Annotated in this window: 46 protein-coding genes, 1 pseudogene and 1 other annotated feature (2 of these 48 cut by a window edge); of the genes and pseudogenes, 5 read left to right on the top strand and 42 right to left on the bottom strand. The window is 41.7% G+C overall.

Features of this window, described 5'->3' with window-relative positions; translation table 11 throughout:
* Positions 1-577 carry the 3' portion of an NAD(P)/FAD-dependent oxidoreductase gene (locus CYL18_RS04405; RefSeq protein WP_104848216.1) on the top strand. Its footprint begins 341 nt before the window's first position, so the window shows 577 of its 918 coding nt (coding positions 342-918); the start codon falls outside the window, past its left edge; the stop codon is at positions 575-577.
* 39 nt (positions 578-616) lie between these two features.
* On the opposite strand, the gene CYL18_RS04400 is transcribed toward CYL18_RS04405, so the two are convergent.
* The 12 genes from CYL18_RS04400 to CYL18_RS04345 all read right to left on the bottom strand — a co-directional run bounded on the left by CYL18_RS04400 (position 617) and on the right by CYL18_RS04345 (position 16,106).
* Positions 617-1,660 (bottom strand): aldose epimerase family protein, encoded by a 1,044-nt coding sequence (locus CYL18_RS04400; protein ID WP_104848215.1) that lies wholly within the window; start codon positions 1,658-1,660, stop codon positions 617-619.
* Between the two features lie 97 nt (positions 1,661-1,757).
* A complete protein-coding gene (locus CYL18_RS04395; RefSeq protein WP_104848214.1) occupies positions 1,758-2,741 on the bottom strand; it encodes an aldo/keto reductase in 984 nt (327 codons plus the stop codon).
* 21 nt (positions 2,742-2,762) lie between these two features.
* Positions 2,763-3,935 carry a multiple monosaccharide ABC transporter permease gene (gene mmsB, locus CYL18_RS04390; RefSeq protein ID WP_104848213.1) on the bottom strand — a complete coding sequence of 391 codons (1,173 nt, stop codon included), beginning with the start codon at positions 3,933-3,935 and terminating at the stop codon, positions 2,763-2,765.
* Positions 3,932-5,470 carry a multiple monosaccharide ABC transporter ATP-binding protein gene (mmsA, locus tag CYL18_RS04385; protein WP_104848212.1) on the bottom strand — a complete coding sequence of 513 codons (1,539 nt, stop codon included), beginning with the start codon at positions 5,468-5,470 and terminating at the stop codon, positions 3,932-3,934. Before mmsA ends, mmsB begins: the two co-directional genes overlap by 4 nt.
* A gap of 78 nt (positions 5,471-5,548) precedes the next feature.
* The gene (gene chvE, locus CYL18_RS04380; protein ID WP_104848365.1) at positions 5,549-6,631 is read right to left on the bottom strand and encodes a multiple monosaccharide ABC transporter substrate-binding protein; all 1,083 of its coding nucleotides are present in this window, start codon (positions 6,629-6,631) and stop codon (positions 5,549-5,551) included.
* Positions 6,632-6,826: 195 nt separating this feature from the next.
* Positions 6,827-7,906, bottom strand: a complete 1,080-nt coding sequence (locus CYL18_RS04375) for a GntR family transcriptional regulator (protein WP_104848211.1) — start codon at positions 7,904-7,906, stop codon at positions 6,827-6,829.
* Between the two features lie 174 nt (positions 7,907-8,080).
* A complete protein-coding gene (locus tag CYL18_RS04370) occupies positions 8,081-9,184 on the bottom strand; it encodes a hypothetical protein (RefSeq protein ID WP_104848210.1) in 1,104 nt (367 codons plus the stop codon).
* A complete protein-coding gene (locus CYL18_RS04365; protein WP_104848209.1) occupies positions 9,156-10,328 on the bottom strand; it encodes a DUF58 domain-containing protein in 1,173 nt (390 codons plus the stop codon). The genes CYL18_RS04370 and CYL18_RS04365 overlap by 29 nt, the downstream gene beginning before the upstream one ends.
* Positions 10,318-11,250 (bottom strand): AAA family ATPase, encoded by a 933-nt coding sequence (locus CYL18_RS04360; RefSeq protein WP_104848364.1) that lies wholly within the window; start codon positions 11,248-11,250, stop codon positions 10,318-10,320. Before CYL18_RS04360 ends, CYL18_RS04365 begins: the two co-directional genes overlap by 11 nt.
* A gap of 407 nt (positions 11,251-11,657) precedes the next feature.
* The gene (locus CYL18_RS04355; RefSeq protein ID WP_104848208.1) at positions 11,658-13,439 is read right to left on the bottom strand and encodes an ABC transporter ATP-binding protein; all 1,782 of its coding nucleotides are present in this window, start codon (positions 13,437-13,439) and stop codon (positions 11,658-11,660) included.
* Positions 13,436-15,175: an ABC transporter ATP-binding protein gene (locus CYL18_RS04350; protein ID WP_104848207.1), complete on the bottom strand. Its 1,740-nt coding sequence runs from the start codon at positions 15,173-15,175 to the stop codon at positions 13,436-13,438. The genes CYL18_RS04355 and CYL18_RS04350 overlap by 4 nt, the downstream gene beginning before the upstream one ends.
* A gap of 190 nt (positions 15,176-15,365) precedes the next feature.
* The gene (locus CYL18_RS04345; protein ID WP_104848206.1) at positions 15,366-16,106 is read right to left on the bottom strand and encodes a MerR family transcriptional regulator; all 741 of its coding nucleotides are present in this window, start codon (positions 16,104-16,106) and stop codon (positions 15,366-15,368) included.
* An 88-nt stretch (positions 16,107-16,194) separates the two neighbouring features.
* On the opposite strand from CYL18_RS04345, the gene CYL18_RS04340 reads away from it, so the two are divergent.
* Positions 16,195-16,884, top strand: a complete 690-nt coding sequence (locus CYL18_RS04340) for a CPBP family intramembrane glutamic endopeptidase (protein ID WP_407984514.1) — start codon at positions 16,195-16,197, stop codon at positions 16,882-16,884.
* Positions 16,885-16,954: 70 nt separating this feature from the next.
* Here the strand turns inward: CYL18_RS04340 and CYL18_RS04335 are convergent, their stop codons facing one another.
* From CYL18_RS04335 to CYL18_RS04280, 12 genes are all read right to left on the bottom strand, one after another.
* Positions 16,955-17,725 (bottom strand): enoyl-CoA hydratase-related protein, encoded by a 771-nt coding sequence (locus CYL18_RS04335; RefSeq protein ID WP_104848204.1) that lies wholly within the window; start codon positions 17,723-17,725, stop codon positions 16,955-16,957.
* A gap of 15 nt (positions 17,726-17,740) precedes the next feature.
* Positions 17,741-18,511 (bottom strand): 3-hydroxyacyl-CoA dehydrogenase, encoded by a 771-nt coding sequence (locus tag CYL18_RS04330; protein ID WP_104848203.1) that lies wholly within the window; start codon positions 18,509-18,511, stop codon positions 17,741-17,743.
* Positions 18,512-18,537: 26 nt separating this feature from the next.
* The gene (locus CYL18_RS04325; protein WP_104848202.1) at positions 18,538-19,689 is read right to left on the bottom strand and encodes a thiolase family protein; all 1,152 of its coding nucleotides are present in this window, start codon (positions 19,687-19,689) and stop codon (positions 18,538-18,540) included.
* Positions 19,690-19,703: 14 nt separating this feature from the next.
* Positions 19,704-20,840, bottom strand: coding sequence for an acyl-CoA dehydrogenase family protein (locus CYL18_RS04320; RefSeq protein ID WP_104848201.1), 1,137 nt, complete (start codon positions 20,838-20,840; stop codon positions 19,704-19,706).
* A gap of 192 nt (positions 20,841-21,032) precedes the next feature.
* Complete coding sequence (locus tag CYL18_RS04315) at positions 21,033-22,019, bottom strand: NAD(P)H-dependent flavin oxidoreductase (protein WP_104848200.1); 987 nt, start codon at positions 22,017-22,019, stop codon at positions 21,033-21,035.
* A 33-nt stretch (positions 22,020-22,052) separates the two neighbouring features.
* A complete protein-coding gene (locus CYL18_RS04310) occupies positions 22,053-24,113 on the bottom strand; it encodes a sigma-54-dependent Fis family transcriptional regulator (RefSeq protein ID WP_236636227.1) in 2,061 nt (686 codons plus the stop codon).
* A gap of 157 nt (positions 24,114-24,270) precedes the next feature.
* On the bottom strand, positions 24,271-25,791 hold the full coding sequence (locus tag CYL18_RS04305) for a class I adenylate-forming enzyme family protein (protein WP_104848198.1): 1,521 nt from the start codon (positions 25,789-25,791) through the stop codon (positions 24,271-24,273).
* A gap of 23 nt (positions 25,792-25,814) precedes the next feature.
* Positions 25,815-27,017, bottom strand: a complete 1,203-nt coding sequence (locus CYL18_RS04300; protein ID WP_104848197.1) for an iron-containing alcohol dehydrogenase — start codon at positions 27,015-27,017, stop codon at positions 25,815-25,817.
* Positions 27,018-27,041: 24 nt separating this feature from the next.
* Positions 27,042-28,559, bottom strand: a complete 1,518-nt coding sequence (locus CYL18_RS04295) for an aldehyde dehydrogenase family protein (protein WP_104848196.1) — start codon at positions 28,557-28,559, stop codon at positions 27,042-27,044.
* 12 nt (positions 28,560-28,571) lie between these two features.
* A complete protein-coding gene (locus tag CYL18_RS04290; protein WP_104848195.1) occupies positions 28,572-29,468 on the bottom strand; it encodes a R2-like ligand-binding oxidase in 897 nt (298 codons plus the stop codon).
* Positions 29,469-29,630: 162 nt separating this feature from the next.
* Positions 29,631-31,187, bottom strand: coding sequence for an acyl-CoA synthetase (locus CYL18_RS04285; protein ID WP_104848194.1), 1,557 nt, complete (start codon positions 31,185-31,187; stop codon positions 29,631-29,633).
* Between the two features lie 567 nt (positions 31,188-31,754).
* On the bottom strand, positions 31,755-32,723 hold the full coding sequence (locus CYL18_RS04280; RefSeq protein ID WP_104848193.1) for a tRNA dihydrouridine synthase: 969 nt from the start codon (positions 32,721-32,723) through the stop codon (positions 31,755-31,757).
* Positions 32,724-32,986: 263 nt separating this feature from the next.
* Between CYL18_RS04280 and CYL18_RS19680 the strand changes: the two are divergent.
* Positions 32,987-33,067, top strand: a pseudogene (locus tag CYL18_RS19680) (hypothetical protein); the annotation flags it as partial.
* Between the two features lie 66 nt (positions 33,068-33,133).
* Here CYL18_RS19680 and argS read toward each other — a convergent pair.
* The 9 genes from argS to CYL18_RS04235 form a co-directional block, all read right to left on the bottom strand.
* Positions 33,134-34,819: an arginine--tRNA ligase gene (argS, locus tag CYL18_RS04275; protein ID WP_104848192.1), complete on the bottom strand. Its 1,686-nt coding sequence runs from the start codon at positions 34,817-34,819 to the stop codon at positions 33,134-33,136.
* A 47-nt stretch (positions 34,820-34,866) separates the two neighbouring features.
* Positions 34,867-35,086: a binding site (T-box leader), on the bottom strand.
* Positions 35,087-35,255: 169 nt separating this feature from the next.
* A complete protein-coding gene (locus CYL18_RS04270; RefSeq protein ID WP_104848191.1) occupies positions 35,256-36,923 on the bottom strand; it encodes a M14 family metallopeptidase in 1,668 nt (555 codons plus the stop codon).
* Between the two features lie 316 nt (positions 36,924-37,239).
* The gene (locus CYL18_RS04265) at positions 37,240-37,572 is read right to left on the bottom strand and encodes a thioredoxin family protein (protein WP_104848190.1); all 333 of its coding nucleotides are present in this window, start codon (positions 37,570-37,572) and stop codon (positions 37,240-37,242) included.
* 470 nt (positions 37,573-38,042) lie between these two features.
* Positions 38,043-38,237 carry a hypothetical protein gene (locus CYL18_RS04260; protein WP_104848189.1) on the bottom strand — a complete coding sequence of 65 codons (195 nt, stop codon included), beginning with the start codon at positions 38,235-38,237 and terminating at the stop codon, positions 38,043-38,045.
* Positions 38,238-38,616: 379 nt separating this feature from the next.
* Positions 38,617-39,204: a hypothetical protein gene (locus CYL18_RS04255; protein WP_104848188.1), complete on the bottom strand. Its 588-nt coding sequence runs from the start codon at positions 39,202-39,204 to the stop codon at positions 38,617-38,619.
* A 12-nt stretch (positions 39,205-39,216) separates the two neighbouring features.
* Positions 39,217-39,726 carry a hypothetical protein gene (locus CYL18_RS04250; RefSeq protein ID WP_104848187.1) on the bottom strand — a complete coding sequence of 170 codons (510 nt, stop codon included), beginning with the start codon at positions 39,724-39,726 and terminating at the stop codon, positions 39,217-39,219.
* Positions 39,674-40,981, bottom strand: coding sequence for a hypothetical protein (locus tag CYL18_RS04245; protein ID WP_104848186.1), 1,308 nt, complete (start codon positions 40,979-40,981; stop codon positions 39,674-39,676). Before CYL18_RS04245 ends, CYL18_RS04250 begins: the two co-directional genes overlap by 53 nt.
* A 975-nt stretch (positions 40,982-41,956) precedes the next feature.
* Positions 41,957-42,625: a Type 1 glutamine amidotransferase-like domain-containing protein gene (locus tag CYL18_RS04240; protein WP_104848185.1), complete on the bottom strand. Its 669-nt coding sequence runs from the start codon at positions 42,623-42,625 to the stop codon at positions 41,957-41,959.
* Between the two features lie 212 nt (positions 42,626-42,837).
* Positions 42,838-43,179 (bottom strand): winged helix-turn-helix transcriptional regulator, encoded by a 342-nt coding sequence (locus CYL18_RS04235; RefSeq protein WP_104848184.1) that lies wholly within the window; start codon positions 43,177-43,179, stop codon positions 42,838-42,840.
* Positions 43,180-43,376: 197 nt separating this feature from the next.
* On the opposite strand from CYL18_RS04235, the gene CYL18_RS04230 reads away from it, so the two are divergent.
* Positions 43,377-44,159, top strand: a complete 783-nt coding sequence (locus tag CYL18_RS04230) for an SDR family NAD(P)-dependent oxidoreductase (protein WP_104848183.1) — start codon at positions 43,377-43,379, stop codon at positions 44,157-44,159.
* A 366-nt stretch (positions 44,160-44,525) separates the two neighbouring features.
* A complete protein-coding gene (locus tag CYL18_RS04225) occupies positions 44,526-44,900 on the top strand; it encodes a hypothetical protein (protein ID WP_104848182.1) in 375 nt (124 codons plus the stop codon).
* A 199-nt stretch (positions 44,901-45,099) separates the two neighbouring features.
* Here the strand turns inward: CYL18_RS04225 and CYL18_RS04220 are convergent, their stop codons facing one another.
* The 9 genes from CYL18_RS04220 to sdaAB form a co-directional block, all read right to left on the bottom strand.
* A complete protein-coding gene (locus CYL18_RS04220) occupies positions 45,100-47,814 on the bottom strand; it encodes a glycoside hydrolase family 2 protein (protein ID WP_104848181.1) in 2,715 nt (904 codons plus the stop codon).
* 14 nt (positions 47,815-47,828) lie between these two features.
* Positions 47,829-48,665 (bottom strand): carbohydrate ABC transporter permease, encoded by an 837-nt coding sequence (locus CYL18_RS04215; protein ID WP_161497076.1) that lies wholly within the window; start codon positions 48,663-48,665, stop codon positions 47,829-47,831.
* A gap of 25 nt (positions 48,666-48,690) precedes the next feature.
* On the bottom strand, positions 48,691-49,623 hold the full coding sequence (locus CYL18_RS04210; protein WP_104848179.1) for a carbohydrate ABC transporter permease: 933 nt from the start codon (positions 49,621-49,623) through the stop codon (positions 48,691-48,693).
* A gap of 104 nt (positions 49,624-49,727) precedes the next feature.
* Entirely contained in the window at positions 49,728-50,999 is a 1,272-nt protein-coding gene (locus CYL18_RS04205) for an ABC transporter substrate-binding protein (RefSeq protein ID WP_104848178.1), read from the bottom strand.
* A 177-nt stretch (positions 51,000-51,176) separates the two neighbouring features.
* Positions 51,177-52,088, bottom strand: coding sequence for an ArsR/SmtB family transcription factor (locus tag CYL18_RS04200; RefSeq protein WP_104848177.1), 912 nt, complete (start codon positions 52,086-52,088; stop codon positions 51,177-51,179).
* Between the two features lie 614 nt (positions 52,089-52,702).
* Positions 52,703-53,557, bottom strand: coding sequence for a malate synthase (locus CYL18_RS04195; RefSeq protein ID WP_104848176.1), 855 nt, complete (start codon positions 53,555-53,557; stop codon positions 52,703-52,705).
* A 1,196-nt stretch (positions 53,558-54,753) separates the two neighbouring features.
* Positions 54,754-55,842, bottom strand: a complete 1,089-nt coding sequence (locus CYL18_RS04185) for an NAD(P)-dependent alcohol dehydrogenase (RefSeq protein ID WP_104848174.1) — start codon at positions 55,840-55,842, stop codon at positions 54,754-54,756.
* A gap of 409 nt (positions 55,843-56,251) precedes the next feature.
* Positions 56,252-57,157, bottom strand: a complete 906-nt coding sequence (gene sdaAA, locus CYL18_RS04180; protein ID WP_104848173.1) for an L-serine ammonia-lyase, iron-sulfur-dependent, subunit alpha — start codon at positions 57,155-57,157, stop codon at positions 56,252-56,254.
* A gap of 27 nt (positions 57,158-57,184) precedes the next feature.
* Positions 57,185-57,671, bottom strand: the 3' portion of a protein-coding gene (gene sdaAB / locus CYL18_RS04175) for an L-serine ammonia-lyase, iron-sulfur-dependent subunit beta (protein ID WP_104848172.1). 179 nt of this gene lie beyond the right edge of the window; 487 of the gene's 666 nt are visible here — the last part of the coding sequence; its start codon lies beyond the right edge, outside the window — the gene reads right to left on this strand; its stop codon occupies positions 57,185-57,187.

Below are 57,671 nucleotides of genomic sequence, written 5' to 3'. Positions count from 1 at the left end.
AGATCGAATTCCGCCAATTCCTAACCTGAAGGATTGTTTAGGGATGACGGTTTATATATGTACGGATTGTGATGGCTATGAGGTCATCGATAAACCAACGCTTGTTCTTGGCTCTGGTGAAGCCGGAGCAAATTTCGCTCTCTCCCTTCTCTATTGGACAAGCCAGGTTACGTATATCAATCACGAGAAACAGGATATTGAAGATGATTTGCGTATAAAGCTTGAGGAAAATGGCATACGCTATATTGAAGAAACAATTCAATCGGTTGAGAAAGCAGGAGAGTCTGAGATAAAAGGTGTATTCCTTGTAGATGGCCGGTTTATTGAAGGAGAACGCGCCTTTATCGCATTCGGGGGAAATGATGTCCACACAGGCCTTGCTAGGCAGCTTGGCATTGATGTGCTCAATAACCGCCATATCCATGTCGACCCAAGAACGAAGGAAACAAACATAGAGAACGTGTGGGCAGCAGGTGATATTGTCTCCCACTCAGAACAGGCCACCATTGCAATGGGCGAAGCCACTCAGGCAGCCATTTGGATTCATAAACGTTTAATGAAGCTTTTGAAAGAATAATACATAAGGGCCGGGTGCATAAGAACCCGGCCCTTATCACTACCAATCGAAGGAATACCTTGTCACCGCTTTATATGTATCATCTTTTTTCAAGACAATTGACGGAAAATGCGGCTGATTAATCGCATCTGGATATCCCTGTGTTTCTAAGCAGATAGCCATATGATCATGCGGCTTCACGCCCCTGATGGAATAATCCCCTTCGTACTGATTGCATGTATAAATTACCACAGCAGGCTGGTCGGTTTCTACAACGAGCTTTCGTCCGCTTTGTGAATCTTCTAGAATAATCTCTTTCTCGAAATGGCTATCAAGACAGAACGGATGATCATATCCGCCTCCGGCTAATTTGTTTTGCTCAATTCCATTATCCACTCCCTGCGAGATCTGTGTTTCTTTCCTGAAATCAAACGGCGTCCCCTCAACAGGCAAGAGTTCACCCGTTGGAATGAGATCATGCCCTAGCTCTAAGAAAGAGCTGCTTTTTAGCTGAAGTGTATGATCAAGAATTTTCTTATTTAAATCTCCGTTCAAATTGAAATACGAATGATTCGTTAAGTTGATGATGGTATCTTGGTCAGTGTGAGCTTCATAGGAGATTTCCAGACTTCCATTTTCATCAAGCAGATAGGTTGTTTTCACTTGAAGCTCTCCAGGAAAGCCCTCTTCTCCGTCAGGACTTATATAAGAGAATACCACTCCAGCAGCAGTTCCCCGTTCAATCAATTCATAATCCCAGATGACCTTATCAAATCCTTTTAACCCGCCATGCAAGGTATTTCCCGATTGATTCTTCGGCAATTGATACGTATTTCCATCAAGCGAGAAACAGCCATTAGCTATTCTTCCTGCTATTCTCCCGACAACCGCGCCAAAAAATGGAGAATACTCAACATAATCCTCTAGTCTATCAAATCCCAAAACGACATTATCCAGCTTTCCATTACGGTCAGGAACAATCAAATCCGTAATAATGCAGCCATAATTGATGCATTTCATCGTCATTCCCTTTTCAGTCGTGAAAGCGAACTGGATGACCTCATGACCATTAACCGCGCCAAAGCTCTCTTCTCTAATCTTCATACTAAGCCTCTCCTTTTAAACAGCAATAATCAAGTTTTTACCCTGTTCCATAAATAAATAACAAAGCCTCTAAGCGACTTTGTTATCTATTCTTCATTTAATAAGGCCCTCTAATATAATCTTTAACAGAAACTTCATAGAAGTTTCGCAGTTTCATAAGCTCTTCCTCGCTAAACGACTTTGCCTCCAAGGCAGCGAGATTCTGCTCCACCTGACGGACATTTTTGAATCCTGGAATTGCGCATGTAACGGCCTCTTGGTCCAAAATCCAGCGCAGGGCCGCGGAAGCAAGCGATCCTCTGCCATCCGCAATCCAAGATAGCTGCTCAGAAAGCTCGACACCTTTTTTAAATTCAAGGCCAGCAAAGGTTTCACCGACATTGAACTGTTCCCCATTTGCATTGAAATTCCGGTGATCCTCTTTCGCGAACTGAGTATCGGCTGTAAACTTGCCGGTCAAAAGACCACTGGCAAGCGGTACGCGAGCAAGTATTCCCACTCCCTGTTCCTTCGCTTTCGGGAACAGCTTTTCAAGAGGTTTTTGTCTAAATAGGTTGAAGATGACCTGCAAAGCAGAAACATTGGGATTTGTCAGACAGAACAGCCCCTCTTCCACCGTTTCAACACTCACTCCATAATGACGAATCTTTCCTTCCTGCTGGAGCTTGTCCAATACAGCAAATACATTCGTATTCTTCAAAATCTCGAGCGGCGGACAATGAATTTGGTAAAGATCGATTCTTTCGCGTCCAAGCCGTTTCAAGCTGGCTTCACAATATTTCCGAACGGATTCTTCAGAGTACGTTGCAGGGTCATGAATATCCCCGGCGCGGCAAAATTTCGAGGCAATATAAATCTTATCCTCTCTCCCCTTTGTCGCTTTCCGGAGTAGCTCCTCACTTCTTCCTGAACCATATACATCTGCTGTATCGAAGAAATTTACGCCAAGCTCAATCGCCCGGTCAATAGCCGTCAGCGCATCTTCATCATTGGAATTACCCCAATCTCCTCCAATTCCCCATGTGCCAAAGCTGATTTCGCTAACCTTTAATTCACTGTTTCCAAGCTGCCGATATTTCATGAAAGGACTCCTCTCTAGGGATTAATCAAGCTTAGATGATTTATTTTTGTTATAGACATCAAAGCCTACTGCAAGCAATAATACAATACCCTTGATTGTTTGCTGGTAATCTGTACCTAACCCAATTAAAGACATCCCATTATTTAAGACACCCATAACGAGACCACCGACAACTGCCCCAATAATCGTTCCAATACCGCCATACGCAGAGGCACCGCCAATGAACACGGCCGCAATGGCATCAAGCTCAAATGAATTTCCTGCCCCAGGTGTCGCGGAATTCAGACGAGCTGCAAAAATCAAACCAGATAAGGCTGCAAGTACACCCATATTGACGAATACCCAGAAAGTTAGCTTTTGTGTTTTAATACCAGAAAGCTTTGCAGCCTTCTCATTTCCGCCAATGGCATATAAATGACGGCCTGATACCGTACGATTTGTAAAGAAGGAATAAGCAACAATCAAGACCACCAAGATGACAAGAATGTTCGGAATTCCTTCATAGGAAGCGAGGAAATACGCGAATATATTTAAAACGGCCACAATGAATACAAGCTTAATGGCAAACAGCCATGCAGGCAGGACTTCAAAATTATAAGACTTCTGCTGTTTGCGCTTGCGCATTTCTGTCCAAATCAAAATCAAGGAAATTAGCACACCCACAATTAAAGTCAAAATATCAAGTGAGGCTGTTTTACCTAATTCAGGCAGGAACCCGGTACTGATTTTCCGAAATTCTTCAGGAAACGGTGCAATGGATTGCCCACCAAGCACCATCAGCGTCAATCCGCGGAAGACCAGCATCCCAGCAAGCGTTACGATAAAGGCAGGCACCTTTAAATAAGCGACCCAGAATCCTTGCCAAGCACCAATCAACGCACCAATGATTAAACATAATACAACGGAAAGCCACACAGGCAAATTCATCTCAACCATGAAAACAGCTGACACAGCGCCTACAAATGCAACAATCGATCCGACGGATAGGTCAATATGTCCGAGCAAGATGACAAGCAGCATCCCAATGGCCAGCACGAGTATGTAACTGTTTTGCAGGATTAGGTTTGTAATGTTGATTGGCTTCAACAGCACTCCATCTGTCAGAATTTGAAATAAAATAACGATAAAGACTAAAGCAAGTATCATGCCATATTGGCGCACATTGTTTTTCATTAAGCTGCCCAGTGTTTTCATCCTTGTTCCACCCCTGTTTTGGTCATGTATTTCATAATTTTCTCCTGAGAGGCATCCTTGCGTTCAAATTCAGCGGTAAAAGCGCCTTCACGCATTACATAGATCCGGTCGCTGATTCCCAGCAACTCAGGAAGCTCAGAGGAGATGACCAATATTCCCTTCCCTTGGTCTGCAAGCTGGTTAATAATGGAGTATATTTCGTATTTCGCCCCAACATCAATCCCACGCGTCGGCTCATCCAAGATAAGAATATCCGGCTCCGTAAAAATCCATTTACTTAGCACTACCTTCTGTTGATTCCCCCCGCTCAGGTTCATTGCCTTTTGGGTTATGGCTGGGGTTTTGATATTCATTTTTTTGCGGAAATTCTCTGCTTCGACGACTTCCTGTCCATCATCAATGATGGATTTATTCGCCACTCTTCGTAAGTTTGCGAGCGTAATATTTGTTTTAATGTCTTCTTCGAGAACGAGCCCGAAGGATTTCCTATCCTCGGTAACATAGGCGATGCCCGCATCAATCGCTTGTGTAATGTTTTTTAAGGTTAATTCTTTGCCATCCTTAAACAGCTGGCCGCTCATCTTCGTTCCGTATGCCTTCCCGAAAATGCTCATCGCAAGCTCAGTACGTCCTGCGCCCATCAGTCCTGCTATTCCTACTATCTCTCCCCTGCGGATGTGGAAGCTTACATCATCAACCACATTCCTCGCTGAATTGGTCACATCTTGGACAGTCCAATTCTTCGCTTCAAAAATGGTTTCACCGATTTTAGGCGTATGATCTGGATATAGATTGGTTAAATCCCTGCCGACCATTCCTTTAATGATACGGTCCTCTTTTACATTGTCCTTTTTCATATCCAGTGTCTCAATCGTCTTCCCATCCCGAAGAATCGTGATGGAATCGGCCACTTTAGCAATCTCATTCAATTTATGGGAGATGATGATCATCGTCATGCCTTGTTTCTTGAATTCGAGCATCAGCTTCAAAAGGTTTTCACTATCATCCTCATTTAGTGCAGCGGTAGGCTCATCAAGAATCAGCAGTTTGACTTCTTTAGAGATAGCCTTGGCAATTTCAATCAGCTGCTGCTTTCCTACTCCAAGCTGATTAACCATAGTATCCGGTGACTCATTTAATCCAACTACCTTCAGCAAATCTATCGTCTTTGCATAGGTTTCATTGAAATTAATGATGCCGCGTTTACTTTGTTCATTCCCAAGGAAGATATTTTCGGAGATAGATAGATAAGGAATTAACGCTAACTCCTGATGGATGATGACAATTCCCTTGCTCTCACTATTTTTGATGGTTTTAAATTCACAAACCTCATCTTCAAAATAGATATCCCCTGAATAGCTTCCATGAGGATAAACACCGCTCAATACTTTCATTAAGGTTGATTTGCCTGCGCCATTTTCACCGCACAGGGCATGGATTTCCCCTTTTTTGATTTTTAAATTCACATTGTCAAGTGCCTTGACTCCGGGAAACGTTTTCGTGATGTTGCGCATTTCCAAAATAATAGATGACAAGAATCTCACCCCAATTGTTAGGATGAATGTTACTCATAAATGTGCGTACAAGTAACATCCATCCAAAATTATAATCGATTATTTCACTTCATCTTCTGAATAGTAACCGCTTTCGACAATGACTTCTTGATAGTTTTCTTTGTCAACGGAAACCGGGTCAATCAAATAAGTAGGTACAACTTTATTGCCATTATCATAGGATTCCGTGTCATTCACTTCGGCTTCCTTATCATTCAATACGGCATCTGCCATTTCTACCGCTTTAACAGCAAGCTCCCTTGTATCCTTGAACACCGTTTGTGTTTGTTCACCAGCAATGATGGATTTCACGGAAGCTAGCTCGGCATCCTGACCGGTGATGACAGGCATAGGCTTAGAATCTGTTCCATAGCCGACACCCTTCAAAGAAGAGATGATACCAATACTAATTCCATCATAAGGAGATAAGACAGCATGGACTAATTCACTGGAATATTTAGAGCTCAGGATATTATCCATACGCGCTTGTGCCGTGGCACCATCCCAGCGAAGGGTGGAAATTTGGTTCATTTTTGTCTGTCCGCTTTGGACCACTAATTTGCCCTCATCGATATAAGGCTGAAGAACACTCATAGCCCCATCGTAGAAGAAGTAGGCATTGTTATCATCCGGAGATCCGCCGAATAACTCGATATTGAATGGACCTTTTTCCCCGTCTTCAAGACCTAATTTTTTCGTAATATATGAAGCTTGCAATACCCCTACTTCAAAGTTATCAAATGTAACATAATAGCTGACATTATCTGTTCCTTTGATTAAACGGTCATACGAAATAACTTTAATGTCCTGGTCAGCTGCCTTTTGAAGGACTTCTGTCAAGGATTCCCCATCAATGGGAGCAACCACAAGCACGTCAACGTCTTTAGTGATCATGTTTTCAATTTGGGCAATCTGGTCTTCAACAACATCCTCGCCGTATTGCAGGTCTGTTTTGTAGCCCATTTCCTTGAATTCCTTCACCATGTTTTCCCCATCAAGAACCCAGCGCTCGGATGACTTAGTCGGCATCGAAATTCCGACATACCCCTTATCGCCTGCGCCTGATGATTCGGAATCACTTCCACAAGCTGCCAATACAAACACCATCGAGAACATTAAGAGTACAGCAAGCATTTTCTTCATGAAATCAACCTCTCCTTTGTTATCAAATTCGGATTCAATCATAAGCTTTTAACTATCTCATATTTCTAAAAATTGAATCCGCTTACAAATACTATCATACTACTTGTTAGTACAAGTTTCTACTAAAATTTAACTCAAACTAACAAATTTTTATAATAAATAGAAAAAAACCCACATAATTGTAGGTTTTTGTTCTTATATTTTTGCGGTTGATTGTCTAATGATTAAAGCTGGTTCAAAAACAAAGGATGGATCCGCAGCATTGGATTTATGCTCAGCCAATTGAATAATCGCCTTAGCTGCCCGTACTCCCATATCAAATTGCGGGTGCTTAATCGTTGTGAGCTTAACCTCCGAAGCAACAGCAAGATAGGAATCGTCAAAGCCCACAATGGACAAATCATCAGGAACAGAAAGACCTGTCTCCCTTATCACATCAAGCGCCGCAAGAGCAACCTCATCATTGTAGAAGCAGATGGCGCTTGGCCGTTCGCTTCGTGCTAGAATTTCGGGAAGCTCTTCCTCTAGCACCTTCTCCCGCCCTGCAGTCGTATAGGTCAAAAGCATATCTGAATTGAGGGGAATCTTATATTCCCTGTGCGCACGGATAAAGCCTTTCATCCTTTTAACCCCTTGCATATCATCGGATTTAAAGAATCCGGCAATATTCGTATGACCATTTTGTATTAAATGTTCTGCCTGCAAAAATCCCCCAAGCTCATCATCGACTAACAAACTATATGGGTTTAATTCATTATAGGCGGCATTAATCATCAAGTAAGGAATCCCTTTCATTTCTAGGTCTAAATAATATTTCAAATTAGGATTCGGATGACTGCTCTTTGTCGGCTCCACTATTAAACCAGCCAAATCCCTGTCCATCACATTCTCAAGACATTGCCGCTCTTTCTCAAAATCATTATTCGTGCTATACAATAATAAGGTATACCCTTTACTGCTTAAATAAGATTCAACTCCATTGATTATGGAAGGGAATATATAATTGGAAATATAGGTCGTAATCAAGGCTATTGCCCTATCAGCTCCTGCAGAGTAATTAGACACGGAGCGGTCTGCGCAATAAGTGCCAGACCCCTGTTCAGTGTATAACCAGCCATCGTTAACCAAATCATTGATGGCTTTGCGAACGGTATGGCGGCTAACCTCAAACTGGATGGTCAGCTCTGATTCTGAGGGAATTTTTTGATTAGGCACATATTTATCATCCAGAATGTCTTGTTTGATTTTCTCTTTAACTTGTTCGTATTTCTTCATCCCACGTAACACCTCCCGTCTATCTCTTCTTTTAATATAGCATAGTTGTCAGTACATGTTATAAATTTTTATCCATTTTAAGGATATTTAATTGGAGATGCCTCTTATATCCCCATAGTAAAAAGACGCATCTTCCTATTCCAATGCGTCACTAAGGGATATCATTCCTCATAGTCATTTCAATTGCTTCATAATTTGTTTTAGTCCATCACTAAAAATCCTCACTTCATCCTTCGGTATGTCTTCCTCTCCATAACGGGCTTTTTCATATATTTCAGTCAACCTGCTATTCAGATCATTTCTAGATAAATGAATTCTATTCAGCCAATCATGAAACGATTCGCCATGCTTTCTCCTCTGCACTCCCTTCATTTTCTTCTCAAATTTATAAACAAGCATTCTTATCGGTATATTGGATGGAGGAACTGCTCTGGCTGCCCTTCCATTCTTTTGTTCTTTTTTCAAAATGGCAGAAGATATCGCTGTCGCCATCCCGCCCGTACCCATCATTTCCAGCTGCATGTCCTTTCTTCTTTTAACGATGAAGATGATTGCTGCTATGAAAGCAACAACCAAAAGTATCATTAAGATTACATAAAGATAGGGGTTTGTCACATATTCCTTAAAGGGATATGTTTCCCACTCTCCTCTTGCGGAACTGAATGGGTTGGAACGTTCTTGCTTCTCTACATCGTTCAATGCTGTACCAAATAGCTGACTATAGCCTTTGGAAATAAGAGTCGCAAACCCAACGATTGCTATACCTAACAGGTTTCTGACACCGCTCAAAAAATAAGGAATGAAGACCATCATCATACTGCTGACAATCCCTAAGACTAACATGATTTGAAGACGCCGGAATAGGTGAACCTTATTGCGGCTTGTGAGAATAATGGTTAAGATTATTTGAATAAAAAAGACAGCAATCAGCACAATTAATAAACCAAGGGAAGGCTGATTCAACTGGTGAATACCTAGTAAAAGCCCTGTCATTCCTATTTTTATACTAGGGTCCACTTTCATTGCATGAAAGAAGAAAGAGCATAGGCTCATACAGACAATCGCCAAGATATCTGGATAGAACAAACAGGTTGATAGAATAAGAATGATGAAGAAAAGGCCATATACAGGCAGATTTCTTTTCTGATTGAAGGAATAAAGTAGTAAATCGGCTATTGCAAAGGCAGCCAGCAAATACCATTGAGCCAATGGGAAAAATAAAAAGAAGAGAATGCCTAATACAGATGTGCTAGTAAGCCTTTTTAGCCGCAGCCCCAATTCTCCTCAACTCCCCTTCTCCCCCTACATATAAATAACTGGTCCCAATATTTATATTTGGCGGTTGTTCTCCATTCAAATAAATAATTTCATTCGAATGTTCCATATTTAACCTGGCTATTGAAATAAAATGGTCTTCTCTTATAAATGGGAGCTCATCCCGTATTCTGGCCAGCTGCTCCAGTGTCATTTGCAGATGCTGAATGCCTGTATTGAGCGGCAGTTTAAAAACACCTTCTTTAGCCAAATAATTTATATACAATTCATATGAGAATCCCTTTGATATTAAATAGCTGCACAAAAAGGCTGTATGAGAAATCAGCTTCTCTCCCATGTTATGAATCGTAAAGCCGCTCTCTTCTGTTATGTATAACATGATTGTATATCGTTTATTCGTAATAGGCTGGTATTGCTTAGCATACATGCTTTGCATCTTGGCCGTTGCCTTCCAATGAATCTGGCGGAATGATTCCTTCTCATAAGGCTTGATACCAACTACAGACGTCTCATCAGACATAAAAGAATAGGCGGCCTCTTCTTCTCCCACACGAGTCTGATATAGAAGGGGCAGGTTTTTGACCTCCAGCTGCTTCGGATAGACGATGATTTCTGTATCACCACGATTAATTGAAGGAAAGTGTACAAAAGAACTCCCAAACAAATCATGGATAATCAGATTAAGATCTTCTATATAATAAACGCCTCTAGCCTTCGCTTTAAAAGGGATGCGAATCCGATTAATTGTCTTTCTTTTTTGTACGAAATTCACTGTGTACCTAGTATCATTTAAACTTTTCTGTAAATGGTCTGACTCCAGGATTTCGATCTGTTTATTCAGGATAAAATAGAGCCTCCCATGCGCAATTGTCACAGGAGAATCATTATGAATCTCAACCAGTAGCTCATCGGTTTCATCAATAAAAAGTTTAATACTCTTTTTTTCTATATTTATATAAGCCTCTTTAGCTATTCTTTTTGTATAAAAGTGAATATACAAGGTATACAAGAAATAGACGACTAGAATAATCGTCATTGGCAAAAACGATATGTATACTAGCATGATGATTGCAATTGGAAGAAACAGCCTAAGAAAATAAACATCAAACAGAAAAGTGTAAACAGGGATACCTTCTCTACTTTTCATACGATAGCTCCACAGGAACGTCTATATTGCCAAGGATTGAATGGATGACCTCGCTTTTTGTCATATGCAGAGCTCCTTCCATTGACAGCATAATTCTGTGTGTACTGATGTGCGGAAAAACAAATTGAATATCCTCAGGTATACAGTAGGCACGTGATTCGATTTTCGCTTTTGCTTGTGCAGCCCGAAGCATCGCGAGTGTTGCTCTTGGACTCAAACCTGTCTCAATCCATTTATGATTCCTCGTAGATTCCACCAAATCAAGGACATAGTCTTCTATACAATCTGATATATGGATTTGTTTTGTTTCTTCCTGTAATTTTTGCACGTCTTCCATACGGACAACTGGGGAAACATCACTCAAAGGATCTTCCCTTCTAAAACGCTTCATAATCTTGCGTTCGTCCTCTCTTGATGGGTATCCGATGTTTATCTTTACGAGAAATCGATCTAACTGGGCATCTGGCAATGGAAATGTTCCATGGGACTCTCCAGGATTTTGAGTAGCAATCACTAGAAATGGAGTGGGTAATTGATCTGTCTGCTTTTCAATCGTTATCTGCCTTTCCTCCATCGCCTCTAATAGGCTTGACTGCGTTCTTGGCATTGCCCGATTGATCTCATCCGCCAAAACGATGTTGGCATAAATAGGACCGATTCTCTTTTCAAACTCTCCATGCTTTGGATTGAAATACTCCAGTCCGATCACATCACTTGGCAATACATCTGGGGTAAATTGAATTCTTGAAAATGTCCCGCCAATGCTTTTGGCAATCGTTTTTGCCAGCAAGGTCTTTCCTGTACCAGGAACGTCCTCAAGCAATATATGTCCATTGCTGAGTAATGCGACTAAAAGTAAATCAATCGTCTCTTCTTTTCCAACAAAAACACTGTTAATGGAATCCTTCAAATTATCCAGCACCAATCAATACACCCCTATATCATCAGTAAAGTAGAATAATGACTATTCTCATAATTCCATCATATAGAAAGAAAAAAATGATTTCTACCCATTTTTTACCTTTAGAGAAAATGATAGTATTTGATATTGGGAATGCAGATGATAAGGAGTCCAATTTGCTGCTATAAAAAGAGCGCACCTTCTATTTGGTGCGCACAAGAGCTCTTCTCTATTAACCTTTTCTTCCGCAATAATGTCCATCTTTCATCCCAAAAGAAAAATCATATTCTCATTTGTACTATTTTGAGATACGAATAAGCAACTATTAGGCTATAAACCTTTACCTCTAAAAGCAGGCTGAATAAGGTATTTCTGGATTACTAAGATAAAAAAGCAGTGTGCACCGTAGTGCCTCACTGCTTTCCCTATCATTCAATCCCAACCACTGTCCTTCCCATATCAGCTTCACGCTTGAACATGCGGGAGTAGATTCCTTGCTCCCTATTTACCAACTCATGATGGGTGCCAGACTCCATGATTCTTCCCTCTTCCATTACGATGATCCGGTCTGCTGAAAGTACGGTTGAAAGGCGATGGGAAATAATAATAACCGTCTGCCGCTTCTTTCTTTCCCTTATCGCTTCATTGATTTTCAGTTCTGTGATTGGGTCAAGTGCTGAGCTCGCTTCATCGAGGATGAGCAGCCTAGCTTCTCTCACCAAAGCCCTCGCTAGCGATAGCCGTTGTTTCTGTCCGCCTGAAAGACTTGTTCCTCTCTCCCCAACAGATGAATCCAGTCCTAGCGGGAGACTTTGATAATAGTCCCATAAACCACTGTCTCTTAAAGCGGCTAGCAGGTCCTCATCACTCGCCTCGGTGTTTCCAATCTTTAAATTATCACGGAGCGTTCCATTTCGAAGCTGAACATCCTGCGAGACGAAAGCTATCTGGCTGCGGAGCCAGCCGATGTCAAACGTCTCAATCGGCTGTCCGTCAAGAAGAATCGAGCCTTCCATCGGTTCATATAAGCGGAGCAGCAGGTCCGTTATCGTCGATTTTCCTGCCCCGCTCGGTCCCGTCAACGCTACCGCATCGCCGCTTTCAATATGGAACGACACCCCGCGCAGTACCGGTTCCTCTTTTTCAGGATAAGCAAACCAGACATCTTCAAAGGTGATGCTTCCTTTCAATTCAGATGGCGCTGCTCCCTCTTTTGTTTCCGCATCTGATTGTGGAATGGAGAGCAAGATGTCTGAACGGTCCAAAGCAGGACCTGTGCGTCTGATGGAAAGCCACATCCTGAGCATCTTCTGCATTTCATTGGCGGCGATTGTCACAAGTCCCCCTGCTGTAAGCATTTGCCCAGTGGTCAGCTGGCTATCCCATATCAGGAGCACACTAACATAATAGACGCCAGCTAATGCGATTCCATTGTACCCGCCGATGACAACAATTGATTGCATGCGCGCCTTCAATTCACGTACCGAATGCTTGACAAAGGCTTGCCTGATGCCAATGATGCTATCGACCTCTCCATCTGAGACGCCCAGCACTCTTGAAAGATGAATCCCTGTCACAGATTCCCGCAGCCGCTCCAAATATCTTGATGCCTCATCCCGGGCCTGCTTAGAGGCCAATCTTGTTCTTTTCCCTACATAATTGGAGGCTGTGTAAAAAATGATTCCGAGAACAACGCTTGCAATCATCAAATAGGGATGAATAAACAAAAGAACAATATTATAGAGGATTACCCCTTGAACCGCCGCCATCAGGGTGGACCCTTCCCATGCAAGGAAATTATGGAGCGTATCCGGGTCATCTGAGGTACGGGCAAGCAGCTCGCCTGACTTCGCGTTTTGGAAAAAGGAAAAAGGCAAATATTGAATATGGGTAAAAAGCTTAAGCTTCTGCCTGTTCGTTACGGATTTGGCGATATAATGACAAAAATATTCATCTATAACCATCATCACTAAGTCAAATACAGCGACAAAAATCAGCAGCCACATCAATCCCCAAAGCAAATTAGATGATTGGTTAGGAAGAATATGATCGACCAGCCAGCTTAAGGCGAAAGCCGGGATAATGGCGGCGCACACTTGGGCAATGGCAATGACAATTGAATCTCCAAGAACCCATTGCCAAAATGGCTTTAGAAATGCGAGGACACGCCTTCCGTCCTTATTTTTCCCTTCTACTTGTTGTGTGTTCATCCCGCTCTCCCTTTCTCAAGTTCTTTATATTGAGACATATATAACTCATAATAGCTGCCTTCCAAGGAGAGCAATTGCTCATGTGTGCCTCTTTCTGCAATCACACCTCGCTCCAAAAAGAGAATCTCATGGGCGTCCCTTACTGTAATGAGCCTATGCGCAATCGTAATCGTCGTTCTGCCCGGAATGAGGCGTTCAAGCGCTCCCTGCACTTTTTCCTCCGTTTCACCATCCAGGGACGAGGTCGCTTCATCAAAGATCATCAAGGCCGGATGGCGCAGGATCGCCCTGGCAAGCGCAACCCGCTGCCGCTGCCCCCCGGAAAGCTTAAGTCCTCTCTCCCCAATGATGGTTTCGTACTCATCTGGCAAAGAATGAACGAATTCCGTTAAGCCCGCTGCCTCCACCGCATGCATAAACTCTGTCTCTGTCGCATCTCTCTTGCCGTAGAGCAGATTCTCTTTTAAGGTTCCATTCAAAAGGAACGTCTCCTGGCTAACGACACCGACCTGGCTTCTGAAGGAGTTGCGGTTATAGTCAGAAAGCTTCTTCCCATCAATCAGAACCTCTCCTTCGTCCGGGTCATACAAGCCAAGCAAAAGCTGAACAATCGTGCTCTTGCCCCCGCCGCTTGAGCCGACAATTCCAATATGCTTGCCTGGTTCTATCGTGAAACTTAAGTCACGCAACACCTTCAAATCTGTTCCAGGATATTGGAAGGTGACATGATTCATTTCTACTCTGCCCATGATTTTATCCATATCTGGCAAACCTTCCTCATGCTCCTGCGGTAAATCAAAATACTCATAGATTCGTTGCAGTGCCGGAATCGCCTGCTGAATCGTCAAGGCATTTTCCGCAAGGGAACGGATTGGCTGAAACATCGTTGGGATAAACCCAAGGCAGGAAACGAGCACTCCGACCGTGATATCCCCTCTCCAAACCGCAAAACCGCCAATCAGCATAACAACCCCAGGAGTCGCAATATTAAACATGTTCCCAAGACGCCAGTTCACCTTGCTGATGAGGGCTGCCTTGATTGAGAATGCCATCCATTTCCCGAGCTTTGAGCTTTGCGTCTCTATCTCTTTCTCTTGGAGCTGAAAGGTCCTCACAAGGCGCGATGATTCAATACTCTCCTGCATATGGTGATACATATCTGAACTCATGTCGCGCTGAGTGGCACTCATTTTCCTGACGGTTGTTCCTAACTTAAATGATGGATATAAATAAATGATAAAGACAACAAGCATAACAATCGCCGTTGGCCAGAACAGAACAATCACAGCCGCAAAAGCCGCCACCGCACTAATCACTTGCTGCAAAAAGCGAGGGACAACCGTATTGTTTAAATTTTGAATAGACTCCACATCGTGAGTCAGCCTGTAAAGCATATCTCCCCTTGGTGTGTGCTGAAAAAAAGACATCGGTGCCTTATGTAATTTCTTAAACGCCCTCAGCTGCATATCCGTAATGACGTCGAGCCCGACTTTTATTTGGATATACTCCTGAAGACTCTCGAATACAACCTTGCCCACATAAGCAAAGATGAATCCGCCTATGATCCATGGCAATAATTGCACAGAATCATTTTTGAGCACATCATCTACAAGCTTCCCTGTCAAAATAGGCGGCAAGATTGTAAACGCTCCGCCTATAACCGCGAATATGACTGCCAGGACCACACTGATCCAGTAGGGCTTAAAATGTCCGATTATTTCCCTTGCTAACTTCATTGCCAATCCCCTCCAATATTTTATAATTCTAGAACATTTGCTCGCAAAATACACGAACTTTTTTAATTTTTTGACTATATAAATTTCATGATTGCTTCAGGAAGGGATACCATACCGATTTGCCGAGCTTTTTTTATAAACCCTCAGGATTAAATAAAGAAGAAGCTCCATTATAAAATGGAGCTCCCTCTTATCGGCTTTTATTATTCGATTGCTGATATGAGATGCATCTTTCTATAAATTCCAGAACCTCTTCTGAAATGGGGTATAGTCCGGTTTCTTCAGATGGTTTTCTCCGAATCTCCCAAAACTTATCCATTAACCCTTCATCTCCTTTAAACGTATCATTCGACAGATCCATTAATTCAGAGGCAATTCGATTCCCTTCCTCAGATTCAGGAGATATCCTGTGTTTGATACACAACTCAATCCTCCTGAGCAACGAAACGTACTTCTGAGTTGACCGGTCTCCCCCTTCAAGGCTCGGCATAACTTCTTTCAAGAATTGTCTTTCATCCTCCTCAAAGTAGTCAATCCATTTGCTCGAGCTTTCTTGCGGCCTCTGAACCAAATAAGATATCTGCTCCCAAGACAGGGATTCATCTATATCTAACATATTAATCAAGGAAACCGTATTTGAGATGTTAGCTTGAAGCTTAGTGAGCTGCTCTTGTAAGTGATTATGATGGGATACCAAAATTTGTTTATAAGATATTTTGTCCAGTACATATTGAATATCCTCTAGTGACAGTGAGAGGGTTTTAAGGATGATGATTTTCTCCAATTTAAAGAGATCCTCTTCTGAATAGTATCTTCGTCCATTTTCATCCTTGTAGCTTGGGGTAAGGAGGCTGATTTGATCGTAATATCGAAGAGTGCGAACGGAGATATTCCTTTCTTTAGCTACTTGTCCAGTGGTCCACCGGTTCATTTTATTCCTCCTTCACTTTTGCTTGCAGGTGACGTAACGTCATCATTTACAGTCAAATTATACCATGAACAGAAAAGAGGAATGCCAAATGAGCTGGAAAGAAAGGGATAAATGGGGATGGCGGGAATTTATCTTGCTGATGATTTTAGAATTTGGAGTCGTTATCGGTATTATAAAGTTCTTCATAAAGCCTTTGTATTCTCAATGGTTTAAAGATGAATTATATGCAGGAACGTTAATGGGTTTAACGATAGCGATTGTTATAATAATAGGCGTCTATTTCATCGCTCTTCGCCCAAGAAAGCTTTCATGGCGAGAAGTGGGAATCCGGCCATTTGACAAAAAGGATTGGAAGTTAATTATTTTACTCTCTCTCCTCTTATTGGCAGGCGCTATAATCGTAATGTCCCTCACTAGCTTGATAGGAAATTCATATGAGAATGGCAAAACCGAAGCCATCCAGAAGAATCTAGCTATTCATACGATCATCATCGCCTTTATTTCTGCCGCTATTATCTCCCCTATCTATGAGGAAATCTTCTATCGCGGCTTCCTCTATCGCTGGCTACGGACACGTTTGGGGCTAATTGCAGCACTCATTCTTAGCTCACTCATTTTTTCGATCGTTCATATCCCAACCTATAATGTGATGCCCGTAAATTTTTTGAGCGGAGTCATTTTCGCGTGGGCATATGAACGAACAAGCTCTGTCTGGCCGCCAGTTATCATTCATGGGCTGACAAATGGACTGATGGTACTCCTGACTGTAACTGGATAAATGAAAACACAATCAATGCAGACAAGGAAGATGAGCAATTCTATCATCGAATTGCCCATCTTTTCTTGCTTTATCGATGGCTAAAAACAGGATGTCTCTTCTCGATAAAAGCCTGAATACCTTCCTTCACGTCCTCTGTTTCAAACACTTCCTTAAACAATTTTGCTTCAAGCGCCAATCCTTCGTCTATTGGTTTCTCCTGCCCAACATTTACTGCTTCTTTAATCCTCCTGAGTGATTGCAGGGAGTGACGGCCAATCTTGGCGGCCATCTTCAAGACATCCTCCATCCCTTGATCAGCGATTTTGTTGATGATGCCTAGATGGAGAGCTTCCTCTGCCGTGATGGAATTACCGGTAAACATCAATTCCTTCGCCTTTGCCTCCCCAATCAGGCGCGGAAGACGCTGGGTACCTCCACCTCCCGGGAATAACCCAAGCTTCACTTCAGGCAGACCAAGCTGGATCTCATTTGCCGAAATCCGGATGTCACAGGCAAGCGCCAGCTCCAGCCCGCCGCCTAGTGTATGGCCATTCAAATAAGCAATCGTTGGTTTAGGAAATGAGTTTATCACACGGAAGACTTCTCCCTTCTTGCTTGATTGTTCAGGTTGAGCGCCTTCCATCATTTGCGGGAATTCCTTAATATCCGCTCCTGCCATGAATGCTTTTTCACCCTTGCCAGTCAAAATAACGCAGACAACATCATCTGATTGCTCAAGTTCCGCAAAAGCCTCGCATAATTCTGCTGCCACCTGATGGCTCAGCACATTCATTGGCGGATTATCAATCGTGACTATGGCCGTATTCGCTAATTTCTCTACCTCAATCACTGTATACATGCCTTCTCCCCCCTTTTATTTTGGCTGCATGCGAATAGCGCCATCCAACCGGATTGTCTCTCCGTTTAGCATCGGATTTTCGATAATGCTTTTTGCGAGCATTGCATATTCCTCGGGATAACCGAGCCTTGACGGGAATGGAACCATTGCGCCAAGCGCATTCCTGGCCATTTCAGGTAGTCCGCCAAAAAGAGGAGTATCAATGAGTCCTGGAGCAACGGTCATGACGCGAACTCCGCTTCTGGCAAGGTCCCGAGCGAGCGGTAGGGTCATTCCGACTATGCCCCCTTTTGATGCACTATAAGCTGCTTGTCCGATTTGACCTTCAAAAGCGGCAACAGAGGCCGTATTGATAATAACCCCCCGTTCTCCCTCTTCATTCGGGTCATTCTTGATCATTTGTTCTGCGGCAAGACGAATGACATTGAATGTGCCAACCAAATTCACTTCAATGACCTTCTTGAAACGGCCGAGGTCATGCACCTTATCCTTTGAAACAACCTTTTCACCTACCCCGATGCCCGCACAATTGATGACTGTATTAAGTAAACCAAACTGATTGATGCCGTCCTTTATCGCTTGGGTAACCTCATCTTCACTAGTGACATCCGCTTTTTTGAATAACACGTTGTGATTCCCCAACTTTTCAGCAAGAGCATGTCCCTTCTCTTCATTTTGATCGATGATGATCGCTTTCCCGCCGCTTTCAACAATCAATTCAACTGTCGCTTTCCCTAACCCGGATGCCCCGCCAGTCACCAATGCCGTAACCTCATTAAATTTCATTTTTCAGCCTCCCTCATTTTTGGATATCATGTTAAGCGTTCAAGGATTGTTGCATTGGCCATTCCGGCCCCTTCACAAATGGCCTGAAGCCCATATTTCCCGCCTGTCCGCTCTAGCTCATGCATGAGGGTAGTCATGACGCGCGCCCCGCTCGCACCAAGCGGATGGCCAAGGGCAATCGCTCCTCCATTCACGTTCAGCTTATTCAAATCAGCACCAATTTCATCAAGCCAGGCCAGCGGCACAGGCGCAAATGCCTCATTCACTTCATATAAATCCATGTCTTCTATAGACAAACCCGCCTTCTCCAAAACCATTCTCGTAGCCTCAATCGGACCTGTAAGCATAAGTGTTGGATCAGAACCGACGACCGTACGGGCAACAAGCTTGAAACGAGGCTTTAATCCTAGTTCCAATGCTTTCTCCTTCGACATCACCAACACGACTGCTGCTCCATCACTCATTTGACTCGCATTCCCCGCATGGATGATCCCATCTTCCTTGAAGGCTGCCGGAAGGGACGCAAGCTTCTCAAGAGAGGTTCCCCTTCGCGGACCTTCGTCTTGAGTGATAAGTGTCTTGGTTCCATCTTCTTCTGTGACCTCAATCGGCATGATTTCTCTGTCAAAACGTCCTTCATTCTGGGCATGAATCGCACGCTGATGACTTAGTAAAGAAAACTCATCCAGTTGCGTGCGGTCATATCCCCATTTCGAAGCAATCCTTTCTGCTGATAGTCCTTGGTTAATTAATTCATATCGCTCTGAAAGCAGCGGACTTGGTCGTGATTCCCTTCTTGTTGACCCCATCGGAACCCTAGTCATACTTTCCACTCCACCCGCGATGACAATATCCATATCGCCTGAGAGGACAGCCTGGGCAGCAAAGTGAATGGCCTGCTGGCTTGAGCCGCATTGCCGGTCAATGGTCGTTCCCGGCACCTTGATTGGAAAATCAGCCGCCAACGCGGCAGAACGCGCAATATTAAGACCTTGTTCTTCCACCTGAGAAACACAGCCGATAATGACGTCTTCAACCAATTCTGACGAAATACCCGCTCGTTTAACAAGTTCCCTTAACGCATAGCTCAGCAGGTCATCCGGCCTGATATCCTTGAAAACTCCTTTTCTCTTTCCTACTGGCGTTCTTACCGCTTCTACGATTACTGCTTCTCTCATCTGTTCGTTCCCCTTTATAAGCCGATTTTTTTAGCAATTATTTGCTTCATGATTTCATTTGTTCCAGCATAAATGGATGTGACGGCAATATCACGGTAACGCCTGGCAATGGCATACTCCTCCATGAAGCCATAACCCCCATGCAGCTGCATGCAATTCGCAACAAGTCGCTTAGCCATGTCCGTCACCCACCATTTAGCCATGCTAACCTCTGTGACGACATCCTCTCCGTCCATATGACGGACAATCAAATCATCAATAAAGGACCGGCCCAGCGCGACCTCTGTCGCCATCTCAGCGATTTTAAATTGTGTGTTTTGAAGCTTGCTAATCGGCTTTCCAAAAGCCTCCCGCTGCTTGACATAGTCAATTGTTATTCGCAAGGACTCCTCCGCCGCTGCTATTGCTTGGATGGCGCACATCAGCCTTTCTTGCTGGAGCTTCTCCATCAGGTAATAAAACCCTTTGTTTTCTTCCCCTAATAGATTGTCAGCTGGCACTCTCGCATCCTCAAAGATTAGTTCAGACGTATCACCTGCCGGCTGGCCGATTTTCTCTAATTTTTTGCCCCGGATAAATCCTGGAGTACCTTCCTCAACAACAATCAAGCTGATTCCCTTATGGCCGGCGCTCGGGTCTGTCTTGCAAGCGACGATGACAAGCCCGGCTCTCAGCCCATTGGAGATGAAGGTTTTCTCACCGGTAATGATATAATGGTCTCCATCACGCACGGCCCTTGTCTGCAGATTGCCAAGGTCTGAGCCTGTTCCCGGCTCTGTCATGGCAATGGCTGTCGACCATTCACCCGTGATGCATTTCGGGATCCATCGCTTACGCTGCTCTTCCGTGCCCAAATCATATAAATAGGGAACGATAATATCATTATGTAAAACACAGCCGCCAATCCCGCTTTCCACCCGCTCAAATTCTTCTGCCAAAATGACGGAATAAATGAAGTCAGCATTGAATCCGCCATATTTCTCATCTGCCCATGGCACGAGAAATCCTTGATCCCCCATTTTTTTAAAGAAGTCATCCGGCACGCTTTTCTGCTTTGTCCACTCTCGGTAATAGGGGATAACCTCTTTTTGCAAAAACCTGCGGACTGAATCCCGAAAAATCAGATGCTCTTCCTTTAAATAACTGGCCATATATATTGGCTCCTTTGCTCTGGAATGGATAAGAAGTTTACACTAGTTCATGATGCAAGTTCCGTGCCAATCACCCTTCCATGTTATATAAGACGAAGTAAGACTGCATTGTCTGAAATTAGGACAGTCCGAGGCAGCTTGTGTAGAAATAGAGAAAAGGGCAGGAAACCTTCCCACCCACCCTTTCGGACATTATTTAACCAGAATGGCTGATTGTTCATTCATTTTTGTGATAGCTTGTGCATATTCATCCCGAAGCGTCTCCACTAATTCTGCCACCGGCTTTACGTCCTTAATCGAGCCGACTCCTTGGCCGGCAGACCAGATATCTTTCCAAGCTTTTGACTCTTTCTCATTTTCTGCATGAACGACCTTAATCTCCCCGGTTTTTTCAAGTTGATCAGGATCATACCCGGCACGCTCAATGCTTGGGATCAAATAATTAGCCCGGACACCGCTGAGGGCATCAGTATAGAGGATGTCATGCGCCGTTGATTGGATGAGCATTTCTTTATAGGCTTCGACTGCATTCGCTTCCTCTGTCGCGATGAATCTAGTGCCCATGTAAGCAAAATCTGCCCCGAGCATTTGGGCCGCAGCAATTTCCTGCCCGTTCGAAATAGTTCCTGAAAGAATGATGACGCCATCAAAAAACTGTCTGACTTCTGCGACAAACGCAAATGGGTTCAAGGTGCCACCGTGGCCGCCTGCTCCATTGCAGACAAGAATGAGTCCATCGACCCCGGCTTCAATCGCCTTTTTGGCATGCGTAATGCTAATGACATCCGAGAAGACGGCCCCACCATACTCATGGACGACCTCTACTTCCTTGACCGGTTTTCCGAGAGAGGTAATCACTAATGGTACCTTATATTTCTTGATGGAAGCTAAATCTTCCTCATAACGCGGGTTCGTATGATGAACGATAAGATTGACACCCCACGGGGCAAGCTTACGCCCTTCTGTTGCCTTGTTTTCCTCTTCAATGGTTTGGGTGATGTGCTCAAACCATTGTTCAAGCTCTTCATTCGTGCGCGCATTTAATGTAGGAAAAGTCCCAATCACTCCTGCTCGCATGCTTGCCAGCACCATTTCTGTCTTTGATACGATAAACATCGGTGCCACAATTACAGGTAACGTTAAATCATCTTTTAGCTTCTTTAATACATCTGTCTTCATTCTTCCTTCCACCCTTTCTACATAGCCATTTCTTTATTCTTTCAATAACGGCATCTTATATTTTTTTAATTTGTCATATAAAACCGAACGGCTGATTCCGAGTAAAATACAAGCCTTACTCTTGTTCCCGCCGGAAATCTCAAGCGCTCTTTGAATCGCGAATTGCTCCGCCTTTTCTAAAAGAGGCAGCTCACTAACCTCCTCTTCCTCCTGCAGGAAAATATCATAGCCAGCCTTCTTCAGCACATAATCCGGCAAGTCCTCCAAACGGACCTTGCCATTTTCAGCAAAAATCATGGCCCTCTCCCATACATTTCGAAGCTCCCGAATATTTCCGGGCCAATCATAATCCATGATGGCTTGTTCAAAGAGGGGCTCCCATCCTGTTATGCTTGTTCCGTTTTGGCGGTTAAACTCCTGGATAAAGGATTCACTCAGGAGAAGGATATCCTTTTTTCTTTTTCTGAGAGGAGGGATTTCAAAGGAAATGACATTGAGCCGGTAAAACAAGTCCTCCCTAAACGTCCCCTCTGCCACCATTTTCTCAAGCGGTCGGTTTGTGGCCGTGATAATTCTGACATCCACCTTGATTCGCTCGGTTCCGCCAACCCGATAAAATTCCCTCTCCTGCAGCACGCGCAGCAGTTTAGCTTGAATGGAGAGGGACATATCCCCTATTTCATCAAGAAAAAGAGTGCCGCCATGCGCCATATCAAATTTACCAATCTTTCCTTTATGCTTCGCACCCGTAAAGGCGCCGTCCTCATAACCAAAAAACTCTGATTCAAGCAAATGCTCTGGAATGGCTGCGCAATTTACGGTAATGAAGGGGCCTTTGCTATTCATACTGGAGCTATGGAGCGCATGGGCGAATAATTCCTTTCCAGTCCCGCTCTCTCCATAGATGAGGATGGTCGTTTTGCTTTTGGCTGCCTTGATTCCGCTGCGGATAAGCTTGTCCATTTGCTTGTCATTGGATAGAATCTCATTAAAGGTGAAGCGGGATTTCTCCATCCCTTCCCTTTTAGAGGTCTCCTTTTGCCCATCCTCCGCACTCTTGAACGCCTCTCGCACCTCATGTAACTGACGGTAGACAATCTTGCCGATTGCTCCGATGATTTTCTCGCCTTGATAGACCGGGATTCTGTGGACAAGATAATTAATTCCCTTCACTTCCATGAAATCGCTTACTTCAGCAACCCCTGTATTCATCACTTGTGAAAGCTTAAGATGAGGAAGAACCATATCAATCTTCGTTTTCTCTTTCAGCCCCTGTTCCAGTTCGAACAACTCTGTTAAGGAAGGGCTAATGAAGGTGATTTCCTCTGCTTCATTAATCATAACCAACCCGTCGTAGGCATTATGGATTACTGATTTCAGAAGGGTCTCCCACTTTTTCTGGGATTCCAGCTCAGCGGATAGTTTCTCAAGCTCTGAGACGTTTTGAAACAGGGCAATATAGCCTTCTTTTTCTTCATCGATGCTATATTTCGACAGCCGTACAATATAATGCTGCTTGTATAATACTAGTGGAAAATGGGACTCACGCTTATCATCACGCTTGCTGAAAGGAGGAATAAACGCTTCCATGTCTTCACCAATAATCTCATTCATCGGCCGCCCAATCATCTCGGCACATTTCTCATTCGCAAAAATGATTTTCCCCTGTTCATTTGTCATGATCGCCCCAAGATTAGATGTATCCATGACTTTCTCGAGCTGACTTTTCAAGATTTGCGTTTCCTTCACATAATTCATGACCGCATTTGCTTTCGTAAAAAGCCCAACCGGTTTACCGCTTTTATTGATGATGATGCCAGTACCGACCCGGCTCTTTGCGATCATCGTCTCTAATAATTCAGAATCAACGTCCTCAAGAACAGTCCCGACTGCCTTTTTTATGTAGTCGCTAATCGGCGTATCCTTCGATACATCTGAAAGGATCATTTGATACATCGAGCTTCTCGTAAAAACCCCAATTAGCTTCCCTGAATGATTGGTGACGGGTACTGTGTTCCATTTCTGGCTGTACATGATGTTAATGGCTTCCTCTAATGTGTTCGTCGGTGATAGACAATGTTCCAATGGACTCATAATGTCTTTTACCGATTTAATGTTTCATCTCTCCTTTCTCGTTGTATATCTTATTAGGTTCAACAGATGCCTAGTGAACTCCTTTTTTTGTCGGCAAAAATAGAAATAGAGCAGGTTCATGTCGCGAAAAAGCGAGAATGAACCTGCTCCTGCAAGTTTAGGATTGAATGGTCTTCCGGTCACGTTCCTTCAAGACAGTCTTTAAAATCTTCCCGGTTCCGGACTTTGGAATCTCCTCGATAAAGCAGACAAAATCAGGAACCTTATATTCGGCTAGCTTGCCAGCACAATAAGCCTTCACTTCCTCCTCGGTTAAATTCGGTGTCTTCTTATTGATATACGCAACCGTCTTCTCACCGAAAATCTCATCCGGACGGCCAATCACCGAGCACTCTAGAATATCCGGATGCTCATACAGCACTTCCTCGAGCTCTCGCGGATAGATGTTGAAGCCCCCGCGGATGATCATATCCTTTTTTCGGTCAACGATGAAATGATATCCTTCTTCATCATAATAGGCGAGGTCTCCCGTATACAGCCAGCCATCCTTAATCGTATTCTCTGTTTCGTCCGGCTTCTTATAATATCCCTTCATCATATTCGGACCCCGGAATATAATTTCACCAACCTGATGCGGAGCCGTCTCCATTCCTTCTGGGTCGACAATTTTCAATTCCACTCCTGGCAGAGGCATTCCGACTGATTTGATTTTTTTCGGAAGGTCGCGCGGAGTGGTCATCAGCATCACCGTACTTTCAGTCAGTCCATACCCTTCCCCAATATCAACGCCGAGAGACTGATTCGCTTTTTGGAGAATTTCAGCAGGAAGGCTAGCGCCTCCGCAGCCGGCAATTCTGAGATGAGAGAAATCATGCTCATTAATTTTCGGGTTTCTCAAGAAGAGAGCGTACATCGTCGGTACCCCAAGGAAGACGGTAATCTTTTCATTTGCTAATTTCTCAAGCGTGTCGACTGGATGAAACCTCTCCTCTAAATAGATGGCAGCGCCATGGGATATCGGCGAAAGAAATCCTTGCAGCTTCGCATAGGCATGAAACAAAGGTAAAACACATAAGACTCGATCCTTTGATGAAAGCTGATTGGTGACAGCAGCCGCGATGGACATCCAATTCAAATTGTCATGAGTAATCATAGCCCCCTTCGGATGACCAGTTGTCCCTGATGTGTAAATGATTTGGGCAACTGAATCAGACGGAAGCGGCACAGCATGCGATATTTTGGATTTGGAGCTCAGTCCATGCCATTCCATAAACGGCAAATTTTCTTCTGTTCCATAATAGAAAATCTCACGGATATACTTAAACTCACTCTTTGCATTTTCAATTACCGGCCGGGTTAATTCCTCCATAACCAAAAGCTCAGACTCCGAATTATTGATGATATAGGAGGTTTCTTTTTCCTTAAAGGTTGGATTAATCGGGACAACTGTTCCGCCATTTGCCAATACGGCGAAATAGGTAATAATATATTCCGGCCGATTGGTCATCATCAACGCTACCTTCGTTCCATTCTTCACTCCATGCTCCTTCAAGCCAGCGGCATGGGAATAGACGCTATCAAGCAAATCCCGATAATTTATGGATGACCCGCGGAAATGGAGCGCAGGCTTGTTCGGCAGCCTAGATGCTGTGCTTTCAAGCAATTCAACAATATTCATTGATTCCCCTCCTAAGGATCAAATCAGACTCTTACTTTTACACCAAGGACTTCCTTGCAAACAGCCGTGATGACGTCCTCCGGTATACGGAAAGCTTGACCGGATGGATCGTTTTGAACAGCAGAAATTATCTCTTCCATATCGACCTCATCTATTTCATATTCAGAGAAATCATCCGGCAAGTTGACTGATTGGCGGAGGGCAATAATCTCATTGATGCATTGCTCTAGACATTCCTCCGGAGATTCAGGAATTTCTTTCATGCCAAATGAATGGGCAAACTCCTTTACCTTCGGCAAGTATAGCGGAGCCAAATGCTTCATGACCGATGGCATTAGCACTGCATTCGCCAAGCCATGCGGTATGCCATATTTGGCGCCAAGGGCATGGGCCATATTATGGATTGGCAGATTAGAAAAGGCGAGGGCAAAGCTCGTGATAGCCATTGCGCTTGCCTGGAGCATATTTGCTCTCGCTTCGCGATTCTCTCCATCAGACACCGCAGTTGGCAGATTATCTCGTATCATTTTCGCTGAATGAAGAGCAAAAGCATCGGCCATGGCATTTGACTTATTGGAGAAATATCCCTCAACCGCATGGGTCAATGCATCCATTCCGGTAAATGCCGTGATCTTCGGCGGAAGCCCAATTGTCAATTCCGGATCTAGAATCGCAATATCCGAATTGATGAAAGGATTCAAAAGATTGCATTTCACGCCAAGCCTTTCATTCAGGACAACTGAAATGCCCGAGATCTCCGCACCGGTCCCAGCAGTGGTAGCTATCGAAATATGAGGAATTCCCATATGAGTGGCATCTGGCCAGACCTCAAGCACATTGCCTGCCAGCGCTTCCTCAATCCGATTCACATTTTTGTGGATACACCATTTGATTGCCTTGGCCGTGTCAAGAACCGACCCGCCGCCTATGGCAATCAGTGAATCCCCATTGCATTCCTTAAAATAGCTCAGGCCATTATTGATGTTTGACGATTTCGCGTCTTGTGTTACATCATCAAATACACCTGCCAGCTGAATACCTGGGACCATCTCAAATAGCCGTTCAATTTTCTTTGTCAGTCCTGCTTGCGTCAGGCCCTTATCCGAATACAGTACAGGCCGCCTGCCTCCAAGCGCGTGAATCAAGTCTGGGACGAGGATATGTGTTCCTGCACCGCTTCGAATATTGGAACGATGCGTAAATTCATAGTACGAGGTCTTTTTCATCGTATCTCTCCATTCCTTTTATTATTAAAAAATCAGTCCCAGTGCCTGACGCTGCTTATTCTCGGTGGTAAGGGAGGTAATGATGCTTTTTAGTTCCGTATATTCGTTAAACACCTGCATGCCAAGCTCACGTCCGAGACCACTTTCCTTATATCCGCCAAACGGGGCATCATTACGGAAGACATGCCACTCATTGACCCACACCGTTCCTGCCTCAAGTTTTGTGGCGATCTCATTTGCGGTTGTTACGTCCCTTGACCAGATACCAGCAGACAAGCCATAGTTCGTGTCATTAGCAATATTGATTGCTTCATCAATCTCTTTATATTTCATCACGCAGAGGACAGGACCGAAAATTTCCTCTTGTGCAATCCGCATATCATTCGTGACATCCGCAAAGATCGTCGGCTCAATATAATAGCCATTATCGAGACCAGGACCTTCAGCTCGCTTGCCTCCGCATACAAGACGGGCGCCCTCATCCTTCCCTGATTCGATATAATCCAAAACCTTATTCATTTGCTTCTCGGAAATGACTGGCCCCATCCCTGTGCTTGGGTCAAGCGGATGGCCTAATTTTATTTTTTCCGTCATGGCGGCTAATTGCTCGATTACCGGCTCGTATATACTTTCATGGACAAGAACACGCGTGCTCGCCTCGCATACCTGGCCGGCATGGAAGAACACGCCCAGCAATACACCTGGTATCGTCAGCTCAAAATCAGCATCCGGCAAGACGATGGCCGCTGCCTTACCGCCCAGCTCGAGGGTGACCTTCTTAACCGTGGAAGCTGATTGTTCCATGATTTTCTTCCCAATTTCTGTAGAACCGGTGAATGCCACCTTCCTGATATCAGGATGCTTAACCAATGCTTCGCCCACCTCTGAGCCAAGACCGGTGATAACATTAAAGACCCCCTTTGGCAAACCGGCTTCAATCGCTAATTCAGCCAGTTTCAGTGTCCCAAGCGGTGTGTCAGATGCCGGCTTCACGATGATGGAATTGCCCATCGCAATCGCCGGAGCGATCTTCCACATCGCCAGCACGAGCGGGAAGTTAAATGGAGTGATTGCCGCCACGACACCAAGCGGCTCTCGAACGAGCTGGGTTCGATTCGGGCCAAACGTCTCCATGACCGGCAGATGCTCTGTCATCTCATACTTCAAGGACATATTTGCTGTCTGCTGCAAACACAGAATCAGCTGCATGATGTCTGCCCCGCCAATCTTCCGAACCGTTGCACCTGTACTAATTCCCTCTAGGTAGATAAGCTCTTGGGCATGCTCCTTGATCTTCCCGGCAAAACTCAGCATGATTTGCGTCCGTTCCTTTTGAGATTTCTTCGACCAAACACCTGATTCGAAGGTTTCCTTTGCACTTTGAACAGCCATATTCACATCCTCAGCTGTCGCTTTTGATGCTTTTGCCACCACTTCTCCGTCTGCCGGGTTTAAGACATCAAAAGTCGCACCGCCACAGCCCGGTTTCCATTCACCATTAATAAATTGGGCAAATTCCTGCACTTTCGTCTCCGTGCTCATCCTATCTCCTCCTTATTCAAAAATAACATCGGTCTCATTGATTTCATCAAGGCTCTTGTCCTTTGCACGTGAGAGTACTTCAATACGGGTCGTCAGCTGCTTTAAGGCATATTCCATCGATTTGCCATCTTCAAACCCAAGGCTTGTGACATATTTGCCATCTTCGTTGACGTATACAGTTGATTCATCCCTGGCTGTCAATGCAGCCGCAATCGGCAATAATTCCTGAAGCCTCTCCTGCACCCGATCGAACAATTCCGGTTTTTCATGAATGAGGCGCTGGATCAAATAGGTTCCAAATCCAATATGCCTCCCCTCATCCCGTTTGATATTGCGGATCCCTTCCATAAGTCCAGGCATGAGATTGATTTTGGATAACCCTTCGTAAAAGAACCAATAACCTGTTTCAGCAAGAACTCCCTCGGCGAACATATTGTACGTAACAGCCGCATCCACCATCGCTTCAGGAGACTGATCATCTAGAAGCCGGCCCATCGCATTTGGGAGAATCTCATCAAACAATTGACGATAGCCAGGCCTAAGGAGATCGCTCAAATCATCCGTCACCCCTATTTCTTCTAAAAACAGACTGAAAAATTCCGCATGCTTCGCTTCTTCAAACAAAAAAGTCGTCAGATAGGTCTCCTCTTCAAACCATCCTTTTTTCGTAACAGCCATAATCATAGGGAGAATATCCGCTGTTACCGCTTCTTCCCCACCAATAAATAAAGCAATCGTACTAAGAACTTCTTGCTGCTGCGCAGGATTTAGCTTCTGCCAATCCTCCTTATCCTGTGAGAAATCAATGTCAATCGGATCCCATACACCGTGCCGTTTCGCCTTTTGATATAATCTATAAGGAAGCGAATCCTTATTAATTGATTGTTTGACCATTGCATACTCGCGCATTTCTACCCCTCCTGGATAATTGCAATTTGGTTAAAACCGACCCTTTTATAAAAGCGCTTACATTTTAGTGTTCTACCATTCTTTATTTAATGAAAGTTCCATACCAGCTTGAGTTGGAAAGACAGAATATCATCGAGTAAGCAGGATTATAAACTCTAAGATTTATCCTCCTGTTACCCCTTCCTCTGCCTGCCTCAATGCCTTTTTCAGTATTTTCCCTGCTGCATTACGCGGCAAGGCATCCAGGAACTGAACCTGTCTCGGCTTCTTATAGGAAGACAGCTGATTTTGGCAAAAGCGGATAATATCCTCTTCATTAAGCTCTGCCCCTTCTCTTTTTACGATGACCGCCTTCACGCTTTCTCCCCATTTCTCATCTGCCGCCCCGATGACTGCACATTCTTTAATGTCAGGGTGCTTTATCAGAACTTGCTCGATTTCAGCCGGATAAATATTTTCTCCGCCGCTGATGATCATGTCCTTTTTGCGGTCAACGACATAGATGAATCCTTCATCATCCATCCGCACTAAGTCTCCGCTATGAAACCAACCTCCCCTGAATGCCTCCTCTGTTGCTTCAGGATTCTTGTAATATTCCTTCATAAGCGTAGGTCCTCGGTACACAATCTCCCCAATTTCGCCAAGCGGCACATCATTCATCTGTTCATCGACCACACGAACCTCTACATTTACGACAGGCTTGCCGACTGATGTGTTCTTGCGGATGGAATCCTCGGGATTGAGACAGGTAGCGACCGGACTCATTTCTGTTTGTCCGAACGGATCGCGCAGTTCTCCATTTGGAAAATAGCGGGCAATCTTTTCCTTCAATGCGATTGAGCAGGGTGCACTGCCTGCAGAGCATCTTTTCATTGAGGTTAAATCATAGTTTCCGATATTCTCATGATCGACGAGCATTTGCCACATCGTTGGGGCCAGAAATATGAAATTAATTCTTTCCTTCTCAATCGTTTTCAGTACTTGTTCAGAATCAAATTGCTGATGTATGACAGTGGTTCCTTGGATGGGATATAAAAGCGTAGAAATAGCCGCGATGTGAAATAATGGGGCAACAATTAATTGTTTGAAATCAGGATTCAAACCAGCTGTCATGACTTGGTTCATGCCGTTAATATACAGATTGTTATGAGTCAGTACGGCCCCCTTCGGCAATCCTGTCGTGCCTGAGGTGTACATGATGAGCGCACCGTCATCCCCGTTCAGACGGTCAATTGGGACATACTCCGTTTCTTCCCCATAAATACGTTCATAGCTCAAATATCCTAATTCAGTCTCCCCGCCAATGACTACGATTTCTTGAACAAGCGGACAGCGGTCCTTAATGAGCTCAAAAGACGGAAGAAGCTTCCGGTCGATAAACAAAATCTTGCAATCTGAATTCGCAATGATATATTGCAGCTCATCACTATTGAGCCTGAAATTGATCGGCACCCCTAAGGCACCTGTCAAAGATACTCCATAAAAGATTTCTATGAAGGGAATTCCGTTAAACAGCAGGAACCCCACTTTATCGTCATAATCCACTCCCCTTCCCTGAAGCCAGCCAGCCAAATGGATTGCCCGCTCCTCTGTCTGCCGATAGGTCAATCGCTTTTCGCCGAATATGTAGGCCTCCTTATCCGGAGCTTTATGGGCACTCCTCCGTAAGTGCTCACCAATCAGCAATGATCGAGATAAGTGCAAACTGGATGTCGTCAATAATTGCCACCTCCTTACAGGATATGCGCAGCCATGTGCTGCATCTAGAAGTATAAAATGCAATATTCATGCCAGAAGGATCATTAGTCACAATAAAGGGATGAAAATAGGATGGTATCTTGCCAGAACGAGAAAGGCTCAAATACTCTGTCAGATTAGGTAGTATAAACTGTAGCTTAGAACCTACAAGCGATAAATAGATATGTGTATAAATCGGACAGACTTGTCCTCTACAAAAATCTGAGATTGTATAAAGGCTATCCTTCCGCCTCACAAAGACTAAGAATAACCTTTCATTTTATAGCGTCCTTACTGTTCTTTGGGAGGTGAACATACAGGATTTATTAATTTTAAACAAACAATTACCCATTTAAATAGTACACATAGACTTTTCTATCCTCATCATAAACAGCCTTTTAGGGGAATTTTTCTAAAAAATACTGCCCCTTCAATTGAAATTCTATCTAACAATTGAAGGGGCAGTTCACTAATAGGGTATATTTTGCACGTCTTTATGATATAAAAGAAGACGGAAAAACCAATCGTTCTTCCGTCTTATATTAGATTCTATTCCTCACCAGGGAGTTCAAATTGATCGAGCAATGCTCGCGCTTCATCTGTCGAGTTCGTGTTCATCAGCTGATTTCTCAGTTCACTTGCCCCGCGGAAGCCTTTGACATAAATCTTGAAAAAGCGTGTCAGCGGTTTGTATGGACGACGTTCAATGCTTGAGTATTGATCATGCAGGTCCAAATGCAGTCGCAGGAGATCAAGCAGCTCTTTACTGCTATGTTCCTTTGGTTCCTTCTCAAAGGCAAATGGATTTTTAAAAATGCCGCGGCCAATCATGACTCCATCCACACCATATTTCTCAGCAAGCTCCATACCTATTTGACGGTCAAGAATATCACCGTTAATAGTCAAAAGCGTATTAGGCGCCACCTCATCACGAAGCTTCTTAATCTCAGGAATCAGCTCCCAATGCGCGTCTACCTTACTCATTTCCTCTCTTGTACGAAGGTGAATGGACAGGTTCACGATATCCTGCTTCAATATATGGGTCAGCCAATCACGCCATTCATCCACTTCTGTGAAGCCAAGTCTTGTTTTCACGCTAACGGGCAAGCCCCCTGCTTTAGCGGCTTGGATGAGCTCTGCTGCAAGCTCCGGACGGCAAATCAGACCGCTTCCCTTCCCGTTTTCCGCCACATTCGGCACAGGGCACCCCATATTAATATCGATTCCCTTAAATCCGAGCTCCGCCATTCCGATGCTCATTTGACGGAAATATTCAGGCTTATCTCCCCAAATATGAGCGACAATCGGCTGTTCATCCTCTGTGAAAGTCAGCCGGCCGCGTACACTGTCCTTTCCCTCAGGATGACAATAACTCTCCGAATTGGCAAACTCCGTGAAAAATACATCCGGTCTGGCTGCCTCACTCACGACATGACGGAACACAACGTCTGTCACATCCTCCATTGGTGCCAGTATAAAAAATGGTCTCGGCAGATCGAGCCAAAAATTCTCTTTCATCGTTCTATTCAAATCCTCTCATTATACAATCAGACCCTGTCATCTCTAAAAACGACAAAAGCCTTACCTTTTATACACTTATAGCATGCCTAATAATAACTTATCAAACAGCGTTTATTTTAACATATCAATTTTACCGATTCATAGCCAAAAGTGCAAAGAGAACTGGAAAAGAAAAGATATATATAAATAAGTGCCGACCGCTGCATCGATATTTCCAAGTAGAGGGTATTTCGGGGACAACATAATCTGAGAAGTTAAATGACGCTATGGAGCAATACATAAAGTTCTACTATAATAAGCGTTACCATAGAAAAACAGGCGGGTTGAGTCCCTATATCTAGGGCTCAACCCGCCTAATGTAGTATTTCCATCGTCTATTTAGACAAAAATAATTCAATCATACTACCTTACATTTCCTTCGGAGCACCAACTCCTAATAGTCTCAATGCTTCCGCCAATACAACCGTTACACAATAAACAAGTGTCAATCGATCATTTTTATGCTCATCATCTGCCAAAATCCTTACATCGGCATAGTATTTATTGAACGTTTGAGCTAAATCAATGGCGTACTTGGCAACAAGTGATGGGTCATATTTATCGCAGGCTTTACGAATGACTTCCGGAAACTCCTGCAATTCTTTAATAATCGACCACTCTTCAACACCGCTCAGCTGAATGTCACGTTCTTCCTTCCATCCGCCTTTTCGCAGCAATGAACACGCTCTTGCATGTGTATATTGGACATATGGACCTGTTTCTCCTTCGAAACGGAGGAGTTCTTCGAGCGAGAATTCAATATCATTACATCGATAGTTTTTCAAATCGTGGAACACAACCGCACCTACACCAACGTTTTTCGCAACCTCCTCTTTATGCGCAAGCTCAGGGTTGCGTTCATTGATTGTGTTTAGAACAGTATCAATCGATTCATTCAGCACTTCCTCTAAAAGAACAACCTTCCCTTTACGGGTAGACATCTTTTTGCCGTCCTTTTGCATCATGCCAAATGGGATATGAATGACTTCATCTGCCCAATCAAATTGCATTTTCTTTAATACAGCCTTTAATTGTTTAAAGTAATGGGATTGTTCATTCCCCACTACATATAAAGCCTTGCTGAAATGGTACGTGTTTTGTCGATAATATGCAGCTGCCAAATCACGTGTGGCATAAAGGGTAGCACCATCTGATTTTCGAATAAGAGCAGGAGGAAGATCTTGGTCATCGAGCTTAACAACCTCCGCCCCATCTGATGATGTCAATAAATTCATGCGCTCTAATTGTTCAATGATGACATCCATTTTGTCATTATAAAAAGCTTCACCGGCAAAGGAATCAAATTCAATGCCCATTAAATCATAAATCCCCGAGAATTCCTTTAACGATTCATCCCTGAACCATTGCCAAAGCGCTCTCGCCTCTTCATTGCCATCCTCTAGAAGCTTGAACCATTTTCTCGCCTCATCTTCAAGTGCCGGGTTGTTTACCGCTTCATCGTGGAATTGGACATATAGCTTCAACAGCTCTTTTATCGGCTGCGCAGCAACCGCTTCTTCTGAGCCCCACTTTTTATAAGCGGTTATAAGCTTGCCAAATTGTGTCCCCCAATCACCCAAATGGTTAATCTTTACGGTCTCAAAGCCATTTTTCTGTAAAATTAAGGAAAGAGCATTCCCAATAACCGTCGAGCGCAAATGTCCCATCGAAAAAGGCTTCGCAATATTCGGTGATGACATGTCAATGGTTGCCACCTGTCCATCTCCTGCATGCTGATCGCCATAATGCTGCTTTGAGGATAAAATTTCTTCAAGCACTTCCCGGAGGACAACATCCTTTTTCAAGAAGACGTTTAAATATCCGCCGACCACTTCAATTTTCTCAAATAATGGGGAAGATATACTTCCGCTAATATCTGCAGCAATCGCCTGCGGAGCCTTCCTTCTCGTTTTAGACAACGAAAAACAAGGAAAGGCAAGATCGCCTTGATTGCTATATTTTGGTTTTTCGATTAGTTGTTCAATCTGCTCTAAACTGAGTTCATCCTTCACATTTGGATAGAGTGCTGCTGCAAATTCTTGTACGTATTTCATTCAATTCACTCCTTTTTTTATAATACAAAAAACTCCCGTCTCTATAGGAAAGAGACGAGAGTTTATGTTCCCGCGGTACCACTCTACTTGTTCAAAATTGAACCGGCTTTCTTTGCTAACGAGGTGTTATCCCCGGATATCCCTACCTTATTGTTCAGGATACCTTCTCAAAAGTGCGCTTCATAAACTCGATCACCACCAGGCTTCCACCGTCCCTGATTCGCTGTATGCATCAAAGCTTACTACTCTCTTCTTCACTGAATTTATTTTATAAATTAATTTTACTAAACACTCAATCTTTTTTTCAATATAATTTTTTAAAAAGTTAGACCATTCACAATATGATTTTTCTATATAAAAAGTGATGAAATTGATCTTTCCATACAATTAAACACAGCTATCCCTATAAAGGAACAGCTGCAAAATTTCATTCTTTTTATCTGTTAGTCCTAAGCCCGCCTTCCTCCATGTACCGGTATACAGGAATTTCATCCCCTTTTTCAACCGGAATGAAATTGAAGGTCACATAGCTGTCAACGCCTTCCGGCTCAAGCGCCAAGGCGATGTAATTGGCATTTGGCTGATCCATCTTAAATACATAGCTTCCAGCCGGGAAGGTTTTCTTTTTCGTTGAGACCTCTGTTTTGACCTTATTTGTATAATGTCCGCTTTCAAGCTGGGTCGATACTTCATTCTCTGTCACCTTATAGCTTTCAACGGATAAGCTAGAGCTTTTCTTCAGCTTTTCCACCTTCACACCAAGAACCTTGAGCTTATCAGCAATAGAATGATAGGCAGGAGGAAGGATATAAGCGGTTGGCCTTTCCCTCTCTAATGTCGGATAGGCGTCGCTCGAGCTTTTCCAATCAATCGGGATATCGACTTTGTACGCTTTCGCAAGATCGACGACGGTCAGCTCCTGGTCAGGAACGAGTTTATTTTCGCTCATGATGACAATCTTATCATTGTCATTCGCATTCTTCCCTTTGTTTACAACCGTTTTGCGCGCCTCTTCAACGGTTCGCTTCACCTTGTCTGCATTCTTTATGGCTGACTTGATAAAGTTGGTTTGGGCTGTCACCTGGGCAAATACGCGCCGCTCAAAATCAGCCCGGCCGATATTGATGCCGCGTGTCTCAATCAGATAGGTGAATGTATTCTTCAATCCAAGCGCATTACGCCCGATCCGAGTTTCCGTGCTTCCCTCTTCCGCGACAAGCTTGCCGTTCGAGGAGGATAAAGTGTAATAATCATGGAAGCTCAGCTTCTCTTTCTTCAATGCCTTTTGCACATCCGGCAGCAAGAGCTTATCAGACGTCTTCCGCAGATCCTCTGGAATGTTCAAGTTCTTAGCAGAAGAAATTAAGACATCATAGGAGGCAATGGAGCCCTCCTCCCCATATTTTGTTAAGAGAGAAGAGTTCACCGTATATTCATGCGTGTCCAACACCACGTCAGGCTGGTATTCATTGATGGCCTTATAAACCGTACGAACCTCCGGATATTCAACCTTCATATAATCCCTGTTGGCATCCATATCGGTTGCGATAAAACGCTTGAAGTAGTAGGATCCATCCGGATTGATTCTCGGCACGATAATGATATTTGCCTTATCAAGAACATTGCCAAGTTTTCCTTCGGCAATCATTTGCGCCAGAACCAAATTGGATTCACCAGCGGCCGGCTCATTTCCATGAATCTGTCCCTGAACCCAAATAAGCGGCTTTTTCTTATCCTTCTTGATATTGTCTGGGTTCTTGCTAAAGATAATCATCGGAATCTCTTTGCCTTCAAGTGATTTGCCGATGATCTTATAGCTCATATGCTTATTTTTCTTGGATAACTTTTTCAGGAATGCGGTCATTTCTTCCTGGCTAGTGAAGGCGGTTTTCCCTTTCGCAAAGCCAGGTGTTTGGAACTTCATCTGAGGTTTAGGAAATAAATGCGAGATATCATCTGGTTGAATATAGCTTGGCCCCTTTCCATAATAGGGTATGAATTCATCTTCCTGTGCAGCACTCGCCGGCAGGACAGACGCAAGTAAGGCACTTCCGATCGCAAGGGCAATGGCAGCACTAGTAGTCTTCTTCGTCAATTTTTTCATGGTTTCCTCCTCAGTTCTTCTTACCTTACTGCCATTATTCGCCGAAATTCTTCCAAATTCCTCTTCTTTCCCAGAAAATAGGATAATGGAAAGCTATACGATTTCAGGCAACCTAGAAAACAGGTACGAAGCCTCAGTGAAAACCGTCCTACTTCAAGCAAACTTGCCTCTTCTGCACACGAATAACCATTCTGATTATAGCCTGCCCAGATTGCATTATCGTTTAAACAGAACAAGCGCTAACCCTAATGGATTAACGCTTTCTTCAAAAAAACAAATCCCGACTAGCCATCACTAATCAGGACTAAGATTTCCCTTACTTATTCAATTCGACTATTTTCTCTATCTGTTCAGCTAATTCATCAAAATGAATGAATCTCGCTTTTCTCAAGACCTCTTGTCCTTCAATGAAATATAGCAGCACTGGTACTGTCAAAATATTATAAGCAGCCGCAACCTCCGGCACTACATTTGCATCGATATGCCCTAAACGGATCAGCGGATAGTGATCGAGCAATTCCCTCAATTGCGGTAAAACAGCATGGCAGACACTGCACTCCTGCCTTGAGATATATAAAAAGCTCATATTATTTTGTTGCAGGAAATCTTCAATCTTATTTAAGGAAGTCAATTCTTCTATTTGCTTCATGTTTTCAGCTCCTCATCATACCCATGAATTTATTATAAGGATAACTATCGACGAATTTGAAGTTAAAAGCTTTTAGAGGAGATAGCTGAAGTATGTGTATCATAATCAAATCCACTAATAAGCTTCCCACCAGTATCGTTTTCTAATGGGCAGCTATATATTAATGAACATAATGGATATTATTCGCATTGTTTCTAATAATCGTTACCACAGTCTGAAGCTTTGGTGCCCGATTTTCCTGCGACAATATAAAACGGCGCAAGAAGCTATAAGATATATCCAGATACACCGAAGATACTAACTCTCGCGGAGAAAGTCAAAAGATCACTTGTGAGGGCTGGCCGATTATTATGTAGCGATCTACTCAAAATATAGTATGTGGTTCACCTTCAAATACGGAAAGAAAATAAAAGCTGCATAAACCCCAAAAAAACCAACACCCCGCTACCAAGCCAGCAGGGTGTTGGTTTTTAAAGTGCATCTTCCAATTCTTCCTCAGTGTAGCCAAACATATAATCTTCATCTTTCCCGTGCGAAGCCCATATCTCTGCAGCTTCGTAAACACTTATAGGTTCTTCAAATTCTTCCATTTCATCAAGTTCTTCAGATTCATCATTTTCATCATTAAGTAAACTAAATGGAATAAACGGGTCTTTCTCATGCATAATTTTTTCCTCCTTGTTCTGAATTTGCATCAAATAATTAATTGCTCCTAAGCTATCAGGTGTAATGGAATGGCGTATTGAGTACCTATGAATTATGCAATGCAGCACCCTTTACGAAAATATATTATATAAAAATAGTAATATCGTTCTAAATATTTTGTCAAATAATTATAAAGCCGTTTATTCCATCCTATAGTATATAAATTGTTGTAAAGTTGAAGGAAACATCCGGATTAGATACACGTTCATAAATCCAATTCAAGACATAAAAAGGCAGCGCCCCATTAATGAACTGCCTTTTGACATTTAAATACTTTAGTTACATTTAAGCCAAAATAAACTAACTCTTTCTTAAAGTAACTACCCTGGGCAAGGTAAATTATTTAATTGGCTTGATACTTTTAATATTATCCTCTAGTAATTTAATAGCATTAGAAATTTTTATTATTATATCCTCGGAAGCCTTTATTGATATTTTCTCAGGTTGTTTTTTATATGCCTCTAACATCAAATGGCATTCCTGAAGGGTTTCTATAGTTTTCTCATCTACTTCTGGGCCTAATTTGTCTATGCTCATACTCCAATATGAGGAGGTTATAGAATCTAAATGTGACGTTTTTTCGCCATTAACAAAATCCTCGTGAAACTTTGAAATTATTTTTTTATTATTATTTAATTCTGACTTGACCATTCTTAGCAATGAATAACTGGTTGAGACAGATTTGTACCCATCATATTCAATTGTAGATTTCACTTGAAAAGCGGCCACTATATAAGCAACTATTCCCCCAATAATACCTCCTGTTATATTACCTATCAATGATATAACAGCAGAAGCGGTATCATCTGCCTTTCTCGAATAATCTATTAACATAATTGTAGCGTATACTAAAAGTATAGTCGCTATAATTATGAAAACAGTTATAATTAATATTGATTTAACTGTTAGTTTAATTTCACGCCTCATCAATTATCACCATCATAAAAAACACTCAAAAAGCCCACTCAGTTCATCATTTGTTTCTAACATATTTCTGACCATTAAACCTTGTAGGCTTACTGCCTTTCCCTGGCCACCGCCAATTGGAACTTCTTCTTTTTTCATTATATTTTCTTGGGGAGCACAGTTTAAAGAAAAATATATTTCAACTTTATCCTTTAGGATATCTTGATTGTATTTTCCCCCACACTCATAACAGTCTCTTATTTTAGGAACAAACTCTTGTTCTTGTGTACTTAATACAGTATCGCAATTTGGGCATCTTGATACATATCTAACAGATAATAAACCTAGATTTTCATCTAAGGCGCATAAGGAAAATAACCTAATAGAATGATCTGTATCTATTTTGCAATCAAGACTAAATTGTAATGGGTTTAGGTGTCTTCTTGTATTGGCTCTTCTAGTACCTAACCACCAATCCAGCAAATCTATATCATGATTGTTGATTTGTTTTCTCCTCAAATTCGATAAAAGTGGATAGTACATGATCTTGAACCTCCTTACTAATCCAATACTGTTTGAGGAAGTTGATTATTACGTAATCTTTTGTAACTTCAAAACGCGTTTTTACCGCACGTGTGTCTTCTACAGAGGCATCCTCTTCTACTAATTGATTTTCTCCTTCTTCAAAAAACTGAATTTGTGTTTGCATTTCTTGCATTTCCTGCACTTCATGATCAAATAGGAACCATTTAACCCATAATTTATCGAGTCTTTTCATCCCTTCGATAGTTTCTCTAATATCAAAATATATATCAGCAACGTCTAATCCATCACCATCTCCAGATAAAACATTTGCAGAAGCACCTGATAAGTCTGTTAGTGATATCCTTTCTACTATTCCTTTTCGATTGGTATGAAAGGCCAGATAATTATCCAAATCTCTTATTATAAGGTGCCTTTCTATTAATCGCTTGTACCGTATAGTGATTTCTTTAACATCGTCCGCGTTTGTAATACCTATTTGTTCCAAAACTGAATTTTGGAATTCATTAATCATTTCATTATATGGAGTGAGTTGTTCTCGGTATGGTTGTTCCGCTATCTCGGTTAGTTCACTAAAAATTTTAAAAAATACACCTTTTATATATTCCATATTAATAATTTTTAATGGAAAAATACTTTTTAGTATTAAAAAAACACTTTCATATGTTTTTTTCGAAGTATAATAATTTGTTCTATAGTGTTGATTATGTGGACGAATTTTAAATATTAGTAATTGCTCAGAAGGATTTATTTCTACCCATACATAATCTTTAGAGATTTCTTCAGTAACCTCATCCTCCATGGATTTTATGATTTTATAAAAACACATTTCTATTTTCCGGACTTTTATTTTTGCTATATCTGTATCTTCATTTTCATTAACGATGTTTAAATATATCATCTCACCGTCTTCAGGTTCAGGTTTCAAAAAACTATTAAAGTTTTTATTGGGATAACCAGCTGCCTCAAGATTGCTTTGGACTGAAATTAAATGTCGTAATACTGCCAGATTTGCTATTTCGAATCTCGAAAGATAGATTTGTCTGTTTTTACCATTAGAGATTTCTTCAATAACAAACTCCATGAATTTATTCCTGAAATTATCGTCACCTGAATTACTTTCAATTCTTTCAACCAGTGCAGACTGATTACCAGAATGAGCTTTTCCTTGTTCCTTAAGAAAATGACTGAGTCTATAACGGAAAATATTCTCTTGGATACTCTCCGGGATAGAAATTAGGGAACCAGTTTTCATTATAGTCTCCTTTCTAATATAAATTTCCTAGAATTTAACAATAAATTACATATTAAGTAAATTATAATTCAACTTCAGCTGTTTTTATATATTTATAGGTATTTTATTGGAATTATTTTGTGTTTTTTGAAAGCAAATTGATTTAACAGTAAAAAATTGCAACTTTTGTAGCAAAAGGTTTTATTACCTATACAAAGTGAAAATCCTAACAGGTCAGAGCTGCAATCTCTGTCAAAACGCTGTCGTTGCTAGTACCGACATAGTTGAACTATAAACAACATAACCGCGGGAATTCCCTAAGTCACGCTAAAGAAGAGGAGAGATGAGTTGAGCAGATGCAGAAAATCAAAGTAGTAATCATTAGTCAAAGTCTATTTACTGCTTGTTTTATGACTGGATCGCGAGTCTTAGAGGAGCGGGAACGGCTTCTTGCATTTAACGGTTCGGACGGAGTTTCGATTGGTTGCTGCTAATTGTGCTTATCATGATACATGCGGGCGAAACTGCATGTGCTTTTCGTAAGCAAGTGATGAGTTGAAGAGATTCAGGTATAAACGAGCAGCATCATGTTGCCCAGACTTACACTGAAAAAGTGATATGTCCCCAGATAAATACCACTTCCTCTATCCAAGAACTTTCATGGTTCTTGTGATAGGGGTGGGTATTTTTCATTTGATAACCCGCAAACCAAAAAAGGTACTATATCCTTCATTCTTAGCTTCACTTCAGTTATCGCCACAACTAAAATTACCCAAATTCCACCTCTCTATTAAGAAAATTGCTTGTACAGTCGAAGGACACATATGGATTCAATACACATTCATAAATCCGATACAGGAAACATAAACAGGCAGTGCCCCAGCAATGGAGACTACTGCCATATTTCAAAACTAATTTTGCTACACTTTCCACGTGGATAGAATGCGGTAATACATAAATTACTAGAGATTTCCAGCGGTTAGCAGCATACCAAAATTACTTCTTAAACAGTTTCCAATCCCCTTCACTAACAACTTCTACCTCTCCGTCAATCACCTTGATAGCGGTTTGATCATCAATGGCATACGCCGGGCCTTGCATACCAGCAGCCCATCTCTCTGCAGCAGCCATGGTATTTCCCGGTAGCATTTCATGTTCCAGATGCGGAAAAATTGCAAAATCGACCATCCCGAGCGCTTCATCAGCACCATTGGGCGGCATCCATCCAACGAAGTCATCCCCTATATTAGGTCCCATCACCATGCTGCCGGCACTCATTCCCACATAAACTGCTTGAAGTGACGGCAAGAGTTCGGCCAGCCCAGATTGCTGTATCCAATAATGCAGATAAAGGGCATCGCCTCCTGATACGAGTAAGACGTCAGTCTCCCGTACGAGTGGCACCCAGCGGTCTTCTCCTATACTCGGCAACGCTGTAAGCTCCAGTATGCCGACGGTCTTCCAGCCCAGGTCGACCATAGGGTTATTTTCCTTGCCGCTGATGAACTCCCAAACTTTGACGCCAGGGCCAACCCAGGGATGTCCATACATCGCCGTGGGAATGCATAGGGCATTCGAGTCGGCAATCGGCTTGTTCAGCATGTCAACCAATGCATCTTGTATACTTTTATTCATTATGCCACCAGATGTAAGCAAAAGTTTCATAACTCCCCTCCTTTTTCATTTTATAGACTCACCTAAACCGTGTATATAAGTGGGCAAACGGTGCTACTACTTTTCCAGCCTAACTTTACTTATCTAAATTGTATTAAAAAGAGCTATCCAAAAAACAGTGAAAGATGACTTCCATGGATGACCCTTTTTTATATACTTTAAAAGATGTAGCTGAACTCGATATTTAATTAATAGCTAGTTAATCATCTTGCAATTCCCTTGCAATTCTTTATATATTCGCTTCCCCATTCTGTCAGCATATCAAGCGTAGGGTGTAGCTTTTTCCCCAAATCCGTTAAAGAATACTCCACTTTTGGCGGTACTTGATGATAAACCTCGCGGTGAATAACTTGAAAGCTTTCCAGCTGCTTTAGTTGTTTAGTTAGTGATGAATGCGTTAAACCATCAAATTTTCGTAACAGGTCATTAAACCGTACTGGTCCCTCCTTTAGATGAAAAATAATCATCAGAGACCATTTACCTGACAATACTTTTTGAGCTGTCGTGAACGGGCAAGTTAAATCGGCACTGTTTAATTGAATCATGGTAATTCACCTCCCCCATTGTTCTAAATTCTTTTAATCTTAATCAGTATGCAAAAAAGCCTGCGTTTGAGCTGTTGGACTTCCTCATTAGTACACCATTAGATCGTAACGATACAAAAATATCGTACTATTCAGACTTATCATAATCTAATAATATGGATTATGCATTAAGTTTATTATAAAAGGAGCAGGATATTATGCCGACGAATAAAGGGAAATTCAATGGTAAGGTTGCATTGGTTACAGGGGCAAGTCGTGGGATAGGGGCTGAAATCGCCAAAAAATTAGCTGCTGGCGGAGCGGAATTTATAGGTGTTCATTTCGCCAGCAATAAGGATGCTGCGTTAAATGTTGTGGATGATATTAAGAAATTAGGCTCAAAGGCTGTTGCTTTGGAAGCAGATTTAACAACTGGCATTTCCGGTGTAAATAAGCTTTGGGCAGCATTTGAAGAGGCAGTCCGTTCGGAAATAGGAACTGTTCATCTGGATATCTTAATCAATAATGTAGGTATTGGACCTCCCGTTTCTTTTGAAGAAACATCAATTGAAATGTATGAGGATGTCATGGACGTTAATCTTAAAGCGCCATTCTTTCTTACTCAAGCAGCCAGCCCATATATACGGAACGGTGGACGAATCATTAACACTTCCACTGGCTTTACGCGTGTTGCCGCTCCCATGCAAAGCATTTATGCGGCTTCAAAGGGGGCTCTTGAGACACTGACTTTGGCCTTAGCCCCGCATTTCGCATCAAAAAACGTTACCATTAATGCAGTAAGGCCGGGCATTACAGCTACTGATATGAACAAGGAAATGCGATCCACCCCAGAAGGTCTCGCACAAGCAGCCGCATTATCTGCCTTCAACAGAGTGGGTACAACGGAAGATGTTGCTGATATCGTTGCATTCTTAGCATCTGAGGAAGCGCGATGGATCACAGGGCATTGTATTGATGCCACTGGAGGAAGCAGGCTTTAAAAGCAAAACAGGTGTGATTCTAAGCGTATTAATAATAGTCGGAATACAAAAGAAAATATAGCACTATTCGTTATTGATGGATTTAAAGAGAAGAAGAGAAACTTTCATTCTATGGGGTTTCTCTTTACTCCCCATTAAATAATGTCTCAAAATGGACATTTACCGAAGTATCAACACGTAGAATATAATTAAGTGGTTTAATAGGGAAATCACTCACGAAATAACGGAACATGCAGTTTGAAAACCACAATGCTCGTTTCGCCATACATTGTCAAAACGTCTGTTACAAAGCTCGTACAATATTGGAATCAATGTTTAACGTTTTTAAGTCGCTCATCATTTAATTAGCAAGAAGGAGTTGTTTTTTTGGACGGAATAACACTTTGGGATGCAATTCATTTTTATTATTTGCTTTTTTCACCTCTTTTAACCACCATCTTACTATTGTTCTGGATTGCCACGACTATGAAAAGCAACGCTAAAGGAAAATCCATCGTATTTACAATCATCGTATTACAATTTGCTTACTCTATATTATTCTTTACCCTTCTAGGATTAGAGAGTAATATAGCAATTGCTTTACTATGCATCATTCCGCTTATTTCTATTATACTATTATATCCATGGACCTTTGGTCGCAAAAAAACATCAAAGGGCCGAGTATTTGTCATTCTGGTTTTCATTGTTCAAGTGATTCTTGTCATTTTAACTTTTATACTCTCGTTAATTGCCTATCGTTAAACAATAGTCAATTCATCAAACAAAGAAGCAGGCGGTTTAGAGGCACAATTTACTCCTTCTAAATCGTCTGCTTTTTATGCAAATAGCTTGTTTTTTAAAGACACACCCAAAAAATAACTACGTCAAAAAGATCGTTTACAGTATTAGTAGTGTATAGAGTGGGTGGATGTTACACTAATAGAAGGGGTTTTAAAGCACCCTATCTAGTTTTATTTATCAAATGATTCACGATTTGAGTTGCGATTGGATGGTCTCCATAGTTTTCTAACAACTTCCATGTTGTTAATGTCAGGCTTCCTTCAGCACTCTTTTGTACAATCATGCTTCCCCCTGCTTGTCCAGCCCAGCCTTGGAAGTAGCCGGATATAATCTCACTGTTATCAGGTATGCTATCATTACCAAACATATAGACTATGCGTCCGATTGTTCCGCCTAATTTATGATAATTGCTAAATGGGATAACATAGTCAGGGTATAATCCATCCATTTCCCATCCCATTTCTTTGTTTAAGGGAAGATTTTCAAAATAGTCCGTATCTACATAGTTAAACGAAGATGTACGGTTCCAGCTTTCTCCTCGATCTAACTCCCGAAAGGTGAATTGGCCTTTCTCCTCTACCTTGTCTCCATTCTCTGCTAAGAATAAAACATGGCCACCATTACGGTAATAGTCAAGCACCTCCGTATTTAACGTACACGTAACGACTATATCAGCTGTATAAAATGTATTAACAATTTTCAAGCCATTATCAGTTAAGTTCCCAACAAAGGTATCATTCATATCGTATGGGAAGACTGTAACTGGGGAAATTGTTTTCCTCGGCGATATCGTTATCTCAACTTCATTCCACGCAATTATTTCCCCTTCTCTTCGTATGCGAAGCACTAGTTTATAAAAGTCCGCCTTCTCTACAGCAGGGACGGTAAACTGTATAACTTGAGGAAGCTTAACAAATAGGCTATCCCCCTCATCTAGTTTCATATTGCCCTGTATTTCTGTATTGGGAATTTCCCATTCTAGTGTCCCATTAAGTTCTTCCTGATTATGATTTGAGATGATAATATCCCATGTTTCTTTATCTTCAGACCACATATTTCGAGTTACTCCATCAGCCATTACCACTAGAGGGCCATTGAAAATCGATGACTTCTCAAAGCCTGCTTTCATATCTCTTGTATAATCAAGCCACCCATTGGTTTCCCATTCTATGTCGGAGAATTCCGTTACGACATACCCGTTAATTTTTGGCCGCTTTCTCATCTCTTCAATTAGCGATTGGCAAGCGCGAAACATTCGATGCTGAGAATGAAGCGCCAGGTTTTCTTTATCTCCAAAAATCCGATTTAATTGGTAGCGTTCGAAATTTTCAAAGATCGTTAATGGTTTTTTAAAATCCTCACCATGTGTGTCATCTCCGAGATTCGCAAACCAAGATGGTGTCCCACCATAATAATCAACTAATTTTTTGATACTCGGCAGCCCCCATACACCAAACTCAGAGACAATGATTGGCTCTCCATTTGGCGAATAGCCATCTACATAGTTTTTTTCAGGGGTATTAATTATGTAATCATCCAGCTCTTGCTTCCATTCACCAAATTGCTCTGGTAAAGAAAAATAACTATGATAGTCATTTATATCTGTCTTAACATGCGTCCAGCCAGAGTTATCACAAATCAATCGTGTGGAGTCAAGCTCTCTAATATTTTCATACATCTCAATGATATACTTTTGTTTTTCAACATCATTGGCTAAATCCCATTCCAATCCCCATTCTTCATTATATAAAGACCAGATAATGATGGATGGATGATTATAATCTCGATTAATCATGCCTACTAATTCATTATAAAAACGGCGATTACTTTGATTGGACCACTTCACAACATTCGGAGGTTCAGCCCATATGAGCATCCCCATTCGATCAGCCCAATACAGATAACGAGGGATTTCAACTTTTATATGTTTACGCAGCATATTAAAGCCCATACTTTTGGCTAATTTAATCTCATTCTGAATCCATTCATCGTTCGGAGCTGTATATATGGTATCCGGGTAAAAGGCTTGATCCAATGCACCACGAATATATAGCGGTTTTCCGTTCAATAAAATTTGATCATGACTGTATTCAACTTTTCTCATTCCAAAATACGTTTCATACGAATCAACTACGACATCATCTTTTTTTAGGTTCACTTTAATATCGTATAAATATGGATTTTCAGGTGTCCATAATTGAACATCCTTTATTGGCAGATCAAATTGATTGGTTTTATCTGTATTTAATGAACCAAAATAATTAGCAAACACCCTATTATTATTTTGATGTTCCGACACAATAATTTCAGCTTCTAAATCATTTAGATCGCCTGCAACAGATATTGTAACATCTGCTCTTCCATCGTCCACATCAGGGATCACATGTACATAATCTATGAAGCTGTCCGAACGGAATTCCAGATATACTTCCTGCCAGATACCACTGACTCTCGTGTACCAAGACCCCTGCTTACCGATAGGAATTTCCGCGTTATCACTTGGATCATACACTCGTACCGATAATATATTTTCATCGTGATTTAACTTCTCAGTAACTTCTAATTCAAAAGGAGTAAATCCGCCTTCATGTTCTCCAATATATTCACCATTCAGCCAAACCCTTGCATGAAAATCAACCGCACCGAAATACAGGAAGGCTCTATTATTCGAAGGGATCTCTTCCAAAGGAAATTGTTTTTCATACCATGCTGCCCCACAATATTCAACATAGTCTTCTTCTCTCTGCCAAATATGCGGGACTTCTATCTGTATGGAATCTTCTAACCTACTTTCATACCAGGCATTCTTTTCACCGACATCTTTTTTATCAATCTGAAAATCCCACATTCCATTTAAATCCTGTCTCTGTCTCATTATCTATCCTCCTACTACTTAATACCGGTCATGGAGATACCCTTAATAATATGTTTTTGGAACAAAAGGAATACAATTAGCGCTGGAATACTCGCTATTACATTAGAGGCCATCGGCACTGCCAAGTCGGTCGCAAAATTGCTCTGAAAGGTTGGGATTCCAACTGGCAAGGTCATCATACTTGTTTCCTGAGCGACTAATAAAGGCCATAAGAGATTATTCCATGACTGAATGAAGATAAAAATACTAACTGCTGCCATGGAACTTCTAGATAGCGGAAATACGATTTTCCACCAGATTTGAAAATGTCCAGCACCATCAATTCTGGCAGCCTCTAATAATTCTGATGGAAGCTGGTCGATAAATTGCTTTAAAATCAGGAATGCTAGTGGAAGCATCATTCCCGGCCAAATCAAGGCATGGTACGTATTTGTCCAATTGAGTTCAACAATCATTTCAAATAATGGAACTACGATTGATTCCATCGGTACCATCAATCCCGCTAATATCAAAGCGAAAATAATCGTTTTCCCCTTGAAATCTATTCGAGATACAGCATATGCTGCCCAGGAACTAAACAATACAGTAACAACCGTTTGCACAACACCAACTACTACACTATTAAATGTCCAGCGCCACATCATCGCTGTACCATCTGGTTCTAACACTTCTTTAAAGCTATCTAAAGTATACGGAGGACGCATCAATTCAGTTATAACCGTAACCGTTGACCCAGGTGCCTTGAAAGCAGAAATGATCATCCAAAGCAAGGGAATAATCATGACAAATGCCATACAAAACGCGGCAATGTAAATCAAATATGTACGCATAGAATTTTTATTATTACTCATTATCATCCCACCTCCAATTGGCCTTTCAATGTTTCTCTTTCTTCATAAGTACCTTATATTGAATCAAGGAAATGAATGACACGGCTAAAAATAGTACGAATGAAACGGCAGAGGCATATCCCATATCCCATTGCCTAAAAGCTATTTGATAAATATAGTGAACGAGTGGAGTGGTGGATGTACCTGGACCACCGTTTGTAATAAGGAATGTTTGTCCGAAAAGTTTAAATGAAGCAATCGTTTGAAGCAGAACAACTATAGCTGTTACTCCTCTTAAAGATGGAAATGTAATATAGCGGAATTTCTCCCAGCTGCTTGCCCCGTCAATATCAGCAGCTTCATATAATTCATCCGGAATTTCTTGTAGTCCTGCTAAGAATAAAATCATATTAAACCCAACTGTCCACCAAAGCGTTGCGAGCAAGATGGAAAGCCACCCCATCCCCCAACTGCCAAACCAGGAAACACTCATGTTTATCCCAATTAACTCTAGCGTTTCTGCTAAAAGCCCTGTATTCGATTGCAAAATAAACACCCAAATACTTCCGACAACAGAAATAGATAACATATAGGGCATAAAGAAAGCACTTCTTAAAAACGTCGTACCTTTTAATTTCATGTTCACGAGGAGCGCCATAAGCAAACCAATAATGACAATCGAAGGTGTGGAGATTAATACAAAGTACAGTGTGTTACCGAATGAAGACCAAAACTTATCATCTGACAGCATATATTTGTAATTGCCTAGACCGGCAAAGGTTTCATTAACCCCAAAGGCCCCAGTGGTCAAGCTCGTTAAAAATCCTTTAATAATTGGATAAATCCAAAACCATAAATATAAAACCATAAAAGGAGCCAGGAATAGCAATGCTGCTAGATAGCTATTCACCTTATTTCTTAAAGGTTTTCTTCTTTTTTTCGCTGGTTTACTCGTATGATCAATAGTAGAATCTCTCATTTTAGTAATCACTCCTTCGTAGAAAAAACTATTAGAATTCAATAGCCCTTATAGATAAACCATAATGCGGAATGCAAACATTCCACATTATGGTTTGTGATTTTTTACTTGCCAACAAGTTCTTCTACTTTTTGTTGAGCTTCCTTCAACCCTTTGTCCACGGAAATTTGTCCATAATTAACTTTCACAAGTGATTCTAAAATAGCATCATTGACAGCCGTTAGCTGATCATTTTCCGGCATATAGTTGACATCATCCATTACGTTCGCATAATCAGCACGATACGGCATTTCCTTATATTCTGCTGAATCGATAACGGAAGGCTTAACTGGTACATGTCCTGCCTTTGCCCACATTTGTCCGTTTTCAGCTAACCAATCAGCAAACTTAACAGCTGCTACTTGTTTTTCTTTATCATCTTGTTTAGGTACGACAATAGTATGAGAATCACCCCAAGCACCTGGCTGGTCAAAGAGTTGCGGGAATGGAACAGCTGCAAAATCTAATGATTCTTCAGTTTCAAAATTACCTGTTGCCCATACTCCCGAGAATGTTACAGCCGCATCCTGTGTTTTAAAAATATCGTAGCTATTATCACCAATATCAGCCTGAATTAGACCTTCATCCAACCAAGTTTTCAATAGATTCATAGCCTCTTTACCTTCAGGGGTGTCAATTGTTACTTTCCCATCTTCTATATATGTAGACCCTTGTTGACTGATGAGTGCATGCCAAATCCAGAAAGTAAATACATTATTACTACCGATGACCATTGGAGATACACCTTCAGGGAGTTCGTCTTTTAACGTTCTTAACATCTCGGTAAAGCCCTCAGCCCCCTGCTCCATTTTGATCGTTCCATCTTCATTTAAAAGCCCAGCATCTTTTAATAAAGTTTTATTGTAAAACATAATGACAGCATGAGTATCAAGTGGTACGGCAACATGATTACCATCTCGAGTTACGGCATCTAATTGATTATCACCGAAGGTTGACCAATCCAAATCAGCCTCTTTAGCTAAATCATCTAAAGATTCAAGCTTTCCGGTTGGAAGAAGTTCACCTAATCTGGATACATGCGCAACAGCTACGTCTGGTGCAGTATTGGAAACGAGAGAGGTTTTGAATTTTGTATAATAATCCTCCCAATTGTTATTCATAAACTCAACTTCAATCTCATCTTGAGAGCTATTAAACTCTTTAACCATATCTTGCATAAATTCACCGTCTGAACCGCTAAAAGGCACCCAATAGCTAAGTTTAGTTACACCGTCATTCGAGCCTGAAGCACTGTCAGATTCTCCAGAAGAACAACCAGCTAATAGTAAAATAAAACCTAACACAAGAAATGAAAGCCTTTTCAAAGAACCAACCATTTATACCCACCTCCGATAATATTTTACATAATTAATCGTACAATAATTCCTTTTTTATTTCAATAATTATTAAAATAATATATATAAATTTGTAACAATGATAATGAAAGGGTATATCCATGCAAACAAAAAAAGGATTATGGCTCTTAAAAAGAGATAATCCCTAAAACAATAACATTATAAATAACGCAAATTCATAACAATACCTTGACTATAGTTGCCGAAATTCGTGCCGAATAAATTAATTCCACCTATATTGGTCGCTTCTTCTTTTATTCCTATTTTTAAAGAAATATATGGATTTTTAGTGATTTGAAGATCCTTGATTCTTACATCGGAAATTTTATTTCCATCTAAAAAAGTCCCTGTTTCGGTAACTTTCCAATTCTTTAATAATCCGTATTGAGTAAAGTGAAGGCTCCACCATTTTGGTGTATTAAAGCCTCTTTCCCCTCCAAAATCACCAGGTGATGTCCACGTTCCAACCTCTATTCCATTGATCCACATCGTGATATCTGAGGGCCAATCATTTTTGTGATATGGAGCCTCTGAACATATTTCCAGAGTGAATTCCAGCTCCGAAACGCTAGAACCATATGGCGTCCGATTTGGATAGCGGTACTCTACATACCCCGCTTTAAAATAAAGAAGCTCAGCCTCTCTCCGATTCGTTTCATAAAAAGACCGCGGGTCATCTTGCATCCCGATATAATCATTATCACCAACCAAACCACAGCTAGGTTCTGCTTTACAATCGACATATTCTCCAATCGGCATATCAATGGATATTAAGTTTTTCTCCAACTCAACCTCACTTGGTGATAAATCAATGATAATTCTATCGAAATTTTTGGAATTCACCTTTTGCGTCCCTCTGCCAGGGACCAGCTCACTAATAATCAAATCCATATCCTCTAATTTCTTGACATTAACAGCAGTAGTTGAAAACGGAATACCGAGCTTTTCTGATAGCTCATTAACATTATGAGGACCTGTGCTTAAAATTTTCAATATATTCATTCTGTGTTCGTGTGATAAGGCCTTACATACCTCAAGAGCATTATCCACAGTTAAATGTAAATCCTTCATACTGACCTCCAGATGCCGCTTTATTACAAGTTTACTTGTAATATAAATATATCAAACATATATACATTAGGAAAGAACGGAGAGGTATTAGTATTCCACTCCTTTTCACATTTATTATCTGCCAAGCTCTATCAACCGTTTATCTTTTCACATAACACTGTTTTACGAGAAAGGATCTGCCTCTAGGTGCAAGAGGAAGTACTCCCGCTACTAGATATCCTGCTCAGGTAGTAATCAGAGTGCCAAAATAAAAATCCCCTAAACAATTCGTTTGAGGGAACATAAAAACACTCTACTTTTCAATATTCTCTATGTAGGAAGTTTCAGCTTTGTACTTTCAGGCAACCGACCTTATTCCTACCTAGACCAACCCCTTGTTAGTCTATAAATGAAATCCACAGAAGATGAGAGGCCATATTGGTTGTATAACTCAAATCAGAAATAATATCGCTTCTCTAGCCTAATGTTCCTTTAGCTAAAGAACGATAAAAGGGTTACCCCATTAATCAGTGAACACTGACATTTAAGGGTAACCCTTCTTTAGATATTCCATATAGAAAATAAAATAGATAGCAGGCTAACCATTCTTTCTATAGTTCGCCTGTTGACAGCCTTTATACACGCATTAAAGCTCCATTAGGTTCTGGTAACTCTTGCGCTGCTATCTGATTCATTTTACAAAAATGATTAAAAAATTGAGAAGCCAGCTCTTTTTCCTCTGGGTCCGTTTTCAAGGAAATAATATCAAGCAAAATTTGAGCCAGCCATAAATTTTCAAAATAACGATATTTCCCTGTTTTCCATGAGACTTTTTCGGGAGAGTTACCATTTACATAATAATTCCAAAAGAGCAATTCGTTTGATTCCTGTTCTGAGAGTTGAATTCGATATTTGGAATGGGCTGGGATTTCTCCATCCTCACATAGCTTGCCGATAAAATCCTCATGCACCATATAGACACCGATAATTTGTCTGTCTTCTTCAGACATGCTTGCATCTCTTCTTGTTAACAGGACCGCACTATTTTGGTGCAAGCGGATTGGCTTGTTTGGATTCCCCTTGTTATTCCCGCTTTTTATTTCTCCGGAAAAGACCTTCCACTCTGACAAGGCATCACTCTGTTCTTCCGTGTCACACCAGAAAACCATTTGGGACTCAGGATGAAGCTTGTGATTCTTCATCAGTTTCTCATGCTCCCAGCGAAGAACCAGCTTCTTTCGATGAAGCTCTTTGTCTTCTTCCTTCTTTAATTCTTCCTCTTTTTGTTTCATTTCTTTCTCTTGTATAATTTCATCGATTAATTTAGCATCAGTTGTATCATGCAGCTTCAAGTGTTTTCCAAATACATCAGGGAAAACAAAACGTTTATTTTCCGACTCGAAATGGATTTCAACACTAGTATCATTTTGATTAACGATACTACCTTCGCCAAACTGCTTGTGTGTAACTTTCTTATTGATTAGATTCATTCTTTTTCCTCCTTGTAGAATAAAAATTTCACTTCATCACCGATATGGCAGATAGAATATTTTTATTCTTACTCACTTTCAAGCTCACACATCTGTTTGGATTCCTTTAAGTTTAACTTAACCAATCTGCAAAAAAGTCCAGCAGATACGCTCAAAAAACAATTGTAAGATTATTATAACATTTCTCCAGCGTATTAACAAATTTTTATTGACAACATATTTTTACCTGATGTAAAATATAAAGTTTATTAAAAATAAATAACAATCATACTGACATCCTAATAATGTTTTTCCCGTACTTACCCTTTCTGAACAGGCTGCTCCTTATGAGGCCTCAAGGTTTCCGCTTTTCCCAAAACACACTTAACATTTCAGCTTACTTCTATGGTTCATCATAGAGATTCACCTACATCATAAGGGACTTCCATTACAGCAGGATTCTCTCGTCATGAATCCAAATTGACCAGTGCTGTCAGTGAAGCTTTAAGCCTGCTCATAAGAAAAGGGACTTCTGCTTTTGCGATTGAACGAATTTATCTAATTGTACATGCAGTTATTATAATCTTGCAGAGGAGCCGACTTTCAAAAGATGGTACTATTTTTCTCGATCCCCCCATTTAGCCACCCTAAAGGGTGAGAGAGTTCCAGTGACATAATGTCCAGCATTCTACTAATTGATGTGTAGATTTCTGCATATTTCATTTATAAAGGAGAAAAGTTCCTATCAATATATCTAATAAAAGTTATTGGACTTTCTTCCACCTGCCTATTTTTCTTAACCTTTTCTCGTTTGGCTACTTTACAATAGTTTTGGTTAGTCTTTTCAATCCATATCATATTTATTGTAGATAGCTAACCAACTGCTGTTAACATAATAATATTATGTAATACAACTCCAACCTTCCTTCCGATTAGATTTATCGTTATTGGTTATGAAAGCAGAACATACACCATCCCAAATCGCTAATATAGCACCAGCTAATGCGAAGGAATGGACAAATGCCAATGCCAGTAATGGATCCCAGCCTTGACTTGAAAAGTTATTGATAGCAATTGGGACAAGTATAAAACGACTCATGCTCCGGATTAAAACAGAGGATTGATGAGAATATCTGCCACTGCCACATGAAGCAAAAATTGGCTGGTTTAAGTCAGGTTAATACCAGCTCAAACCAGCCAATCAGCTGCTTACTTAATTAATTCATTCGTAATATCGGTTTAATGGATTTCCCGCTTAAAGAGTCTTCAAACGCCTCATTGATTTGTTCAAAGTCATAAAACTCTACTAGTTTATCAAATGGGAACATCCCTTTTTTATAGTAATCCACCAGTTCAGGAATAAACAACTGAGGGACTGCATCTCCTTCAATAACTCCTACAAGTGTTTTCCCTTCGGCCATAATATATTCATGCACATTGAATGTCATATCCCCTGTCACGCCTACGATAGCCAATTGACCAAGAGGGCGCAAGCCAAGCAGACCTTGTTTTACAACCTCAGGTACACCTGTCGTATCAATGGCATAATGAGATCCGCCATTTGTTGCTTCTTTAATCTCTTTCACAACATCTACTTCATTGCCATTTAGCGTTAATGTAGCCCCTAATTCTTTCGCCAGCTCTAGACGATTAGTATGAATATCTACAGCAATGATATGCTTACAGCCCACAATCTTGGCAGCCATTACCGCACTTAGACCGACTGAACCGGCACCAAAGATGACAATCGATTCTCCAAACTTAGGTTTAAATTGATTTAATACGGTACCTGCTCCTGTTTGAATGCCACAGCCAAGCGGCCCTAATAATTCTAGATTGACTTCTTTATCAACTTTGACGACATTGCGTTCATTGGCAATCGCGTATGTACCAAATGAGGACTGCCCAAAGAAGCTGGATACCCCGTGATCATGCTGATGCAAACGGTGTGAATGGTCTTCCATCTTCCCGCCGAAATTTAGTTCATTGAAATCGATACAGGTTCCCGGATGCCCTGTCAGACAGTTTTCGCAATGTCCGCAATAGGAGAAGGACAAGACAACATGGTCGCCCGGCTCAACTGTACGAACGCTGCTTCCCACTTTTTCAACGATACCTGAACCTTCGTGCCCAAACACGGCCGGAAAAGGAGAAAGCCCCAAATCCCGTGCCACTGCATCTGTGTGACAAACACCTGATGCAACGATTTTAATCAAGACTTCATTCGGCTTTGGATCAGATAACTCAAGCTCCTCTATTTTGAAATCCTCACCAAGACCATGGGTTACTGCTGCTTTAATTTTCAAAACATTCCCTCCTATTTTTCTTGAAAGTTTGTTTTCATGCAAAAAGCTTTGTTTGCCCTATATAAATTATATCAATATAAAATAAATTCTGATACTTTTATTTTATCTAGCTCATAGTTTGTTATAGAACGTTCAAAAATAACCTTGATTTTTACGTATCCATTACAAGGTCCACAGCATCTGATTATTCCAACTGAAATGCCACAAACAATCAATCATGACTAAGCCACTCAATCAAATCCTGCTTGATAGATTAGGTTTTCACCATGTATCACCCTTAAGTTCACGTGATTTATGGAATTCTAGTTGATTGTTATTTAGCAAAAATATTATACAATCTATCTGTAAACATCCGCTCAAAATAAAAAAACACCCGCCTGCATCTTAATAGGATGCAGGCAGGCGACTCTTATTTTGTCAATAAATAATCGACTAATTTGGCTTTTGGTTTACCGAATATCTCTTCTTCCAGTCTGCGCCCAGTTGGTGTGGCAGCAAGTCCGCCTTCTGCCGTTTCACGGAGAGCAGATGGCATAGATTTGCCGATTTCATACATCGCACTAATGACCTCATCACAAGGAATGCGGCTTGTCACACCAGCCAATGCCATGTCAGCAGCCGTGATGGCGTTGGAGGCTCCCATCGCATTCCGTTTCACACATGGAACTTCGACTAGCCCTGCGACTGGGTCGCACACCAATCCGAGCATATTTTTCATGGTTATCGCAAAGGCTTCTGCAGATTGCTGTGGTGTTCCGCCGGCCATCTCAACGATAGCAGCAGCGGCCATAGCACTGGCAGAGCCTACCTCTGCCTGGCAACCCCCAGCCGCACCTGAGATGGAGGCATTATTAGCGACCACAAATCCGAATGCCGCCGTTGTAAAGAGAAATTCAATCATTTCCATTCGAGTCGGGTTAAGTTGTTCTTTTACAGCAAATAAGGTTCCTGGAACAACACCAGCCGAACCCGCTGTAGGTGTCGCGCAAATGACACCCATTGCGGCATTTACTTCATTCGTTGCCACCGCTTTGCTGACGGCATCTAACAAAAGATTTCCGGACAGTGATTTTCCGGATTGAAGATAATTTTGGATTAATACCGCGTCTCCGCCGGTTAATCCGGAATGAGACTTAACCCCCTTCAGGCCTCTTTCTATTGCCTGTTCCATAACGGAAAGATTTTGATCCATTTGAGCGATGATATCTTCCCTTGACCGCTCAGATACTTCCATTTCCTGCTGAATCATAATCTCGGCAATTTTTACTTTATTGGATTGTGCCAGCTCAACAAGCTCGGCCACATTTCGAAACATATATTCTATTCCTCCTAATGAATCTAATTAATTGTCCATGCGGATGACATGGTTTATGTCCGGTAATGCATTCAGTTCTCCCATGACTTCCTCATCGAGTTTTTGATCCATTTCAATTACCATTATTGCGATGTCCCCTCGCTCTTTACGTGACATCTCCATATGACTGATATTAATCTCATGTTTGGCGAGTATGCTCGTAACGAAGGAAATCATCCCAAATTGATCCCTGTGAATAACCAATATCGCTGGCTGTCCTCCAGAAAGTCTTAACTTAAACGAATTGATTTCCGTAATCTCGATGGTTCCGCCACCAATCGATATGCCGACTAGCTCTAATCTTTTATCACCATCATCAAAAAGATTGATTCTCACCGTATTGGGATGGTCAACCACTGCCTCTTCAACCAGAAATTGAATCTCCATCTCGGCGTCCTCCGCCCATTTATAGGCATCTGGTATTCTTTCATCAAAGGTATCAAAGTCGAGCAGACCAGCAATCAGGGCTAAGTCT

This window comes from Pradoshia eiseniae (assembly GCF_002946355.1).
Lineage (GTDB): Bacteria > Bacillota > Bacilli > Bacillales > Pradoshiaceae > Pradoshia > Pradoshia eiseniae.
The sequence above is the reverse complement of the archived record's forward strand: the minus strand, read 5'-3'. Positions and strand labels throughout refer to the sequence as shown.

Coding starts and splice junctions, on each gene's coding strand:
- CYL18_RS04280 (WP_104848193.1), bottom strand. CDS start 32,723: ATGAAAGAGAATTTTTGGCTCGATCTGCCGAGACCATTTTTTATACTG.
- CYL18_RS04395 (WP_104848214.1), bottom strand. CDS start 2,741: ATGAAATATCGGCAGCTTGGAAACAGTGAATTAAAGGTTAGCGAAATC.
- CYL18_RS04355 (WP_104848208.1), bottom strand. CDS start 13,439: ATGAACACACAACAAGTAGAAGGGAAAAATAAGGACGGAAGGCGTGTC.
- CYL18_RS04240 (WP_104848185.1), bottom strand. CDS start 42,625: ATGAAACTTTTGCTTACATCTGGTGGCATAATGAATAAAAGTATACAA.
- mmsB (WP_104848213.1), bottom strand. CDS start 3,935: ATGAAAACACTGGGCAGCTTAATGAAAAACAATGTGCGCCAATATGGC.
- CYL18_RS04305 (WP_104848198.1), bottom strand. CDS start 25,791: ATGAATATTGTTGAATTGCTTGAAAGCACAGCATCTAGGCTGCCGAAC.
- CYL18_RS04375 (WP_104848211.1), bottom strand. CDS start 7,906: ATGAAGAAATACGAACAAGTTAAAGAGAAAATCAAACAAGACATTCTG.
- CYL18_RS04290 (WP_104848195.1), bottom strand. CDS start 29,468: ATGCGCGAGTATGCAATGGTCAAACAATCAATTAATAAGGATTCGCTT.
- CYL18_RS04315 (WP_104848200.1), bottom strand. CDS start 22,019: ATGAAGACAGATGTATTAAAGAAGCTAAAAGATGATTTAACGTTACCT.
- CYL18_RS04210 (WP_104848179.1), bottom strand. CDS start 49,623: ATGAGAGATTCTACTATTGATCATACGAGTAAACCAGCGAAAAAAAGA.
- CYL18_RS04270 (WP_104848191.1), bottom strand. CDS start 36,923: ATGAAAAAATTGACGAAGAAGACTACTAGTGCTGCCATTGCCCTTGCG.
- CYL18_RS04265 (WP_104848190.1), bottom strand. CDS start 37,572: ATGAAGCAAATAGAAGAATTGACTTCCTTAAATAAGATTGAAGATTTC.
- CYL18_RS04350 (WP_104848207.1), bottom strand. CDS start 15,175: ATGAAGTTAGCAAGGGAAATAATCGGACATTTTAAGCCCTACTGGATC.
- CYL18_RS04195 (WP_104848176.1), bottom strand. CDS start 53,557: ATGAATCTAATCAATAAGAAAGTTACACACAAGCAGTTTGGCGAAGGT.
- CYL18_RS04260 (WP_104848189.1), bottom strand. CDS start 38,237: ATGCATGAGAAAGACCCGTTTATTCCATTTAGTTTACTTAATGATGAA.
- CYL18_RS04400 (WP_104848215.1), bottom strand. CDS start 1,660: ATGAAGATTAGAGAAGAGAGCTTTGGCGCGGTTAATGGTCATGAGGTC.
- CYL18_RS04330 (WP_104848203.1), bottom strand. CDS start 18,511: ATGAAATTTAATGAGGTTACGGCATTGGTGACTGGCGGGGCATCCGGG.
- CYL18_RS04300 (WP_104848197.1), bottom strand. CDS start 27,017: ATGAAAAAGACCTCGTACTATGAATTTACGCATCGTTCCAATATTCGA.
- sdaAA (WP_104848173.1), bottom strand. CDS start 57,157: ATGTTTCGAAATGTGGCCGAGCTTGTTGAGCTGGCACAATCCAATAAA.
- CYL18_RS04255 (WP_104848188.1), bottom strand. CDS start 39,204: ATGAGGCGTGAAATTAAACTAACAGTTAAATCAATATTAATTATAACT.
- CYL18_RS04365 (WP_104848209.1), bottom strand. CDS start 10,328: ATGAAAAGTAGAGAAGGTATCCCTGTTTACACTTTTCTGTTTGATGTT.
- CYL18_RS04205 (WP_104848178.1), bottom strand. CDS start 50,999: ATGGTTGGTTCTTTGAAAAGGCTTTCATTTCTTGTGTTAGGTTTTATT.
- CYL18_RS04220 (WP_104848181.1), bottom strand. CDS start 47,814: ATGAGACAGAGACAGGATTTAAATGGAATGTGGGATTTTCAGATTGAT.
- CYL18_RS04325 (WP_104848202.1), bottom strand. CDS start 19,689: ATGAGAGAAGCAGTAATCGTAGAAGCGGTAAGAACGCCAGTAGGAAAG.
- CYL18_RS04215 (WP_161497076.1), bottom strand. CDS start 48,665: ATGAGTAATAATAAAAATTCTATGCGTACATATTTGATTTACATTGCC.
- CYL18_RS04320 (WP_104848201.1), bottom strand. CDS start 20,840: ATGGCCAGTTATTTAAAGGAAGAGCATCTGATTTTTCGGGATTCAGTC.
- CYL18_RS04200 (WP_104848177.1), bottom strand. CDS start 52,088: ATGAAGGATTTACATTTAACTGTGGATAATGCTCTTGAGGTATGTAAG.
- CYL18_RS04230 (WP_104848183.1), top strand. CDS start 43,377: ATGCCGACGAATAAAGGGAAATTCAATGGTAAGGTTGCATTGGTTACA.
- argS (WP_104848192.1), bottom strand. CDS start 34,819: ATGAAATACGTACAAGAATTTGCAGCAGCACTCTATCCAAATGTGAAG.
- CYL18_RS04345 (WP_104848206.1), bottom strand. CDS start 16,106: ATGAACCGGTGGACCACTGGACAAGTAGCTAAAGAAAGGAATATCTCC.
- chvE (WP_104848365.1), bottom strand. CDS start 6,631: ATGAAGAAAATGCTTGCTGTACTCTTAATGTTCTCGATGGTGTTTGTA.
- CYL18_RS04235 (WP_104848184.1), bottom strand. CDS start 43,179: ATGATTCAATTAAACAGTGCCGATTTAACTTGCCCGTTCACGACAGCT.
- CYL18_RS04245 (WP_104848186.1), bottom strand. CDS start 40,981: ATGAAAACTGGTTCCCTAATTTCTATCCCGGAGAGTATCCAAGAGAAT.
- CYL18_RS04250 (WP_104848187.1), bottom strand. CDS start 39,726: ATGTACTATCCACTTTTATCGAATTTGAGGAGAAAACAAATCAACAAT.
- CYL18_RS04310 (WP_236636227.1), bottom strand. CDS start 24,113: ATGAGTCCATTGGAACATTGTCTATCACCGACGAACACATTAGAGGAA.
- CYL18_RS04335 (WP_104848204.1), bottom strand. CDS start 17,725: ATGTATACAGTGATTGAGGTAGAGAAATTAGCGAATACGGCCATAGTC.
- CYL18_RS04340 (WP_407984514.1), top strand. CDS start 16,195: ATGAGCTGGAAAGAAAGGGATAAATGGGGATGGCGGGAATTTATCTTG.
- CYL18_RS04295 (WP_104848196.1), bottom strand. CDS start 28,559: ATGAGCACGGAGACGAAAGTGCAGGAATTTGCCCAATTTATTAATGGT.